Raw genomic sequence first — 56,873 nt, forward strand, 5'->3', positions numbered from 1 at the left:
GCGGTGGCAGCGGGATCGAGCAGTTCACCTATACGCTGACCGATGCCGACGGCGATGTGCGCACCGCTGTGCTGGAGTTGAACGTTACCAACCTCGACAACCCAGTCACCCTTACAGGCCTGGACATCACCGATGGCGAACTGATCGTCTACGAGAAGCATCTTGCCGACGGCACCAGCCCTGACGCGGGCGAACTCACCCAGAGCGGCAGCTTCACCGTGACGGCTCTGGATGGTCTGCAAACGCTGACCGTAGGCGGCATTACCGTGGTCAGCGGCGGTGTGGTGGCAGGCTTCCCGCAATCGGCGACCACCGATCTTGGCAACACCCTGACCATCACCGGCTACAACCCCAGCACCGGGGTGGTGAACTACAGCTATACCCTTGCCGACAATGCTACCCATCCGGACGCCAACGGCACCAACAACTTGAGTGAAAGCCTCGCCGTCAGTGCGACCGACACCGACGGCAGCATCGCCAATGGCAGTATCGACATCACCATCGTCGACGACGTGCCTTCGGCCGTCGATGCCGAACGCGCCGTTTCCCCAGGCCAGGTGGACTCCAACCTGCTGTTGGTGATCGATGTCTCCGGCAGCATGAACTTTGCGTCAGGCGTACCAGGCCTGACCCGCCTGCAGTTGGCCAAGCAGGCGATCAACGCTTTGCTCGACAAGTACGACGAGATGGGCGACATCAAGGTGCAAATCGTCACCTTCTCCGATGGCGCAACGCAGCAGTCCTCGGTGTGGGTATCGCTCACCCAGGCCAAGAACATCGTCAACGGCCTGAGCGCCAGTGGCGCGACCTACTACGATTCGGCTGTCAATGTTGCCAAGAACGCCTTCGTGGCCAGCGGCAAGCTGGCCGGTGCCCAGAACATCTCGTATTTCTTCTCCGATGGCGAACCGACCAGCGGCCACAGCATCACCGCCGACCGGGAAGCCAGTTGGGAAACGTTCCTCGACGACAATGGCATCAAGTCCTACGCCATTGGCCTCGGCAGTGGCGTGAACGAGAGCAACCTCAACCCACTGGCCTACGATGGCAGCACTCACACCGATACCAACGCAGTGGTGGTAACCGACCTCAGCCAACTGAGCAATGTGCTGTCCGGCACGGTGCTCGGCGCGCCGATCACCGGCAGCCTGCTCAGTGGCGGCGAGCTGGGGGCCGATGGCGGTTTCATCAAGACGCTGGTGGTTGATGGCACCACGTACACTTACGATCCGAAAGCCAATGGTGGGGACGGTTCCTACGCGGCCAGCGGCGGTGCGGACCACGGCACCTTCGATACAGCTACCAACACCTTCAACATCAAGACCAACCTGGGCGGCACGCTGCTGGTGGACATGGACACCGGTGACTTCATCTACACCCCGCCCAAGGATACCGGTGTGACCCAGCAGGAAAGCTTCGGCTTCACCGTCAGCGACAACGACGGCGATCTCGCCAGTGCCACCCTGACGGTGAACATCTACACCAATACCGCGCCGGTGGCCGGGGCCGATCACATCATCACCAACATCACCGGGGCCAGCATCACCGTGCCGGCCGAGGTATTGCTGGCCAACGACAGCGACGCGGATAACGACAAGCTCACGGCCTCGCCGATTACCTTCGACACCGATTTCTCCACAAAGGGCGAAGGGTTCAGCGTCGGCAACGGCACCCCGGTCATCGATTTCAACGGCACGGGGGGGAGCCAGACGAACCGCTTCAAGGACCTGCCGCGCAGCGCCTTCAGGGGCACGGCCAACAGCATGGTCGCAGCGCTGATCGTCGATGCCTTCGTACGGGATGTCGGTGCCAGCAATGCCAATGACCAGGATGTCATGACGGTCCACTTGAAAAAAGGCGAGACCCTGACCCTTGATCACGACGTGCCAACCGGCAATTTGCAAATGTTCTGGAAGGACGATGTGGGCGATTATCAACCCATCATCGACGGCAGCTCCTTCACGGCCAGCCACAGCGGGACCTACAGCATCCTGGTACGCAACGTGACCGACAGCAATCTCGGCTCGGGCGCCGAGTTCTACAAGTTGACCATGACCATCGACTACAGCAACGCCCAGAACGATGTGTACAACGGCACCTACACCACCAGTGACGGCCATGGCGGCACGGCCACCGGCAATGTCGACATCACCTACCAGGACGGCAGCGTGCTCACCGGCAACGATGGCGACAACACCCTGCTGGCTGGTGCCGGCAACGATACCCTGCAGGGCGGTCTGGGGCACGACGTGCTGGTCGGTGGCGGTGGTGATGACTTGTTGTACGGCGGTGACGGCGACGACCTGCTGATCGGCGGCCCGGGCAACGACCTGCTCGATGGCGGTGCGGGCATCGACACGGCCAGCTACGCCTCGGCCACCGGCGGTGTGACCGTCAACCTGAACCTGGCCACTGCCCAGAACACGGGCGGTGCCGGCACCGATACCCTGAACGGCATCGAGAACCTGATCGGCTCGGACTACAACGACACCTTGACCGGCAACGGTGGCGACAACCTGCTGATCGGCGGGCTGGGCAACGACACCCTGAGCGGCGGCGCAGGCAACGATGTGCTGCTTGGCGGGCTCGGCGACGATACGCTCAACGGTGGCACTGGCAACGACACCTTCGTCTGGCAGAAGGGCGAAGTGGGGCACGACACTGTGCTGGCGTTCACCCCAGGAAGCGATCATCTCGACCTGTCGCAACTGCTCCAGGGCGAAAACGGCACCACTGCCTCGCTGGATGACTACCTGCACTTCAAGGTCACCGGTTCCGGTGTCAATGTGGTCTCGACCATCGAGGTCAGCAGCGTGGCCGGCGCCGCGCCAACCCAGACCATCGACCTGGCCGGCGTAGACTTGGCGCAGCATTACGGTGTGACGGCAGGTGCGGGTGGGGTGGTCGCGGCAGGGCAGGACACGGCAACCATCATCAATGGGATGCTCAATGACCATTCGTTGAAGGTGGATACGGTCTGAGGTGGTAGGCCTTGAGGTGGGTGTTGCCTGGGATATCGAGCGCCGCGCGGGCGGCGCTGGATCCCACAAGCACCGAACCTGCTGCGACGAACGATCATGTGAGACCCGCGATGAGCGACGCCTGGGCATATGCGCGGGTCGCACCTGTGGCGCCGGGCAATCGGCCGTCTCCTAGACTGGGTTCAAGCCCCCTTCGGAATCAGCCCGATGCCCCAGCGCGAAGTCCACAGCCCGGCCCAGGCCCTTTGGCAACCCATGCTCCTGGCTGGCCAGCGCCTGCCGGGCGTGTCCTGGAAAACCCTGGCCGATGCCGGCCCCTGGCAGGCCTACTGGATGAAAATGGCCCCCGGCAGCCGTTCGATACCGCACCGCCACGCGGCCGTCGAGCTGCTGCAGGTGCTGGAAGGGGAGGTGATGGATGTCGACGGCCAGCTGTTCCGTGCCGGCGACAGCCTGGTCTATGCACCCGGCTCCGAACACTGGCTGCGTTCACCCCAGGGCTGCTTGTTGCTGGTGGTGGAATCCGAACCCTCGACCCTTGGCGAGTGACGCTCAGCCGGGCCGGTGCAAGGTCTTCTGCTTGAGAATGTACAGGCTGACCAGTACCGCGCTGGACAGCATGAAAACCCGTGCCCAGAACAGCGGCACCAGATAGCACGACAGCCCGATGCTGGCCCACATCAGGCCGATGGCGTAGACCTTGCCCCGCAGCGGGATACCCTGGCCGCTCAGGTAGTCGCGGATCCAGGGCCCGAGCTTGGGATGGTTCACCAGCCAGTGGTGAAAGCGTGGCGAGCTACGGGCGAAGCAAGCCGCCGCAAGCAGCAGGAACGGGGTGGTGGGCAACACTGGGAGGAAGATCCCCACCACCCCCAGCGCGACGCTGAGCCAGCCGATGGCCAGCAGCAGGTAGCGCATGGCCGGCTTAATGGTGGCGCGGCTTGAGCAGGGCAGGCTTCTCGTCCGGTGCGTGCAGCAGCAGGAACAGCGCGGTCAGCGCCTCGGGGATCTGCACGATCATGTCGTCCTGCAGGCTGGCGTTCTTGGCGATGTCTTCGAACTCCTGCTGCTCGTCGAACAGGCCCGAGCCGACCATGATCGGCAGGAGCATCTCGCTGACTTCTTCCTCGGCGTTTTCGAACCAGGCCTCTTCACGAAGGAACACGCCTTCCATGAAGCCGATGCACCAACCGCGCAGGTCGGAGTCGTCCGGCTCGTCGCCCAGGTCCAGGTCGCAGGGCAGCTCGAACTCGTCGTCGCTGGCCAGCTGGCGGCCGATATGCGCCTTGAGCGCGACCAAGGTGGCCTCGATCTCGGTGCGCTGGGCCTCGCTGGCGTAATGGGGCTCTTCGGCGAACAGGGCGTCGATCCATTCGCGCTCGGGAACGTCCTCGGAGCAGATCGACAGCGCGGTCAGGTAGCCGTGGGCGGCGACGTAGTCCAGCGCTTCTTCGTGCAGCTCGTCAGCGTCGAGGAAGGCTTGCAGGCGGGTCAGTTGCTCGGCGAAGGACATTACAGGGCTACCTTGGGGAATAAACGATAACGAATTCTAGCACCTTGCGGCGGCTGGGGGGCAAAGGGAACGTCTGTCGCAGGAAGGCGCCCAGGCCCCCTGCATGGCCGAGCACTGGGGTATAATCCGCGATTTTTCATCCAGGGGGGCTGTTTCCCGGCCCTCCGGCAAAAGCCGCTTACGCATTCGTGAGTGTGCACCGCGGATTTTTCGTCCAGCCTGTGTCCAGGATGGTATGGCGATTTTGGAGTTTTCAATGCTCGAACAGGCTCAGCGCGTCCTCAAGGACATCTTCGGCTACGACAGTTTCCGGGGGCGCCAGGCAGCGATCATCGAATGCGTGGCCAGTGGCGGCGATGCCCTGGTGCTGATGCCCACCGGCGGCGGCAAGTCGCTGTGCTTCCAGGTCCCGGCCCTGCTGCGCCCGGGCCTGGCGGTGGTGGTCTCACCCTTGATCGCGTTGATGGACGACCAGGTCGCCACCCTCGACGAGCTGGGCGTGGCCGCCGCCGCGCTGAACTCCACCCTGAGCCCCGAGCAGCAGCGCGAGCTGGCCGGGCGCCTGCGCCGCGGCGAGGTGAAGATGCTCTACCTGGCCCCCGAGCGCCTGGTGCAGCCGCGCATGCTGGAATTCCTGCGCACCCTGGACATCGCCTTGTTCGCCATCGACGAGGCCCACTGCGTCTCGCAATGGGGCCATGACTTCCGGCCGGAATACCTGCAACTGGGCCAGTTGGCCGAGCTGTTCCCCCATGTGCCGCGCATCGCCCTGACCGCCACCGCCGATATGCGCACCCGCGAGGAGATCGTTCAGCGCCTGCACTTGCAGGGCGCCGAGCGCTTCCTGTCGAGTTTCGATCGGCCGAACATCTTCTACCGCATCGTGCCCAAGGAGTCGCCGCGCAAGCAATTGATGGCGTTCCTCGGTGAGCGCCGGGGCAACGCCGGCATCGTCTATTGCCTGTCGCGCAAGAAGGTCGACGAAACCGCGGCCTTCCTCTGCGAACAGGGGTTCCCGGCCTTGCCGTACCACGCCGGCCTTGCCGCCGAGACGCGCTCGGCCAACCAGCACCGCTTCCTCAACGAGGAAGGCCTGATCATGGTTGCCACCATTGCCTTCGGCATGGGCATCGACAAGCCCAACGTACGCTTCGTCGCCCACCTGGACCTGCCCAAGTCGATGGAGGCCTATTACCAGGAAACCGGCCGTGCCGGCCGTGACGGCCTGCCGTCCGACGCCTGGATGGCCTATGGCCTGCAGGACATGGTGATGCTCAAGCAGATGCTGCAGAACTCCGAGGGCGACGAGCGCCACAAGCGCATCGAGCAGCACAAGCTCGATGCCATGCTGGCGCTGTGCGAGGAAACCCGCTGCCGTCGCCAGTCCCTGCTGGCCTATTTCGATGAAGTGCTCGAGCAGCCGTGCGGGCATTGCGACAACTGCGTCGACCAGGTGCAGACCTGGGACGCGACCGAGCCGGCGCGCCAGGCCTTGTCGGCGGTGTACCGCACCGGCCAGCGCTATGGCGTGGGCCATCTGGTCGATGTGCTGGTGGGCAAGGACACCGAGAAGGTGCGCAATTTCGGCCACGAGAAACTGTCGGTCTTCGGCGTCGGCAAGGCGTTGAGCGAGCACGAGTGGCGCTCGCTGTTCCGCCAATTGGTGGCGCGCGGCCTGGTGGATATCGACCTGGAAGGCTACGGCGGCCTGCGCCTGTCCGACAACTGCCGGCCGTTGCTGCGCGGCGAGGTGAACCTGCAACTTCGCCGCGACCTCAAACCCCAGACCGTGGCCAAGACATCCGGCGGCGGCAGCCCGGCCAGCCAGCTGGTGCGTGCCGAGGAGCGCGAGCTGTGGGAAGCCCTGCGCGCCCTGCGCCGCAAGTTGGCCGCCGAACACAGTGTGCCGCCCTATGTCATCTTCCCCGATTCGACCCTGCTGGAAATGCTGCGCAGCCAGCCGACCAGCCTTAGCGAGATGGCCCAGGTCAGCGGCGTGGGGGCACGCAAGCTGGAGCGCTACGGCGAGGCCTTTCTCGATGTGCTCAACGGTGGGGCTGGCGAGGAGGCGCCGAAGGTGGTGCTCGACCTGCGCCACGAACTGGTCAGCCTGGCCCGTGCCGGCATGACCCCGGCACAGATCGCCGGCCAGCTCAATTGCACCGAGAAGAACGTCTACAGCCTGTTGGCCGAGGCCCTCGGCCGCCAAGAGCTGAGCCTGGAGCAGGCGCTGGACCTGCCGGAAGCGCTGCTGATGGAGGTGCAGGACGCCTTCCTCGACGGCGAGGGCGAGCTGCCGCCGGTGGCCACGGTCTCGGCACTGCTCGGTCAACGCGTACCGGAGGGGGTACTGCACTGCGTGCGTGCGGCGTTGGCGGCCGAATTCGAGCTGTAGCTGATCCTTGTCACGCTTTTTGACGATTACCGGACACTCCCGCGGCCACCAGCCTTGCCTGTTGGAGCGGGCCATGGTTAGCTGACTAATAATTAGTTCTGTTCATAGAGTCACTTATGCCCTTGACCGACAACCAACACCGCTTCGGCATGCAGCTGGCACAGATGTCCCGTGGCTGGCGCGCCGAACTGGACCGCCGCCTGGCCGGCCTCAACCTGTCCCAGGCCCGCTGGCTGGTGCTGCTGCACCTGGCCCGATTCGACGACGCGCCTACCCAGCGTGAACTGGCGCAAAGCGTGGGCGTCGAAGGGCCGACCCTGGCGCGCCTGCTCGATAGCCTGGAAAGCCAGGGCCTGGTGCGGCGCCAGGCGGTGATGGAAGACCGTCGGGCCAAGAAGATCGTGTTGTGCCCACCGGCCAAACCCTTGATCGACCAGATCGAGACCATCGCCAATGCCTTGCGTCAGGAGCTGTTCACCGGTGTCGATGAGGCTGACCTGGAAGTCTGCATGCGAGTGCATGCGAAGATTCTGGCCAACCTCGAGAAGTCCTGAGTCTTCCATCCAGGGGGCCGCAAGGCGGCCCCTGTACCTTTAGAAGGTATGGCCCAGGTTCAGGTAAACCGCCTTTTGGTGCTCGCTGTTGGCCCCGTAGCTGATATTCAGCGGCCCAAGCGGCGTTTCCAGGCCCAGGAAGATGCTCGCCGCGTTGATATACCCACTGTCGAACTCGTTGTCGTTGTTCCACGCCCGACCCCGCTCCAACGAGCCGCCCAGATAGAGCGGGAAATCCAGGGGCAGGTAGGCGCGCGGTGTCAGGCGGCGGTAGTAGACCATGCGCATCAGGCTGATGTTCTGGCCCGAGACCGAGTCCTGGCGAAAGCCCGACAGCTGTCGGGCACCACCGAATACGAAGCTCGACGTCACCACTTCCGTATCGTCCAGCGTGCGCCCGTAGCGCCCGCCCAGTACCCAGGAGTTGGGCCCGCTGCTGAAGGCCTTGTCGAGCTTGAACTGCCATTGGCGGTAGTCGTGATCCGAGTCCAGCGACTTGTCGTACTTGCGTAGGGTCAGGCCGATGTCCTCGCCGCTGTGGGGAAAGTACACGTTGTCGAAGGTGTCGAAGGAATACTTCAGCTCGTAGAAACCTTCATTGAAGCTGACCTTGGGCAGGTCCTGGTCGCCGATGCGTACCTCGGCTTCACCCCACGCCTTGCCCACACCCAGGCGGACTTCGCCATAGGTGCCGATCTGCCGCCCCAGATTCAGGCCGAAGCCGTAGCGCTCCAGGCGGTATTCGGCCACCGGGTCGTTGTCCAGGGTGGCCTCGATGTTCTGCGAGCCGAGGTCCAGGTAGGGCGCGATGAAATAGCGCGAGCCTACGTCCAGTGGCTGGTAGAACTCGCTGTAGAGCTCCTGTTGGTCACCGATCTGGGCGCGGGTCAGCCATTCGGCGCCCAGCTGGTTGATGCCGTTGACCCGGTAGCTGGCGCCGAGGTTGAAGGCGCTGTCGCCGCGCATGTCGTCCGACAGGTTCAGGCCCAGGCGCAGGTAGTCGGTGCCGCCGCGCTTGCCACGGGCATTGATCACCAGGGTATTGTCGTCGCCCTTGTGCACCACCCGGTACTGCACCCGGTCGAAGTAGTCCAGGCCATAGAGGGTGCCCATGTCGGTCTGCAGGCGGTCCAGCTCCAACGGCTCGCCCAGGGGTTGGCGGATGTAGTAGCGGATCACGTCATCACTGACCTTCGAGTCGTTCTCCATCTTGATCGCGGTGATCACCGGCCGGCGCTGACGCGGCGAGCGGGCCACCGCCAGGCCGCTGTCGCCCTCGGCATGGTGCAAGCCGGCCAGGCGGGTGTCGAGGGCTCGGGTGGCGCGGTAGCCAGCGTCGATCATGTCCTGGGCACGGCCAAAGTCAGTCACGCCAAAGGCTGCCAGGGGCGGTTGGATGAGGATGTCGTCCTGATGCAGGCTGGCCAGTTGCTCCTCGGAATTGCGCCGGGTCATCAGGGTGATCGACTGGTTGAGGACATCCACCACCGTGGCCAGTTGCTTGCGGTCACGCAGCGGGCTGCCGATGTCGACCACGATGGCCAGGTCCACGCCCATGTCTCGGGCAACGTCCAGCGGGATATTGTCGACCATGCCACCGTCCACCAGCAGGCGGCCGTCCAGCTCGACCGGGGCGAACACCGCCGGGATCGACATACTGGCGCGGATCACCTGGGGCAGGTGGCCCCGGCGGAACACCACCTTCTCGCCGCTGGCGATATCGGTGGCTACGGCGCGGAAGGGGATCGGCAGCTTGTCGAAGTCGCGGGTGTCGGCGGTATGGGCCAGCTTGCTTTCCAGCAGCAAGGACAGGTTCTGGCCCTGGATCACGCCCAGCGGCAGGCCAAGGCTGCCATCGTCGCGAAAGCTCAGCTTCTGCTTGACCAGGAAATCGCGGTCGTCCTGCTTGCGCCGGAAGGGGACGTCCTTGCGCGGTGGGGCGTCGGAGAGCGCCTGTTGCCAGTCGAGGGTGGTGGCGAGTTTCTCTAATTCCTCGACACTGTAGCCGGAGGCATACAGCCCACCGACCACCGCCCCCATGCTGGTGCCGGCGATGGCATCGATGTGCACCCCTTGTTCTTCCAGGGCCTTGAGCACGCCGATATGGGCCAGGCCCCGGGCAGCGCCGCCGGACAACACCAGGCCGACCTTGGGCCTGGCCGTCTCGGCGGCCAGGGTGGCGAAGGAGGTGAGCGTCAGTAAAAGGCAGAGCAGCAGGCGGCGCATCGTGAGTCTCAAAACCGTGGGCAAAGACCGCTAGTATAAGCGGCTCATTCCCGAAGGAGACGCGCTGCCATGCCCCAGGCCAAGCCAGAAATCATCATCACGTACTGCACCCAGTGCCAGTGGCTGCTGCGGGCTGCCTGGCTGGCCCAGGAACTGCTCAGCACCTTTGCCGACGACCTGGGGCGTGTGGCCCTGGAGCCGGGTACCGGTGGGGTGTTCCGCATCACCTGCGACGGCACGCAGCTCTGGGAGCGCAAGGCCGATGGCGGCTTCCCCGAGGCCAAGGTGCTCAAGCAACGGGTTCGCGATCAGATCGACCCACGGCGCGACCTTGGCCACAACGATCGCTGATCAGGTGCCCTCGGCCACGGGGCGCTGCCGGGGCGGCTGCTCGGCGGCCATGCGGCTGGACAGCACGATGGCGAAGATGATCAGCGCGCCGCCCAGCAGCATGCGCAGGGTCGGCGTTTCGGCGAACACCACCCAGGCCACGGCGATGCCATAGACCGGCTCCATGCCGAACACCACCGCTGCCGTACGCGCCTTGATCACCGACAGGCTGGCGACGAACAGGCTATGGGCGATGCCGGTACAGAAAATGCCCAGCAGGGCGATCCACAGCCAGTCCATGGGTGTCACCTCGCCAAGCCCCGGCGCGGCCACCGGCAGCAGGCACAGCGCGACCACCAGGTTCTGCCACAGGGCGGCTTGCACTGCCGGCAGGCGCCCGGAGCCGGCCCGGTTGGTCAGCGACAGCAGTGAGAACAGCAGGCCGGAGAGCAAGGCCCAGAGCAGCCCACCGGTGGCCTCGCTGGCCAGGTCGAAGGCGGGCGTGACCAGCACCAGACCGATGCTCACCAGCAGCACCAGCACAGCTTCGTTACGGCGGATGCGCTCACGGAACAGCAGGCCCTCGAGGATCACCGTGAACGCCGGGAAGCTGGCGAAACCCAAGGTGGCGATAGCCACGCCGCCGACCTTGACGGCGATGAAGAAGGTCACCCAGTGACCGGCCAGCAACACGCCGCCGAGCAACAGGCGGCGCAGGTCCTGGGCCTGTAGGCGCTGCCAGCCCTGGCGTGCCAGGCCGGCGAACAGCGCCAGCGCCAGAACAGCGAAGGCGGCGCGGCCGAAGACAATGATCGTGGGGCTGGCGCTGGTAGCCAGCTTGCCGAAGACCCCAGTGAGGCCAAAGAAAAGGGCGCCGATGTGCAAGGCGCCGAGGGCGGTGCGGTGGTTCATGCTGGTCCTTGTGATAACAATGATCACCTTGAATAGGTGCAGCCCTTCGAATCCTGGGCTCGATGCTGAAGGGCCAGTCTACGAGGGCCACCGCCAACTGTCTGTCGGGTTTTTTCGCGGCAGTTGTCTTCAGGGGCGTTGGCAGAGCGCGAGTGTACACCTGCATGGGCCCCATCGCGGGACAAGCCCGCTCCCACAGAGGGCGACCCAAGTCGTCACCGATCGCTCGTCACACGTTTGCCACCAACCTGTCATCCACAACTGCCAGGCTCCAGCAAACAGTGCCGGAGCCTGCCCATGACCCATGTAGAACTCGCCCGTCCGTCACGCAAGCAGCGCGTACGCACCCTATGGATTTCCGACGTACACCTGGGTACCCGGGACTGCCAGGCCGAGCACCTGGCGCACTTTCTCAAGCGCTACCATGCCGACCGCATCTACCTGGTCGGCGACATCATCGACGGCTGGAAGCTGCGCAGTGGCATCTATTGGCCCCAGGCCCATACCAACGTCATCCGCCGCCTGCTCACCTTGAGCAAACGCGGTACCGAAGTGATCTATGTCACCGGCAACCATGACGAATTCCTGCGCCGCTATTCCCGGTTGATCCTGGGCAACATCCACCTGGTGGACGAGGCCGAGCACCTGACCGCCGATGGCCGGCGGCTGTTGGTCATCCACGGCGACCAGTTCGACGTGATCACCCGCTACCATCGTTGGCTGGCGTTCCTGGGCGACCGTGCCTATGAGTTCACCCTCGTGCTCAACCGTTGGCTCAACCACTGGCGTGCCCGCTACGGCTATGGCTACTGGTCGCTGTCGGCCTACCTCAAGCACAAGGTCAAGGGTGCGGTGAACTTCATCAGCGATTTCGAGGACGCCATCGCCCACGAATGCACCCGGCGTGGTTTCCATGGCGTGGTCTGCGGGCATATCCACCATGCCGAGATCCGCCGGGTGGGCGAGGTCGAGTACTTCAATTGCGGCGATTGGGTGGAGTCCTGCACCGCGCTGATCGAGCACTGGGACGGGCAGATCGAGCTCTATCGCCTGGCCGACGCCCAGGCGCACGAAGCCGAACGGCTGGCGCGCCTGCGTGAGCCTGTCTAGTCGATGCCTACAGGCTGATCTTGCCGCGCAGGATGTCGCGGAACATGGCGAAGTCGCCGATCAGGCTGTACAGCGGATAGGAGAAGGTGGCGGGGCGGTTCTTCTCGAAGAAGAAGTGGCCAACCCAGGCAAAGCCGTAGCCTGCGAGTGGCACGGCCAACAGCAGCAGCCACTTGCCGCTGGCGATGGTGTAGGCGAGCAGCGCGATGACCAGGCTGGTGCCGACGAAGTGCAGCCGACGGCAGGTGGGGTTGCTGTGTTCGCCCAGGTAGTACGGATAGAACTCGGCAAAACTGCGAAACTGCGTGGTTGAATGCATGGCGGCGCTCCCCGTTGATGCGCGAGGTGGGCAGGTTGCACGGCGTGGAGCCTGATTTGAGTCTAGAGTCATTGTCGGGGGCGGCCAGTGACAATTGGCGCCAAATGAATATCTTTTCGATTCGCCGCCTGCTGCGGTCAGCACAAGAAGCCTGCCATGAGCGAAAGAACCACGTCGGCCAGCTGGGCATCAGGGATCGTCAAGGCGCTGGAACTGGAGGGCCTCGATTGTCGGGCCATGTTCAAGCAGCTCGGGCTGGACTTCGCCGCCCTGGACGACCCCGACGCGCGTTTCACCCAGGACTCCATGACCCGGCTCTGGCAGTTGGCGGTGGACCTTTCGGGCAACGAGGCCATCGGCCTGAACATGGCACGGGTCGTGCGACCGGCCTCCTTCCATGTGGTCGGCTATGCATTGATGTCCAGCCGCACCCTGGCCGAAGGTTTCGAGCGTCTGGTGCGCTACCAGCGGATCATCGCCGAAAGCGCCGACCTGAGCTTCCGCCTGGGCCCGGAGGGCTATGCCCTGGGGCTTACCGTGCATGGCGATCACTTGCCACCCACCCGGCATAGCAGCGAAGCCTCCCTGGCCTGCGCGTTGTCGCTGTGTACCTGGCTCAGTGGGCGGCCGATCCAGCCGCGGCGCGTATTGATCCAAGGCCCGCAGCCGAAGAACGTGGAACCCTACAAAGTGGCCTTTCATTCGCCGTTGGTGTTCGGCGCGCCCTATGACGCACTGGTGTTCGAACGCTGCGATATGGAAGCACCGCTGCCCACCGCCAACGAGGCCATGGCTGTGCTGCACGATCGTTTCGCCGGGGAATACCTGGCGCGCTTCTCGGAAAGCCGGGTGACCCATCGAGTGCGCCAGGTGCTGTGCCGCATCCTGCCCCAGGGTGAGCCCAAGCGCGAGACCCTCGCCCAGGCCCTGCATCTTTCCCAGCGCACTCTCCAGCGTCGGTTGCAGGAAGAGGGCACCAGTTTCCAGACCTTGCTGGACGATACCCGCCGGGAGCTGGCCGAGCAGTACTTGGCCCAGCCGGGCATGACCTTGCTCGAGACCGCCTACCTCCTCGGTTTTGCCGACCCGAGCAATTTCTACCGGGCGTTCCGCCGCTGGTTCGATGTCACGCCCAGCGAATACCGGGCGCGCCTGGAGGCCGCGCCGGTCAGTGACGCCAGAACGCCGGCATGCACAACACCAGCACCGTGATGATCTCCAACCGCCCCAGCAGCATGCCGCCGGCCAGGATCCACTTGGCCGCATCCGGCAGGGTCGCATAGTTGCCCGATGGGCCGATCACTTCGCCCAGGCCAGGGCCTACGCCCGATACGGTACCGGCCGCGCCGGTGAGGGCCGTCATCCAGTCCACGCCCAGCAATGAAAGCAGCAGGGCGATGACGCAGATGGTGATGGCGAAGAAGAACGAGAACGTCAGGATCGAACGCACGATTTCTTCGTCGAGGCGGTGGCCGTTGTACTTCTGCTTGATCACCGCACGGGGGTGGATCAGCTGGTTGAGGCTGGCCTTGAGCAGGATATAGGCCACCTGGAAACGGAAGATCTTGATGCCGCCGGCCGTCGAGCCGGAGCAGCCGCCGATGAAACCCAGGTAGAAGAACAGCATCAACGAGAAATTGCCCCACAGGCTGTAGTCGCCCAGGGCGAAGCCGGTGGTGGTGACCACCGAGGTGACGTTCAGCGCCACGTGACGCAAGGCGTCGAGCCAGTGCAGGTCGGTGGTGGCCCAGTACCAGGTGCCCAGCACCAGCCAGGTGGTCACCAGCAGGCCGAGCAGGCCCTGCACCTGCTGGTCGCGGAACAGCGCCTTGCGGTTGCCGCGCAGCGTTGCCACGTACAGGGTGAAGGGGACGCTGCCGAGGATCATCACCACCACAGCGACCCAGTGCACCGCCGGGATGTCCCACTTGGCCAGGGACTGGTCGGAGGTGGAGAACCCGCCCGTGGAAATCGCCGACATGGCATGGTTGATGGCGTCGAATGGGCGCATGCCGGCCCACCAGAAGGCCAGGCTGCCGACCAGGGTGATGCCGATGTACACCAGCACGATCGACTTGGCGACCATGTGCGAGCGTGGCATGACCTTTTCCGAACGGTCCGAGGATTCGGTCTGGAACAGGCGCATACCACCGATGCGCAGCAGCGGCAGGATCGCCACCGCCATGCCGATGAAGCCGATGCCGCCGAGCCAGTGCAGCATCGAGCGCCACATGAGGATGCCCGGTGACATGTTGTCCAGCCCGCTGAGTACCGTGGCACCGGTGGCGGTGATGCCGGACATGCTTTCGAAGAACGCGTCGGTGTAGCTGATGTGTTGGGTCAGCAGGAGCGGCAGGGCGGCGAACACGCACACCACCAGCCAGCTGCTGACGGTCAGCAGGTACATGTCGCGGGGGCGCAGGTGCACATGCTCCGGCCGTCCCTGGACGACCAGGGCCAGGCCGGCGACGAAGGTGATCAGGCTCGACCAGAGGAACGACGGCATGTCGCCAGTACGCTCGAAGACGACCAGTGTCGTCATGGGCACGACCATGCTGACGGCCAGGGTGATCAGGAAGATGCCGATGATGAAACCAATGATCCTTAAGGTCGGCAACGCCATGTGATCTGCTCTGACTCGAAACGGAAGGGCGCCATTTTAAGCGGCGGGCGGCAAGCTGCAAGTGGCAAGCGTGGACGGGGTGGTGCATGGGCTGCTCTTGTGGCTTGCAGCTTGGGGCTTGGCGCTTGAGAATGCCCGCACATTTCTCTGCCAGGAGGGTAGCCCATGGAGGCTCTCGACGCATTGCTCAACCGTGTTTCCGTGCCACGCCTGACCGACCCGGCGCCCAATGCCGCCCAGCGCGAAGCGCTGTTCCAGGCTGCACTGCGCGCCCCTGACCACGGCCAGCTGCGCCCATGGCGCTTCCTGACCATCGAAGGCCAGGGCCGCGAGAGACTCGGTGAGCTGTTCGCCGAAGCGCTGCGCCAGAAGGGCGATGCCAGTCAGGCGGCCCTGGACAAGGCCCGGGCCATGCCGATGCGGGCCCCGCTGTTGATCGTGGTGGTGGCCCGGCTGCAGGACCACTTCAAGATTCCCAAGTCCGAGCAGCGCCTGGCGGCGGGCTGTGCGGCCCATGGCATCCTGATCGCGGCCCATGCCCAAGGCATCGGGGCGGTATGGCGCACCGGCGACATGGCGTTCGATGCCCATGTACACCAAGGGCTGGGGCTTGCCGAAAACGAAGAACTGATCGGCTACCTGTATGTCGGCACCCCTGCCACCGAGCCGCGTACCGCGCCGGTGCTGGAGACCGCCGATTTCGTCAGCGCCTGGGGCGAGTGAAGGATCGGGGCTGCGCCGCAGCCCCGTCATCCAGTCACGATCTCGCAGGGCAGCTCCAAGGTCGCGACGAACCCACCCTGCGGATGGTTCTCCAGTTTCAAGCTGCCCCCATGACGCTCCGCCGCCCGCCGGGCAATCGCCAGCCCCAGCCCATGCCCAGGCGCTTCCTGCCCTGGCGCACGGAAGAACGGCTCGCCCAACTGGGCCAGGTGTTCCTCGGCCACGCCCGGCCCGTGGTCGCGTACGCTCAGTACGATACGGTCCTGATCGCGCTCGGCGCGCAACTCGATCGGTTGCCCTGCGGGGTTGAAGCGCAACGCATTGCGCACCAGGTTGTCCACGGCACGTTCGATCAGTGTTGGCCAGCCCTGCAGGGTCAGGCCTGGCGTGGCCTCCAGGCGCAGCTCCTGTTCCGGGGCGCTGAGCTGGGCATCCTTGCGCACGCTGCCAAGCAGGGCGTTCAGGTCCACGGGCTCGGCATGGGATTGTTCGGCGTCGACGCGGGCCAGGGCGAGGATCTCGCTGATCAGGTCCTCGAGCCGGTCGCATTCGCGCGTCAGGCGAGGCCATAACGCCTGGCGCTGCTCCGGCTCGGCCCGCTCGGCCAGGGCCAGGGCGATGCGCAGCCGCGCCAGGGGCGAGCGCAGTTCGTGGGAGACATCGCGCAACAGTTGCCGCTGGCTGCCAATCAGGCTCTGCAGCCGTGCGCCCATCTTGTTGAAGTCGTTGGCCAGCACGCCGAACTCGTCGCGTCGGGCGGCCAGGCGCGCCAGGCTGTTCTGCTGGTAGCTGGTTTGCCCCAGGTCATGCACGGCGCCGCGCAGGCGACTCAAGGGGCGGGTGATGGAGAGCGTCACCAGCAGGCTGAACAGGGTCAGCACCACCAGGGCGATGCCCAAGGCACTGAGTGGCCACAGCAGGCTGTCGCGGTGCCAGGCATTGAGCTCTGGGTGGGGGATGCGATAGATCAGCAGGTAAGTCTCGCCGCTCTGCGGGCTGGTGTATTCCTCGGTCAGCCGGCGCCAGGGCAGGCGACGCTGGTCGTTGTGCTGGCGCGCCTCGAAGGCGGCGGCGCGACGGGGGAAGGTGCCTGGCACCACGGCCTGGCCATTCTCGTCCAGAACCTGCACATCGATCTTGTAACGGTGCTTGCGTCGCTCCAGGAAGCGTTGGGCGGACTCCAGGCCTTCCTGCTCGTAGTGCTGGGCCCAGTGGCTGGCCAGGGTGTTGAGGCCAGGGTGGCGGCTGAGGATCCAGGCGTCCTGGTTGAGCATGTGGCCGAGCAGGATCGACAAGCCGGCGACCAGGGCGATGGCCAGCCAGAAGCTGGCCAGGATGCGCCAGAACAGTGAACGCACGAGCAAACCTCCTGAAAGCATGAAAAGCCCGGCCCGCGGTGAGGCGGGCCGGGCGTTGGGCGGACAGCTTACTGGGCCTTGCCGGCTTTTTCAGCTTTCCAGGCCTGGAACTCCTGCCACTCGGCCTTGCGCGCGGCGCGTTCCTTCTGCAGTTCGTCGAACTTCTTCTGCTGCTCGGGTTTGAGCAGGCCACGGATGCTGGCCTGGGTCTTGTCGTGGCTGGCCTTGATTTCGTCCTTCATGGCCTTCTGGTCGGCGGCGGGCAGCTTGGCGATGTAGCGTTCGGTGATATCGCGGCGCTGTTTCATCTGCTCGCCCATCAGCTTGCCGATCTGCTGGCGCTGGTCGCGGCTCAGGTCCAGTTGGGCGAAAGCCGCGTCACCGCGATGATGCGGGCCGCCATGCTGGTGGCCGCCTTCGGGCATGGCCATGGCCACGGTCGGCAGGGCGGCGGCGAACATCAGGGCGATAAGGGTCTTGCGCATGGTGTTTCTCCTTTCGTGGGCCGGTGGTTACCGGATGAGCCCAGTCTAGGGAACGCAAGGTCAAGGGCGGTCAGCTGAGCGTAAAGACTCGGTAAAGGTCTGTCGCGGCAACTGGCTTGCCGGCGATAGCGGTTCAGAGGCTGTAGTAATAGCCGCGGCTGCGCAGGGCAACGATGCGCGGTCGGCCATCGGGATGAGGGCCGATCTTCTTGCGCAGGTTGCTGACATGCATGTCCAGGCTGCGGTCGTACAGGGTGAGCTTGCGGCCTAGGGCGAGTTGCGCCAGTTCCTGCTTGTCCAAGGGCTCGCCAGGCTGGCGCAGCAACGCCTCGAGGATACGGCTCTCGGAGAGGGTCAGGCTCATTTCCCGCTCGTCGATGCTGGCCACGCCGCGTGCGGGGCTGAAGGTCAGGTCACCGACCTCCAGCTGGCTGCTGCTGGCCGCCGGGTGGCTGCGCCGCAGCACGGCACGCAGGCGGGCGGTGAGTTCTCGTGGGTCGCAGGGCTTGGCCAGGTAGTCGTCGGCACCCAGTTCCAGGCCCAGGATGCGATCCAGGGGCTCGCCCCGGGCCGAGAGCATCAGCACCGGTAACTCGGCATGTTCGGTTCGCAGTTGCTTGAGCAGTTCCAGGCCACTGCCGTCGGGCAACATCACATCCAGCACCACGGCCGAGGGCGCTTGTGCGGCCAGGGCCTGGCGTGCGCTCTGGCCATCATGGCAGGCGCGTACGGTAAAGCCTTCCTGGCTCAGCCAGCTGGCAAGCAGCTCGCAGAGCTCCTGGTCATCATCAATCAGTAACAGCTCGCTCATGACTCACTCAATTCAACCTTTGACGGCGTTCTCGATGCCCGCCAGCGGCCAAGATACCGCAAGCTGCGGCAAAGGGTGTACTGGCCGGGTCGGCCAGGCCCCGCGACGGCGGGGCGCTGGCGTGTTCGCCAAGGGAGCGGCGGGAAGGGTCAGGGCAGGACTTGCTTGAACGGCTTGACCACCACCTTGTCATACACGCCGGCGGCGATGTACGGGTCGGCATCGGCCCAGGCCTGGGCTGCGGCCAGGGAGTCGAACTCGGCGACGATCAGGCTGCCGGTGAAGCCGGCGGCACCTGGGTCGTTGCTGTCGATGGCCGGGTGCGGGCCGGCCAGTACCACGCGGCCTTCGGCCTTGAGCTGCTGCAGGCGTTCGATGTGGGCGGGGCGGGCGGCCAGGCGTTTTTCCAGGGAACCTTCGACGTCGCTTGCGATGATGGCGTAGAGCATGTCAATCCTTGGGTTTGGAGGTGGAGGGGTCGTTGTCGTGCAGGTGGCGCGACAGGTACACGCCCTGGGCCACCAGGAAGATCACTGTCATGCCCAGGCTGCCGAACACCTTGAAGTCGACCCAGATGTCCTGGAAGGTGAAGGCGACGAACAGGTTGGCCGCACCGCAGACCAGGAAGAAGCCGATCCACGCCAGGTTCAGGCGGGTCCAGATGGTGTCAGGCAGGGTCATGGCGTGGCCCATGATGCGTTTGATCAGCACCCGGTCACCGATGAAGTGGCTGGCGGCGAAGCCCAGGGCGAACAGCCAGTTGACCACTGGCGCCTTCCATTTGAGGAAGGTCTCGCTGTGGAAGGCGAGGGTCAGGCCGCCAAACACCAGGCAGGCGACCAGGGTCAGCAATTGCCCTTTTTCCAGCTTGCCGTGGCGCAGGAACAGCGCGCCATACACCACCAGGGAGCTGATGATCAGCATGGCAGTGGCGCTGTAGATACCGCCGAACTCGAAGCTGTGGCCGGCGATTTCGACGGGGCGTGGGTCGAGCTTGTAGACGATGAAGAACAGCAGAAGCGGGATGAAATCGATGAATTGTTTCACAGTGGCAGCCAGAAGCGGGATGTGACGGCATAATATCAAACATCGATTCCAGCGAAAGCGCTCCTCCATGAATGTTGATCTGCACTGTCACAGCACGGCCTCCGATGGTGCCCTGTCGCCCTCGGCCCTGGTCGCCCGGGCCCACGAGCACGGGGTGCGGACGCTGGCCCTGACCGACCACGACACCATCGAGGGCCTGGCCGAAGCCCGCCAGGCCTGCCAAGACAACGGCATGCATTGGGTCAGCGGCGTGGAGCTTTCATGCACCTGGGGTGGCGCGACCATCCATGTGCTGGGCTATGACTTCCCGCTAGACGCACCGCCCTTGCTCGCTGCCATCGAGGCCCTGCACCGGGGGCGATGGCTGCGCGCCGAGGAAATCGACCGACGGTTGGCGGCCAAGGGCATGCCTGGCACGCTCGATGGTGCCCGGGCCGTTCAACAGGCGTTGGGCGACAGCGGCAACGCCCCGGCACGGCCGCATTTCGCCGAGCACCTGGTGCGCGCAGGCCACGTCAAGGACCGCGGCGAGGCCTTTCGCAAGTGGCTGGGTGCTGGCAAGCTCGGTGACGTCAAGCTGCACTGGCCGACCCTGGAGGAAACTGTCGCGACGCTGCGCCAGTCCAACGCATGGGTGAGCCTGGCCCATCCCATGCACTACGAACTTACCCGCAGCAAGCGCAGAAGGCTGATTGCCGACTATATTCAGGCAGGCGGGCAGGCGTTGGAGGTGGTCAACGGGATGATGCCGGCCGAGCAGGTGGGCACGATGTCCATCCTCACCCGTGAGTTCGGCCTGCTGGCAAGCGCTGGCAGTGACTTCCACGGCCCCGGCACCTGGGGCGAGATCGGTGCCTATCGGCCATTGCCCGAGGACCTGCCACCTCTGTGGCGCCGATTCAGCCATGAACAGCCTATGGCGGTATGAACAGGACGACTACGTGAGCCAATTTTTCCAGATCCATGCGGAAAACCCGCAGGCGCGCCTGATCAAGCAGGCCGTCGAGATCATCCGCAAGGGCGGGGTGGTGGTGTATCCCACCGACTCGGCCTACGCGATGGGCTGCCAGATCGGCGACAAGACCGCCGTGGAACGGGTTCGACGCCTGCGCCAGCTGGACAAGAACCACAACTTCACGCTGCTTTGCTGCGACCTGTCGCAAATGGGCACGTTCGCCAAGATCGACACGGCGACGTTCCGTCTGCTCAAGGCGCATGTACCCGGGCCGTACACCTTCATCCTCAACGCCACGCGCGAAGTGCCACGTTTGTTGATGCACGAGAAGCGCCGCACCATCGGCCTGCGCGTACCTTCCAACCCGATCGTCCTGGCGCTGCTCGCAGAGCTGGGCGAGCCCCTGATGAGTGTGAGCCTCATCCTGCCGGGCGATGAAGACCCGATGACCGACCCGTACGAAATCCGCCAACGCCTGGAGCATCACGTCGACCTGATCATCGATGGGGGCTTCGGCGACCTGAAGGCTTCGACGGTCATCGACCTGTCCGGCGACGACCCGGAAGTGATCCGTGTCGGCTGTGGCGACCCCGCGCCCTTCCTGGCGCCTGTGTGAGCCAGGTTCAAGAGGCCGCGGCACCGGTCAGCGACAGCGAATCGCCGCAACAGCTGCAATTGGCGCTGGTCTATGGCGAAGCCCTGACCGAGCTGCCGATGGACCTGTACATCCCGCCGGATGCCCTGGAAGTATTCCTCGAGGCCTTCGAAGGGCCGCTGGACCTGCTGCTGTACCTGATCCGCAAGCAGAACATCGATATCCTCGACATCCCGGTGGCGGAAATCACTCGCCAGTACATGTCCTACGTCGAATTGATGAAGAGCGTGCGCCTGGAGCTGGCCGCTGAGTACCTGGTGATGGCTGCCATGCTTGCCGAGATCAAGTCGCGCATGTTGTTGCCGCGTTCCAGCGAGGTCGAGGAGGAGGAGGGCGACCCGCGCGCCGAACTGATTCGCCGGTTGCAGGAGTACGAACGCTTCAAGGCCGCCGCCGAGGGCATCGACGAGCTGCCGCGGGTGGGCCGGGAGGTGGTCGTGCCGCGCCTGGAGGCGCCCCAGGCCAAGGTGCGCAAGCTGCTGCCGGAAGTCGCGCTGGAGGAGATCCTGCTTTCGATGGCCGAGGTGATGCGCCGCAATGACCTGTTCGAGAGCCACCAGATCACCCGCGAGACGCTGTCGACCCGCGAGCGTATGAGCGAGGTGCTGGAGCGGCTCAAGGGGGGTGGTTTCGTGCCTTTCGTCGAGCTGTTCACGCTTGAGGAGGGCAAGCTCGGCGTAGTGGTCACGTTCATGGCGATTCTCGAACTGGTGAAGGAATCGCTCATCGAACTGGTGCAGAATGAGCCTTTCGCCCCGATCCATGTCCGTGCCCGGGCCGAGTGACAACGAACTGGCCTTTCCTGATGATGAACCTGAATGAACCGCGCGACCTGGCGTCGCTGATCGAAGCCTTCCTGCTGGCGTCTGGCAAGGCGCAGTCACTGGAGCGGTTGTACGAACTGTTCGAGGAAGCCGAGCGCCCGGCGCCGGCTGTCTTCAAGAAAGCCCTGGAGCTGCTGGGCAAGTCCTGCAACGGCCGCGCCTTCGAACTCAAGGAGGTGGCGAGCGGTTATCGCCTGCAGATCCGCGAAGACTACGCACCCTGGGTCGGGCGCCTGTGGGAAGAGCGGCCGCAGCGATACTCGCGCGCCTTGCTCGAGACCATGGCGCTGATCGCCTACCGCCAACCGATCACCCGCGGCGAGATCGAAGATGTGCGTGGCGTGGCGGTGAACAGCAATATCATCAAGACCCTGATGGAGCGCGAGTGGATCCGTATCGTCGGCTACCGCGAGGTGCCCGGCAGGCCGGCGATGTTCGCTACCACCAAGGCGTTTCTCGACCATTTCAACCTCAAGAGCCTGGACGAGCTGCCGGCCATGGCCGAGTTGCGCGAACTGGAGCCCGAGCCGCTGCTGGACCCGGATGACGCGCCGGTGCCGGCACACCTGCAGGCGTTGGCTGATGCCAGCCTTGACGAGGGCGAGCAAGGCGAGGCACCGCTGCGGGAGGAGACCAGTTTCCGGAGCTTGCTGGTGGAGCTGGATGCCATGGAAGTAGGGCTCAAGACCGATTTCGATGACTTGCGGGACGAGGCGCCGGAGTCCGAGGTCCAAGAGCCCAAACCTTGAATATGTGACTTCCCCTGTAGAAGCGCCGCCGGGCAGAAAACCGTGGTCTGTTCGTGAAAACCTTCTAGGCTGCAGTGCGTTCGCCCACCGAACCGCGTATGATGCGCGCCCCGTTGGCGCATCCGTCGCCACGAACCGCTTTCACTACATACACCGGGAGGTGCCCAGATGAGTGACCAAGACCTGCAAGAAACCCAACCCAACCCACCGTCCGGCGAAAAGCTGCAGAAGGTGCTGGCGCGCATCGGCGTCGGTTCGCGTCGTGACGTCGAGGCCTGGATCAGCCAGGGCCGTATCAAGGTCAACGGCGTCGAGGCCACCCTCGGCCAGCGCGTCGACCTGCATGACGCCATCGCCGTTGACGGCAAGCTGATCAAGCGTGTGGAGGCCGCCGAGGCCACCCGCCGAGTGATCATGTACAACAAACCCGATGGCGAGATCTGCACCCGCGACGACCCTGAAGGTCGCCCGACCGTGTTCGACCGCCTGCCGCGCCCGAAAGAGGGCCGCTGGATCAATATCGGCCGCCTGGACATCAATACCACCGGCCTGTTGCTGTTCACCACCGACGGTGAACTGGCCAACCGCCTGATGCACCCGTCCTACGAAATGGACCGCGAGTATGCCGTACGCGTGCGGGGTGAGGTCGACGACGACATGGTCGACCGCCTCAAGGCGGGCGTGATGCTCGAGGATGGCCCGGCCAAGTTCACCGATATCCAGAAGGCACCGGGCGGCGAAGGCTTCAACCACTGGTACCACTGCGTGGTGATGGAAGGCCGCAACCGTGAGGTGCGCCGCCTGTGGGAGTCCCAGGGCGTTGTGGTCAGCCGCCTCAAGCGCGTGCGCTTCGGCCCGGTGTTCCTCAACTCCGACCTGCCGATGGGCCGTTGGCGCGAAATGACCCAGGGCGAGATCGACATCCTTGCCGCCGAGGTCGGCCTGCAGCCTGTGGCGCTGCCGGCGCTGAACCTCAAGGCCAAGGACAAGCTCGAGCGCATGCAGCGCAAGTCCACCCGCCCACTGGGCCGTGGCGAGCGCGTGCGCACCTTGCGCCCTGCCCAGGACGGCCAGGCCGAGCGCCCGGGGCGCGAAGAGGCTGCGCCTCGCAAGGCCGTGCGGGGCAGTGCCGTGGCCGAGCGTCCGAGCGAGATGCGCAAGCGTCCGGGCAAGCCTGAGGGTGACAAGCCGGCGGGCCGTGGCCGCGGCAAGCCGCGCAGCTAACGACTGGCGTTGAGTTGAAAGGGGCCGCTGTGCGGCCTATCGCGGGACAAGCCCGCTCCTACAGGAATGACACCTCCCTGTAGGAGCGGGCTTGTCCCGCGATAGGCTGCGCAGCGGCCCTTTTTTTGCCGTTTGTTTATCAACCCACTGATCTACCGAAGCTTTTTCGAACGCCTGGCACGTTTTTGAACCATCTTGTAACGATTATTTTACGAAATCCCGCGCTTTTTCCCGTCACGCCTCCTCCTGTAAACAGATTTTGCCAAGAGCCGCATCGCAGAGCCGCTTCACCGCCGCCAACCCCCTTGCCCAAGCCCCCGCCCCACGGTGATATAGCGCCCATGCCGTGTGCAGAAGCCAGGCCGCAGAGCCGGGCATCGAGAACAACAAATGGAGGCGCCATGTACGCCGATCTCTCCGCCTTTCCAGGCCTTCACCCCAGGACCGGTGCGTTTTTTCATCAGGAAATGACGCAACGCGTTGACGCCTGCGCGCTCGCAGGGGTATACAATGCGCCGCGTTTTACCTGTGACCCCAATGCGTACCGCGCACTCTTGCTGACGCCTGGTTGAGCCGTCCAGGGCCTAAGCCCTCGGTGTATCACCTCGTCCAAGAAACCCAAGGTAACCACCTTGCCCATTCCGCTGCGCCACGAGCGCGGTGGGTCCGATTTCGTCACAGATAAAAACAAGCAGGTGACTTCGTTCATGAGTGGACAAAACATGCCTTCAGGCGAGCTCAAGCGTGGCCTGAAAAACCGCCATATCCAACTGATTGCCCTGGGTGGGGCCATCGGTACTGGATTGTTCCTGGGCTCGGCCGGCGTGATGAAGTCCGCTGGCCCGTCGATGATCCTCGGCTACGCCATCTGCGGCTTCATCGCGTTCATGATCATGCGCCAGCTGGGCGAGATGATCGTCGAAGAGCCTGTCGCCGGCTCCTTCAGCCATTTCGCGCATAAGTACTGGGGCGGTTTCGCCGGGTTCCTGTCCGGCTGGAACTGTTGGGTGCTGTACATCCTGGTCGGCATGTCGGAGCTGTCCGCAGTCGGCAAGTACATCCATTACTGGTGGCCAGAAATCCCGACCTGGGTCACGGCAGCAGGCTTCTTCATCCTGATCAATGCGATCAACCTGATGAACGTCAAGGTCTTCGGCGAAGCCGAGTTCTGGTTCGCGATCATCAAGGTGCTGGCCATCGTCGGCATGATCGGCCTGGGTGCCTACCTGCTGACCAGCGGCAGCGGCGGTCCCGAGGCTTCGGTGACCAACTTGTGGGCCCACGGTGGCTTCTTCCCCAACGGCGTGAGCGGCCTGGTGATGGCCCTGGCGATCATCATGTTCTCCTTCGGTGGCCTGGAAATGCTGGGCTTCACTGCCGCCGAGGCCGACAAGCCCAAGACCGTGATTCCGAAGGCGATCAACCAGGTCATCTACCGTATCCTGATCTTCTACATCGGTGCCCTGGTCATCCTGCTGTCGCTCACGCCATGGGACAGCCTGGTCGCCAGCATCGACGCTTCCGGCGGCAGCTATGGCAGCAGCCCGTTCGTGCAGGTCTTCTCGCTGCTCGGTAGCGATGTAGCAGCCCACCTGCTGAACTTCGTGGTCCTGACCGCGGCGCTGTCGGTGTACAACAGCGGCACCTACTGCAACGCCCGTATGCTCTACGGCATGGCCGAACAGGGCGATGCCCCGGCGAGCCTGGCGAAGATCGACAAGCGTGGCGTACCGGTGCGCTCGATCCTGGCCTCGGCCGGCGTAACCCTGGTCGCCGTGCTGCTCAACTATTTCATGCCGCAGCATGCCCTGGAGCTGCTGATGTCGCTGGTGGTCGCAGCCCTGGTGATCAACTGGGCGATGATCAGCTACTCGCACCTGAAGTTCCGCCAGCACCTGGACCGTACTGGCCAGAAGCCGCTGTTCAAGGCCCTGTGGTATCCGTATGGCAACTACATCTGCCTGGCATTCGTGGTGCTGATCCTGGGGATCATGCTGATGATTCCTGGCATCCAGGTGTCGGTGTATGCAATTCCGGTCTGGCTGGTGGTGATGTATGCGTTCTATGCGCTCAAGAGCAAGCGCGCTGGGGTTGTGACCTCGGCTGCCGGGTCGGTGGCCAAGTAAGCGACTGTTAGGTTGTATCGGAACCCGATGCCAGTGACTGGCATCGGGTTTTTTGTTGCCTCGGCGCCGGCAAGCCCCACTTGGCCTGCGCTGTTTCCAGAGACACCGCCATACCTGTGGGAGCCGGCTTGCCGGCGATGGGGCAGTGGCGCCCCCGTTACATCTGAACGTTCAAGCGGCCTGCGAACCAGGCGCTTCAAATCTGCCCCAACAGCCACCCGCGAAACGCCCGCAGCGAAGGCAGTGCCTCATTGCGCGGCGGGTAGATCAGGTAGTAGCTACGCTGGCTGGCAAAGGCCTCCCCGGCGCTGAACAGCTCCCCGCTGGCCAGCTCTTCTTCCACCAGGATCCGTGGCACCAGGCCAATCCCGATGCCTGCCCGCACCGCCTGGATCAAATGCGACGTCAACTCGAAGCTCGGCCCCAGTCGCATTCCTCGATGGGGCAGGCCATGGTGCGAAAACCATTCGCCCCACGCATGGGGATTGTTGGCCACGTTGAGCAGCACCTGCTCGCTGATACGCCCCGGCCCCCAGGCTTGTGCATCGGTCGCGGCCTGCGGCGGCAGGATGACCACCAGCTCCTCGGCATGCAACCGATGGCAGATCAACCCGGGCAGGTCATGGGTCGCCACCCCGATGGCCGCATCGATCTCGCTGGTCTCGAAGTTGATCGCTTCGATCCGTGAATGAATGTGCACCAGCATCCCCGGGTGCGCCGCATAGAACGCATGCAGCCGCGGTAGCAGCCATTTGGAGCCGAACGTGGGCAAGGTGGCCAGGCGCAAGGTACCGACGCCGGACTGATACGCCAACGCCTGCAGCGTCGCGCTGCGGATACGTCCGAGCGCCTCGCTGAGTTCGCGCTGGTACAGGCGCCCGACATCGGTCAGTTGCACCTGGCGGCCTTCGCGCCGGAACAGCGTCAGGCCAAGCTGGTGCTCCAGCGCCTGGACTTGGCGGCTGACCGCGCTCTGGGTCAGCGACAGTTCGGCGGCGGCGCGGGTGTAGCTTTCATGCCGGGCAGCAGCTTCGAAGGCCAGCAGCAATGACATCGAGGGTGTCAGGTGGCGGTAATTCATTCATGAAACTCATCGATAGCGGCAGGAATATCCGTTTGCCCCTAGCCGGAAACTACAGGAACATTGGCACATTCGTCATCCTCGCCTGAGCAACCCATGCCAGGACGACAGGATTTCCGTGAATCAGCCCTATCAAGAGGCCATCCTTCGATGATCGCCCAGCTGTCGACCCGTGCGCCTGCCGCCCACTACCCCGAATTCCTCGAAGCCCTGCGCGGCAGCGGCTTCCGTGGCCAGATCAGCGCCGACTACGGCACCCGCACCGTGCTGGCCACCGACAACTCCATTTACCAGCGCCTGCCCCAGGCCGCGGTATTCCCGATGGATGCCGACGATGTGGCGCGAGTGGCCACGTTGATGGCTGAACCGCGTTTTCGCGAGATCAAGCTGACCCCGCGTGGCGGCGGCACCGGCACCAATGGCCAGTCGCTGACCGACGGCATCGTCGTCGACCTGTCGCGGCACATGAATACGATTCTCGAGATCAACGTCGAGCAGCGTTGGGTGCGAGTTCAGGCCGGGGTGGTCAAGGACCAGCTCAACGCGGCGCTCAAGCCCCACGGGCTGTTCTTTGCCCCTGAGCTGTCCACCTCCAACCGTGCCACCGTCGGCGGCATGATCAACACCGACGCCAGTGGCCAGGGCAGCTGCACCTACGGCAAGACCCGCGACCATGTGCTGGAGCTGCACAGCGTCTTGCTCGGCGGCGAGCGCCTGCACAGCCTGCCGCTCGACGAGGCGGCGCTGGAGCAGGCCTGCGCCGCGCCTGGCCGGGTGGGCGAGGTGTACCGCACGGCGCGGGAGATCCAGCAGACCCAGGCCGAACTGATCGAAAGCACCTTCCCCAAGCTCAACCGCTGCCTGACCGGCTATGACCTGGCGCACCTGCGCGACGAGCAGGGCCGCTTCAACCTCAACAGCGTGCTGTGCGGGGCCGAAGGGTCGCTGGGTTATGTCGTCGAGGCCAAGCTCAATGTGCTGCCGATCCCGAAATACGCAGTACTGGTCAACGTGCGCTACAGCAGCTTCATGGATGCCCTGCGCGATGCCAACGCGTTGATGGCGCACAAGCCGCTGTCGATCGAGACCGTGGACTCCAAGGTGCTGATGCTGGCGATGCAGGATATCGTCTGGCACAGCGTGGCCGAGTATTTCCCGGCCGACGCCGAGCGCCCGACCCTGGGCATCAACCTCGTCGAGTTCTGCGGTGACGAGCCGGCCGAGGTCAATGCTCGGGTGCAAGCCTTTATCGATCACCTGAAGGCCGATGCCAGCGTCGAGCGCCTGGGCCATACCCTGGCCGAGGGCGCCGAGGCGGTGACCAAGGTCTATGCCATGCGCAAGCGTTCGGTGGGCCTGCTGGGCAACGTCGAAGGGGAGGTCCGCCCGCAGCCGTTCGTCGAAGATACCGCGGTGCCGCCGGAGCAACTGGCCGACTACATCGCCGACTTCCGCGCCTTGCTCGACGGCTATGGCCTGGCCTATGGCATGTTCGGCCACGTCGATGCCGGGGTATTGCACGTGCGCCCTGCGCTGGACATGAAGGACCCGGCGCAGGCCGCGCTGGTCAAACCGATTTCCGACGCCGTGGCGGCGCTCACCCAGCGTTACGGCGGCCTGCTCTGGGGCGAGCATGGCAAGGGCCTGCGCTCGGAATACGTTCCGGAATACTTCGGCGAGCTGTACCCGGCGTTGCAGCGCCTCAAAGGTGCGTTCGACCCGCACAACCAGCTCAACCCGGGCAAGATCTGCACCCCGCCGGGCAGTGCCGAGGGGCTGACGCCGGTCGATGGCGTCAGCCTGCGTGGCGACCTCGATCGCAGCATCGACGAGCGCGTCTGGCAGAGCTTCGGCAGCGCCGTGCACTGCAACGGCAATGGCGCCTGCTACAACTACGACCCCAACGACGCCATGTGCCCATCCTGGAAGGCCACACGCGAGCGCCAGCATTCGCCCAAGGGCCGAGCCTCGCTGATCCGCGAGTGGCTGCGACTGCAGGGCGAATCGGACATCGACGTACTGGCGGCGGCGCGCAACAAGGGAGGCTGGCTCAAAGGCCTGCCGGCGCGGCTGCGCAACGCGCGGGCACGCAAGCATGGCCAGGAGGATTTCTCCCACGAGGTGTACGATGCCATGGCCGGCTGCCTGGCGTGCAAGTCGTGCGCGGGGCAGTGCCCGATCAAGGTCAATGTGCCTGACTTCCGCTCGCGGTTCCTCGAACTGTACCACGGCCGCTACCAGCGTCCATTGCGCGACTACCTGATCGGCTCGCTGGAGTTCACCATTCCCTACCTGGCCCATGCGCCGGGGGCGTACAACGCGGTGATGGGTTCGAAGTGGGTAAGCAAGCTGCTGGCCGACAAGGTGGGTATGGTCGACAGCCCGTTGATCAGCCGTTTCAACTTCCAGTCGACCCTGAGCCGTTGCCGCGTCGGCATGGCCAGTATCCCGGCATTGCGCGAGCTGACCCCGGCCCAGCGCGAGCGCAGCATCGTGCTGGTGCAGGATGCCTTCACCCGCTATTTCGAGACGCCACTGCTGGCCTCGTTCATCGAACTGGCCCATCGCCTGGGCCATCGCGTGTTCCTGGCCCCCTACAGCGCCAATGGCAAGCCACTGCACGTGCAGGGCTTCCTCGGTGCCTTTGCCAAGGCCGCGATCCGCAATGCCAAGCAGCTCAAGGCCCTCGCCGAGTGCGACGTGCCGCTGGTGGGCCTGGACCCGGCGATGACCCTGGTGTATCGCCAGGAGTACCAGAAGGTCGATGGCCTGGATGGCTGCCCCAAGGTGCTGCTGCCCCAGGAGTGGTTGATGGATGTACTGCCCGAGCAGCCTGCGGTCGATGCTGGCCACTTCCGCCTGATGGCCCACTGCACCGAGAAGACCAACGTGCCGGCCAGCACCCGCCAGTGGGAGCAGGTGTTCGCCCGCCTGGGCCTGAAGCTGGTCACCGAGGCCACCGGTTGCTGCGGCATGTCAGGCACCTATGGGCATGAGGCGCGTAATCAGGAGGCTTCGCGGACCATCTTCGAGCAGTCCTGGGCGACCAAGCTGGACAAGGAGGGGGAGGCGCTGGCGACCGGCTATTCCTGCCGTAGCCAGGTCAAGCGCATGACCGAGCGGCAACTGCGCCATCCGCTGGAAGTGGTGTTGCAGTACGCCCGACGCTGAGGCGTGAGCCGGATTCTGGACGGTGTGAAAACGCGATGACGGGCAAGGTCCCGCGAGTCAGCCGTTTTCACACTGTCGGAGGGTGTGCGCGGTTATTCCTGATCGGCGCTGGATTGATCGTCACCGTCCTGCTCGACAGCAGGCGCCGGTTCGGCGTGGGCGGCAACGGTTTGCTCTTCGGGGTTCAGGCTTGGGAAGGGAAGATTCGGGATTTCATGCATCTCGTCGTTCCTCGCAAGTGTGAGTGAAAAGACTGCGCCAGGCGCGTGTGAGGCTTCGAAAAGCTCGGGCAGGATACAGGAGTCTGGATGACAGTTTGAAATTTTTCGCCTTGCGGCGCGGTTTTGCGGGTGGTTATCGGACAATCAGGGAGGCTTATTCGCGGGTGAACCCGCTCCCACAAAGGGCTTTGGCAAGCCCTGTGGGAGCGGGTTCACCCGCGAAAATGCCCTACAGACAGACGTCGGCGATCGCCGCTGCCAACTGCTCCAGGCGCTGTGCATCGGCGCCGGCGATGTTCGCCCGGCCGGTACCGACCATGTACACACTGTGCTTCTCGCGCAACAGGCTTACTTGCTCCGGGCTCAGCCCGGTGTAAGAGAACATCCCGCGTTGCGCGGCGATGTGGGCGAAGCGCTCGGCCAGACCGTGAGGTTCCAGCGCCTTGACCAGGCCCAGGCGCAGTTCGGCGATGCGTTGGCGCATGGCGTCCACTTCCTCGACCCATAGGGCCTTGAGGGTTGGGTCGCCAAGGATCTGGGCCACCACCGCGGCCCCATGGTCGGGCGGCGTCGACCACAGGTTGCGAGCCAGCAAAGCCAGCTGGCTACGCACATCCAGCAGCTTCTCGGCATCATGGCTGCATACCAGCAGGGCCCCGGTGCGGTCGCGGTAGAGGCCGAAGTTCTTCGAACAAGAGCTGGTGATCAGCAGTTCCGGGAGCTCAGCGGCGAACAAGCGCACCGCCCAGGCATCTTCCTCCAGTCCGTCGCCGAAGCCCTGGTAGGCGAAATCGATCAACGGTAGCAGGTTGCGCTTGCGCACGACTTCGAGCACGGCGCGCCAGTCGTCCTGGCTCAGGTCGAAACCGGTGGGGTTGTGGCAACAGGCATGCAGCAGTACCACGTCGCCTTCCGGCGCCTGTTCCAGGGCCGCCAGCATGCCCTTCACATCCAGGCGGTTGTCCGAACCCACGTAGGGGTAGTGGGACACCTTCAGCTTGGCGCCAGCGAAAATGGTTTCGTGGATCGGCCAAGTCGGGTCGCTCAGCCAGATGCCACGCCCGGGCAGGCAATGGGCGATGAATTCCGCCGCCAGGCGCAGGGCGCCGGTGCCGCCTGGGGTCTGGGTGGCGCCGGCGCGTTGGCTGGCAAGCAGTGGCGAGGCACTGCCCAGCACCAGCTCGCTGACCAGGCGGCCGAACGCCGCGTCGCCATGGCCGCCGACGTAGCTCTTGGTGGCTTGCTGCTCCACCAGACGCTGTTCGGCCTGTTTGACCGCCGCGGGAATTGGCGTCAGGCCCTGGGCATCCTTGAACACGCCAACGCCCAGGTCGAACTTCGCCGGGTTGTTGTCACGGGCATAGGCTTCCATCAGCCCGAGGATCGGGTCGCCAGGGACCCGGCCAATGGCTGCGAAATGCATCACTTGCGTCCTTCGGCGGTCTTGGCGACTTCGTCGGTGCGCGCGCACATGATGAAGTCGTTGCGGTGCAGGCCCTTGATCGAGTGGCTCCACCAGGTGACGGTGACCTTGCCCCACTCGGTCAGCAGGCCTGGGTGATGGCCTTCGGCTTCGGCGATTTCACCGACCGCGTTGGTGAACGCCAGGGCATGCTTGAAATTCTTGAACAGGAAGACGCGTTCCAGCTCCATGTGGCCGTCGCGGACTTCGATGTTCCAATCCGGGATTTCGCGGATCAGTTCGGCCAGCTCCGAGTCGGAGACTTTTGGCGCGTCGGCACGGCAGGCTTCGCAGTGGGCTTGGTTCAAGGCATTCATGGGTGTCTTTTTCCGTTTTGAGTTGTTATCGGCAAGGCGGCTCAGGCGGCTGCCTTGGGTGGAAACTTCGGTGCGTGCAGGCCCAGTTTCATGGCCTGGTGAACCATGCCCATGATGTCTTCGTGGGCCAGGTCGAACAGGCGCTTGAGGTCGGGCAAGACGAAGTAGAGCGGCTGCAGGATGTCGATCCGATACGGGGTGCGCATGGCTTCGATCGGGTCGAAGGCCTGGTGCTCAGGCTCGCCGGACAGGCTGTAGACCGTTTCCTTCGGCGAGGACAGGATACCGCCACCGTAGATCTTTCGGCCTTGCGGGGTTTCCATCAGGCCGAACTCGATGGTCATCCAGTACAGGCGGGCCAGGTAGACGCGTTCCTCCTTGGTGGCCGCCAGGCCCAGCTTGCCGTAGGTGTGGGTGAACTCGGCGAACCAGGGGTTGGTCAGCAGCGGGCAGTGGCCGAAGATCTCATGGAAAATGTCCGGCTCTTGCAGGTAGTCCAGCTCTTCCGGGGTGCGGATGAAGGTGGCCACCGGGAAGCGCTTGCTGGCCAGCAGTTCGAAGAAGGTCTGGAAGGGAATCAGGGCTGGCACGCGGGCGACCTGCCAACCGGTGGTGGCGCCGAGCACCTTGTTGATCTCACCGAGCTGGGGGATGCGGTCGTGGGGCAGCTTGAGCTGGTCGATGCCGTCCAGGTACTCCTGGCAGGCGCGGCCTTCGATCACCTTCAGCTGACGGGTGATCAGGGTGTTCCACACCGCGTGTTCCTGTTGCGGGTAGTCGATAAAACCATGCGCATCGGGCTCGCGTGCCACGTATTGCGTCTGTTTCATGTGGCTCTCCTGGTGAGGGCATTCTTGTTATGTTCAGGACATGCCCTAGGAATATCGCCCTGTTGACGTATTTGCACGGGGTGCGGGCTCGCGGTGGCAGTAGCCCATCGCCTATTTTTGTAACGATAATTTTACAAAAAGCCTGATATCCCGGAAAATCACGCACATCCAGCTGGCGACTATGCTGTTTTTGTCAGCTTATCTTTACGACTTTTCCATCGGCCGCTGAAAAAATCCGCGCGCCTCGGGGCTTTTCCATGCGTATCAAAGTGCATTGCCAGAACCGCATCGGCATCCTGCGGGACATCCTCAATCTGTTGGTGGAATACGGCATCAACGTCTTGCGCGGGGAGGTCGGCGGCGACCATGGCAATGCCATCTACCTGCACTGCCCGAACCTGATCAACCTGCAGTTCCAGGCGTTGCGGCCGAAGTTCGAATCGATCGCCGGCGTGTTCGGGGTCAAGCGGGTCGGCCTGATGCCCAGCGAACGACGGCACATGGAGCTCAATGCGTTGCTCGGTGCTCTGGATTTCCCGGTGCTGTCGATCGACATGGGTGGCAGTATCGTTGCCGCCAACCGCAGTGCCGCTCAATTGCTGGGGGTGCGGGTCGACGAGGTGCCGGGCATCCCGCTTGACCGCTACGTCGAGGATTTCGACCTGCCAGAACTGGTGCGGGCCAACAAGTCGCGCATCAATGGCCTGCGGATCAAGGTCAAGGGCGACGTCTTCCTGGCCGATATCGCGCCGCTGCAGTCCGAGCACGATGACAGCGAAGCGTTGGCCGGTGCCGTGCTGACCCTGCACCGGGCCGATCGCATCGGTGAGCGCATCTATAACGTGCGCAAGCAGGAGTTGCGTGGCTTCGACAGCATCTTCCAAAGCTCGCGAGTGATGGCAGCGGTCGTGCGCGAGGCCAGGCGCATGGCGCCGCTGGATGCCCCCCTGCTGATCGAAGGTGAAACCGGAACCGGCAAGGAGCTGCTCGCTCGTGCCTGCCACCTGGCAAGCCCCCGCGGCCAGGCGCCGCTGATGGCGCTCAACTGCGCCGGCCTGCCGGAGTCGATGGCCGAGACCGAACTGTTCGGCTATGGTCCGGGCGCCTTCGAAGGTGCCCGCGCCGAGGGCAAGCTGGGGCTGCTGGAACTGACCGCAGGCGGGACCTTGTTCCTCGATGGTGTGGGGGAAATGAGCCCGCGCCTGCAGGTCAAGTTGCTGCGCTTCCTGCAGGATGGTTGCTTCCGGCGGGTGGGCAGCGATGAAGAGGTCTACCTGGACGTGCGGGTCATTTGCGCCACCCAGGTCGACCTTTCCGAGTTGTGTGCCCGCGGTGAGTTCCGCCAGGACCTCTACCACCGCCTCAATGTGCTGTCATTGCACATCCCGCCCCTGCGCGAATGCATGGATGGCCTGGAAGGGTTGGTGCAGCACTTTCTCGACCAGGCCAGCCGGCAGATTGGCTGCCCGCTGCCGCGCCTGGCGCCGGCGGCGATGGAAAAGCTCAGCCAGTACCATTGGCCGGGCAATGTGCGCCAACTGGAGAACGTACTGTTCCAGGCCGTGTCGTTGTGCGAGGGCGGGGTGGTGAAAGGGGAGCATATCCGTTTGCCGGATTATGGTGCGCGACAACCCTTGGGTGAGTTTTCGCTGGAGGGGGATCTTGCGCAAATAGTCGGGCGTTTTGAAAAGGCCGTATTGGAATCCTTGATGCCGGAATATACCAGCAGTCGTGCACTGGGCAAACGACTGGGCGTTTCCCATACGACGATTGCCAATAAGTTGCGAGAGTATGCGCTCAATAAAACAGTGGAATAATTAAAGGGTATTTAAATGGGGCTGCAGCGCAGCCCCATCGAGCATCGTCAGCCGTTGGAACAACCGTTCCCCATCACACGGTATTCGAGAATGTGTTTCTGGCCCTGCGAGTCCTCATAGGTCATGCGGGCTGGCACCACTTCGCAGACGTTGGGCACCTCGCTCATGGAGAGTACCCGGGCGATGTCCAGGTGCTGCGAATAACTGTACTGTTCAACCGGAATCTGCTCGGCATCCTTTGCAACGTCGTCGGCCATCGCCGCGCTGCAAAAACCGCCAAGTACCAATACCAGTAACGCTTTCATTTTCAATTTACCTGTCTAAGGTCGTGAGGGGGCACGCGGCGCTTGTGGCGCCGCGAGTACATCAGAGTTTTCAACTATCACATTGAGAGAGGGATCAACTTTGCCTTCGTGGGGGCTGTTTCAGAAGTTAATCGCCTTGCCGTTGTGGCGTGATGAATTCTAGGGCGGGGCCGGGGAGGGAAACAGATGGCGTTTTGATAAAGTTTTTTCGCCTTTTGACAGAATCGGTAACAATCCCTTTGGTCGCGAGTTCGAATTTACACGTGGCTGCCCTGTGAGGCTTGGGCTAGAGCCATTGTGTAAGAATTTTCAGGAAAACCCACGCTTCGCTACTACCAACGTCGAATGGCTTTTCACGCTCTGGTACAGTTACAAACGTTTCCATACAAAAACAACTATTACACCGAGGTAAAACAGATGAGTGCGGCTCCACTGTATCCCGTTCGTCCCGAGGTAGCAGCCAATACGCTGACCGACGAGGCCACCTACAAGGCCATGTACCAGCAGTCGGTGATCAACCCGGACGGCTTCTGGCGCGAGCAGGCCCAGCGCCTGGACTGGATCAAGCCCTTCACCAAGGTCAAGCAGACCTCCTTCGACGATCATCATGTCGACATCAAGTGGTTCGCTGATGGCACTCTGAACGTTTCCTATAACTGCCTGGACCGTCACCTGGCAGAGCGTGGCGACCAGGTCGCCATCATCTGGGAAGGCGACGACCCTTCCGAAAGCCGTAACATCACCTACCGCGAGCTCCACGAGCAGGTCTGCAAGTTCGCCAACGCCCTGCGTGGCCAGGACGTGCATCGTGGCGATGTGGTGACCATCTACATGCCGATGATCCCGGAAGCCGTGGTGGCCATGCTGGCCTGCGCGCGCATCGGTGCGATCCACTCGGTGGTGTTCGGTGGTTTCTCGCCCGAAGCCCTGGCCGGGCGCATCATCGATTGCCGCTCCAAGGTGGTGATCACCGCCGACGAGGGCGTGCGCGGTGGCCGTCGTACCCCGCTCAAGGCCAATGTCGACCTGGCCCTGACCAACCCTGAAACCAGCAGCGTGCAGAAGATCATCGTGTGCAAGCGCACCGGTGGCGACATCGCCTGGCACCAGCATCGCGACATCTGGTACGAAGACCTGATGAAAGTGGCCTCCAGCCACTGCGCGCCGAAAGAAATGGGCGCCGAGGAGCCGCTGTTCATCCTTTATACCTCCGGCTCCACCGGCAAGCCCAAGGGCGTGCTGCATACCACCGGTGGCTACCTGGTCTATGCCGCGCTGACCCATGAGCGCGTGTTCGACTATCGCCCTGGCGAAGTCTACTGGTGCACCGCGGACGTGGGCTGGGTCACCGGCCACAGCTACATCGTCTACGGCCCGCTGGCCAATGGCGCCACCACGCTGCTGTTCGAGGGCGTGCCGAACTACCCGGACATCACCCGCGTGTCGAAGATCATCGACAAGCACCAGGTCAATATCCTCTACACCGCGCCTACCGCCATCCGCGCCATGATGGCCGAAGGGCAGGCCGCAGTCGCAGGTGCCGACGGCTCCAGCCTGCGTCTGCTGGGTTCGGTGGGCGAGCCGATCAACCCTGAGGCCTGGAACTGGTACTACCAGACCGTGGGCAAGGAGCGCTGCCCGATCGTCGATACCTGGTGGCAGACCGAGACCGGCGGCATCCTGATCAGCCCGCTGCCGGGCGCCACAGGGCTCAAGCCAGGCTCGGCGACCCGCCCGTTCTTCGGCGTGGTGCCAGCGCTGGTGGACAACTTGGGCAACCTGATCGAGGGTGCGGCCGAAGGCAACCTGGTGATCCTGGACTCCTGGCCGGGCCAGTCGCGCTCGCTGTACGGCGACCATGATCGTTTCGTCGACACCTACTTCAAGACCTTCCGTGGCATGTACTTCACCGGTGACGGTGCCCGTCGCGACGAGGATGGCTACTACTGGATCACTGGCCGTGTCGACGATGTGCTCAACGTGTCTGGCCACCGCATGGGCACCGCCGAGATCGAAAGTGCCATGGTGGCCCATGCCAAGGTCGCCGAGGCGGCAGTGGTGGGCGTGCCGCACGACATCAAGGGGCAGGGCATCTATGTCTATGTCACCCTCAATGCCGGCGTGGAGCCGAGCGAGGCGCTGCGCCTGGAACTGAAGAACTGGGTGCGCAAGGAGATCGGCCCGATCGCTTCGCCGGATGTCATCCAATGGGCGCCGGGGCTGCCGAAGACCCGTTCGGGCAAGATCATGCGGCGTATCCTGCGCAAGATCGCTACCGGCGAATACGATGCGCTGGGCGATATCTCGACGCTGGCCGACCCGGGTGTGGTGCAGCACCTGATCGATACCCACAAGGCGATGAGCCTGGCTTCGGCCTGAGTCGAGGCCTGCTGGGCGCCTTGATCGCGGCACAGGCCCGCTTCCACATTCGTATCCTGTGGGAGCGGGCTCGTCCCGCGATTGGGCCCGCAAGGCCATCCAAGTTCTTCCTCGAACCCCGCCGGGCAACCGCCGGGGTTTTTGCTGTACTTACGTTCTGTTACCTCGACTTACATCGGTAACCTTTCCTGTCACCCATTTCGCACAGAAGCGGGGCGAGCCGAAACATCATGTGTTATTTCAGTGCGCACCTGTAGAGAATTTTTGCGCTCCGGCACGCTGGACTTGCCGGAATACAAGGCTTTGCCAATAATAGGCCCACTTATTGCTTCGCTTATAGGTTATTTTTCTTTTGCTCTTGCATATTCTGCTGGAGCTGTCAATATCGCCCGCCGCGGTTTCAGGCGCTTCTGTAAGTAGTTGTCGCTTTGAAGAAATATCGGCCACCGGGCTGTCGTTAAAATGCCACTCACTCGCTCGTGGTCTGCGACCTTGGTCGATACCCCCGCGGCTCGCGTTGTACCCATTCGCATGTCGGGCAGCCGTTACAACTGCCTTGTATTGCCCTGTACCGATGGAGTTACCTGATGAAGAAGCTCGCACTGCTTGGCGCCCTGGCGCTGTCCGTGTTTTCCCTGGTATCGCAGGCCGATGAAAAACCGTTGAAAATCGGTATCGAGGCCGCCTACCCACCCTTCGCCTTCAAGCAACCCGACGGCAGCATCGCCGGCTTCGACTACGACATCGGCAACGCCCTGTGCGAAGAGATGAAAGCCAAGTGCACCTGGGTCGAGCAGGAATTCGACGGCCTGATCCCGGCGCTGAAGGTGCGCAAGATCGACGCCATCCTGTCGTCCATGTCGATCACTGACGACCGCAAGAAGTCGGTCGACTTCACCAAGCGCTACTACCTGACCCCGGCACGCCTGGTCATGAAGGAAGGCACCACCGTCAGCGAAGGCCTGGCCGAGCTCCAGGGCAAGAAGATCGGCGTGCAGCGCGGTTCGATCCACGACCGCTTCGCCAAGGAGGTCCTGGCACCGAAGGGCGCCACCGTCGTGCCTTATGGCACCCAGAACGAAATCTACCTGGACGTCGCTGCCGGTCGCCTGGATGGCACCGTGGCCGATGCCACCCTGCTCGAGGACGGCTTCCTCAAGACCGACGCTGGCAAGGGCTTTGCCTTCGTGGGCCCATCGTTCACCGATGTGAAGTACTTCGGTGATGGCGTTGGCATCGCCGTGCGCAAGGGCGACAACGCCAATCGCGAGCGTATCAATGCCGCGATCGATGCGATTCGTGCCAGCGGCAAGTACAAGCAGATCCAAGACAAGTACTTCAACTTCGACATCTACGGGCCTGAAGCTCAGTAAGACGTCGGGTTTCACCTGTGCAATGGTGCAAACAGCAGAGGCTCTGAGGTTTGCACCATTTTTCATTCCAAGTCCCGAGGAATCCCATCATGTTGAAAGGCTACGGGGCAGTCATCCTCGATGGGGCGTGGCTGACGCTGCAGCTCGCCCTGTCGTCGATGGCCCTGGCCATCGTGCTCGGCCTGATCGGCGTGGCGCTGCGCTTGTCGCCCGTGCGCTGGCTGGCCTGGCTGGGCGATATGTATGCCACGGTGATCCGTGGCATCCCTGACCTGGTGCTGATCCTGCTGATCTTCTATGGCGGCCAGGATGTGATCAACCGTATCGCGCCACTGGTAGGTTATGAAGACTACATCGACCTGAACCCGTTCGTGGCGGGTGTCGGCACCCTGGGCTTCATTTTCGGTGCATACCTGTCGGAAACCTTCCGCGGCGCCTTCCTGGGTATTCCCAAGGGGCAGGCCGAGGCGGGGGTGGCCTATGGCATGAGCAGCCGCCAGGTGTTCTTCCGCATCATGGTGCCGCAGATGATTCGCCTGGCGATCCCTGGTTTCACCAACAACTGGTTGGTGTTGACCAAGGCCACGGCACTGATATCGGTGGTCGGGCTGCAGGACATGATGTTCAAGGCCAAGCAGGCGGCCGACGCCACCCGCGAACCCTTCACCTTCTTCCTGGCGGTGGCGGCCTTGTACCTGGTGCTCACCAGCATCTCGCTGGTGGCCCTGAAGTACCTCGAACGACGCTACTCGGTGGGCGTAAAGGCGGCTGAACTATGATCTTCGACTACAACGTCATCTGGGAGGCCATGCCGCTGTACCTGGGCGGCCTGCTGACCACCCTGAAGCTGCTGGCGCTGTCGCTGTTCTTCGGCCTGTTGGCGGCCATCCCGCTGGGCCTGATGCGCGTGTCCAAGCAGCCCTTGGTGAACCTGCTCGCATGGCTTTACACCTACGTCATCCGTGGCACGCCGATGCTGGTGCAGCTGTTCCTGATCTACTACGGCCTGGCCCAGTTCGAAGCTGTGCGTGAAAGTGTGCTCTGGCCTTGGCTGTCCAGTGCGACCTTCTGCGCTTGCCTTGCGTTCGCGGTGAACACCAGCGCCTACACCGCCGAGATCATTGCCGGCAGCCTGCGGGCCACGCCCCATGGCGAGATCGAGGCGGCCAAGGCGATGGGCATGTCACGCATGAAGATGTACCGGCGCATCCTGTTGCCCTCGGCCCTGCGCCGAGCGCTGCCGCAGTACAGCAACGAAGTGATCATGATGCTGCAGACCACCAGCCTTGCATCGATCGTCACCCTGATCGACATCACGGGCGCGGCGCGTACCGTCAATGCCCAGTACTACCTGCCTTTCGAGGCCTATATCACGGCGGGCGCGTTCTACCTGTGCCTAACCTTCATCCTCGTGCGCCTGTTCAAGATGGCCGAACGCCGCTGGCTCAGCTACCTGGCGCCGCGCAAGCACTGAACGCTCTGTGAGAACCGACAGCATGTACAAACTCCAAGTCCAAGACCTGCACAAGCGCTACGGCAGCCATGAGGTGCTCAAGGGCGTCTCGCTCGAGGCCAAGGCGGGCGATGTGATCAGCATCATCGGCTCCAGTGGTTCGGGCAAGTCGACCTTCCTGCGCTGCATCAACCTGCTCGAGCAGCCCCATGCCGGCAAGATCCTGCTCAACAACGAAGAGCTCAAGCTGGTGGCCGGCAAGGACGGTGCGCTGAAGGCCGCCGACCCCAAGCAACTGCAACGCATGCGTTCGCGCCTGTCGATGGTGTTCCAGCACTTCAACCTGTGGTCGCATATGACCGCGCTGGAGAACGTGATCGAAGCGCCGGTACATGTGCTGGGCGTGAACAGGAAGGAAGCGTTGGAAAAGGCCGAGCATTACCTGAACAAGGTCGGCGTGGCCCACCGCAAGGATGCCTTCCCCGGGCATATGTCCGGTGGTGAGCAGCAGCGCGTGGCGATTGCCCGTGCCTTGGCCATGGAGCCTGAGGTGATGCTGTTCGACGAGCCGACCTCGGCCCTCGACCCGGAGCTGGTCGGCGATGTGCTCAAGGTCATGCAGTCGCTGGCCCAGGAAGGTCGGACCATGGTCGTGGTGACCCACGAAATGGGCTTTGCCCGTGAGGTATCGAACCAGCTGGTGTTCCTGCACAAGGGCCTGGTGGAGGAGCGGGGCTGCCCGCGCGAAGTGCTGGTCAACCCGCAGTCGGAGCGACTCAAGCAGTTTCTCTCCGGCAGCCTGAAGTAAAGGCTGCACCTTTGCACCAGAATAGGGCATGCTGCGCAGCAAAGCGCAGCCTGACCCGGCGCCACAGACTCGAACGAACCCAGGTTTCGGACCACGCCCTATGACCACCCAGCGAATCGGATTTCTCATCTGGCCGAGCACCCGGCCGCTGACCCTGGCGTTGGCCGAGGAAGTGTTGCGGGTGGCCCAGCGGGTTCACCCGGATGTGGTCTACGAACTGGTCTTCCTTCAAGCCGATGCCAGCCCGGACGGTGACTGGCGCTTGCCTGGCGAGCCGTGGAATGGCCGCCTGGAAGGCTGTCACAAGTTGTTTCTGCTGGCGGACGAGCCGCCATCTGCCATGGGTTCGGCGTTGTCCGCTGCGCTCAAGCAACTGGCGCGCAGTGGCTGCATGATCGGCGGGTTGTCCGCCGGGGTGTACCCGCTGGCGGCGCTGGGCTTGCTGGATGGCTATCGGGCGGCGGTGCACTGGCGTTGGCAGGACGACTTCGCCGAACGTTTCCCCAAGGTCATCGCCACTAGCCACCTGTTCGACTGGGATCGTGATCGCCTGACCGCCTGTGGCGGCATGGCCGTGACCGATCTGCTGCTGGCGGTGCTGGCCCGTGACCACGGGGCGGAGCTGGCGGGGGCGGTGTCCGAGGAGTTGGTGGTCGAGCGTATTCGCGAAGGTGGCGAGCGCCAGCGTATTCCGCTGCAGAATCGCCTGGGCTCCAGCCATCCGAAGCTGACCCAGGCGGTGCTGTTGATGGAGGCGAACATCGAAGAGCCGCTGACCACCGACGAGATCGCCCAGCATGTCTGCGTGTCCCGTCGCCAGTTGGAGCGGATCTTCAAGCAATACCTCAACCGGGTGCCGAGCCAGTACTACCTGGAGCTGCGCTTGAACAAGGCGCGGCAGATGCTGATGCAGACCAGCAAGTCGATCATCCAGATCGGATTGTCGTGCGGCTTCTCCTCGGGGCCACATTTTTCCAGTGCCTACCGCAATTTCTTTGGCGCAACGCCACGGGAAGACCGCAACCAGCGACGCAGCAGCAGCCCGTTCGAGTTGAGCTCGGCGCCGGCGGAGAAAGGCTGAAGGGAGGGTGGGCCTGGGGTGTATGCCTTGGGTTTGGCGCCTGGGCGAAGATCGCGCGCCGCGAGGGTGTCAGAAATTTTGTGTTCGGGCATAACATGAGTAAGAGGTGCATGTATGCCAACCAAAAAGAAACCCTTGCGTGACCTGCCCAAAATCCCCAAAGAACTGCTGGAGCAGTTCGGTGAGGGCCTGATGACTGCAGAGGCTATCGAGGATGCCTCTGCGGCGTTCAAGAAGGCCTTGATCGAGCGCGCCCTGCATGCCGAGCTCGGCCACCACCTGGGTTATCCGCCGGGCGCGCAGCGCCCAGAGGATGAAACCAATCAACGTAACGGCAAGAGTGGCAAGACGGTTTTGACCGGCGATGGCCCCTTGCGGCTGGAAATCCCCCGTGATCGGGACGGCAGTTTTTCGCCTATTTTGATCCCCAAACATGAGCGGCGTTACACCGGTTTCGATGACAAGATCATCGCCATGTACGCTCGTGGAATGACGGTCAGAGAGATCCGCGCCTTTCTGTCCGAGCAGTATGGGACGGATGTTTCACCCGATTTCATCAGCTCTGTGACAGACGAGGTCCTGGAAGAAATTGGCGCGTGGCAGCAGCGGCCGCTGGAACCCATGTACCCGGTCATTTTCTTTGATGCACTGCGGGTGAAGATTCGCGAAGAAGGCCTGGTGCGCAACAAGGCCATTTACCTGGCACTGGGCGTTCTACCCGACGGGACACGCGATATCTTGGGCATCTGGATTGAGAACACCGAAGGTGCGAAGTTCTGGATGAAGGTGTTCAACGATCTCAAGACGCGTGGTGTCGAGGATGTGCTGATTGCCGTGACCGATGGGCTTAAGGGCATGCCAGAGGCCCTCAGCGCAGTGTTTCCAGAGACGACGCTACAGACGTGCATCGTGCACCTGATCCGCAACAGCCTGGACTTTGCAGCCTGGGACAAGCGACGGGCACTGGCCAAGGCACTTAAGCCGATCTATCAGGCCATCAACGCCGAAGCGGCTGAGCAGGCACTCGATGAGTTTGAAAATGGGCCCTGGGGCAAGCAATACCCAACGGTCGTCGCGGCCTGGAGACGCGCCTGGGATCGAGTGATTCCCTTCTTTGCCTTCCCGCCTGCCATCAGGAAAGTAATCTACACCACCAACGCCATCGAGAGTATCAATGCCCAGCTGCGTAAGATCATCAAGACCCGGGGCCATTTCCCGAACGATGACGCAGCCACCAAGCTGATCTGGCTGGGGCTGCGAAACATCACGGCGAACTGGGGCTCAGCGGCGCATGATTGGAAAAATGCGATGAATCAATTCGCGATTTTGTACGGAGATCGGTTCATCAGGCCGACCTGGTGAAAATCAGGGCCTGCCTGACGGCAGGCCGTTACCGGCCCGCACACAAAAAATCTGACACTTCCGGCGCCGCCCGCGCGGCGCGATCTTCGCCATCCCGCAACAGCAACGCCCTCCATCCTACACCCACTACCTTTAATTCCCCGTGAACACCCGTTCACCCATCCCCCTCTCTCCCGTACACTGCGCGATTGCGACAGTGTTTGTCGCATTGCCGAAAACCTCTGTAAAACAAGGTTTAGCGCTGTAACAAGTTGTCGCCTGGCAGCAAGGACAGGCGCCGATCAGTCCTTACAATCCCCTCATCGCTCGCCACTTCCAGGCCAGCGTTCCTCTTCAGGAGACTCAGATGTCCGTTGAGCAAGCCCCGGTGCAACGTGCCGATTTCGACCAGGTCATGGTTCCCAATTATTCTCCGGCGGCCTTCATTCCTGTGCGAGGCGAGGGCTCCCGCGTCTGGGACCAGTCCGGCCGTGAGCTGATCGACTTCGCCGGAGGTATCGCGGTCAACGCCCTGGGCCATTGCCACCCTGCGCTGGTCAAAGCCCTGACCGAACAGGCCAATACCCTCTGGCACGTATCCAACGTCTTCACCAACGAGCCGGCCCTGCGCCTGGCACACAAGCTGGTGGACGCGACCTTCGCCGAGCGGGCCTTCTTCTGCAACTCCGGCGCCGAGGCCAACGAGGCCGCCTTCAAGCTGGCCCGTCGCGTTGCCCATGACCGCTTCGGCCCCGAGAAGCACGAGATCATCGCCACCGTGAACAGTTTCCACGGTCGCACCCTGTTCACCGTCAGCGTCGGTGGTCAGCCCAAGTATTCCGACGGCTTCGGTCCGAAGATCACCGGCATCAGCCACGTGCCGTACAACGACCTGGAAGCACTCAAGGCACAGATCTCCGACAAGACTTGCGCCGTGGTGATCGAGCCGATCCAGGGCGAGAGCGGTGTGGTGCCGGCCGACAAAGCCTACCTGGAAGGCGCCCGCAAACTGTGCGACGAACACAACGCCCTGCTGATCTTCGATGAAGTGCAGACTGGCGTGGGCCGTACCGGTTCGCTGTACGCCTACCAGCATTACGGCGTCACCCCGGACATCCTGACCAGCGCCAAGAGCCTGGGCGGCGGCTTCCCGATCGGCGCCATGCTGACCACCACCGACCTTGCCAAGCACCTGGCCGTTGGTACCCACGGCACCACCTATGGCGGCAACCCGCTGGCCTGTGCTGTGGCCTGCGCCGTGCTGGACGTGGTCAACACCCCGGAAACCCTTGCAGGCATCAAGGCCAAGCACGAGCGCTTCAAGGCGCGTCTGGAGAAGATCGGCCAGCAGTCCGGCCTGTTCACCCAGGTGCGTGGCGTCGGCCTGCTGATCGGTTGCGTACTCGCCGACGCCTGGAAGGGCAAGGCCAAGGACATCCTCAATGCCGCTGAGAAGGAGGGCGTGATGGTCCTGCAGGCCGGCCCGGATGTGGTGCGTTTCGCCCCGAGCCTGGTGGTCGAGGATGCCGACATCGACGAAGGCCTGGCGCGCTTCGAGCGTGCCGCGGCCAAACTGACCCAGGGCTGACAGCGCTGCGGTCCCTTCGCCGGCCCTGACCCTGGCCAGGGCCGGCGATACCTGAATTCCAGAGCGGGCGCGCGTTGAAAACCGCGCCCGTCGTTTTTCCGTGCCGACCTGTCGGCCTGTTTTCCCAAAGGAGTGACACCATGCTGGTGATGCGCCCCGCGCAAATGGCGGACCTGAACGAAGTGCAGCGTATGGCTGCCGACAGCCCCATTGGTGTCACCTCGTTGCCGGACGACGCCGGTCGCCTGGGCGACAAGATCGCTGCCTCGGAAACCTCCTTCGCCGCCGAAGTGAGCTTCAACGGCGAGGAGAGCTATTTCTTCGTGCTCGAAGACAGCGAGACCGGCAAGCTCGCCGGCTGCTCGGCGATCGTCGCCTCGGCAGGCTACTCCGAGCCGTTCTACAGTTTTCGCAACGAGACCTTCGTGCACGCCTCGCGCGAGTTGAAGATCCACAACAAGATCCATGTGTTGTCGTTGTGTCACGACCTGACCGGCAACAGCCTGCTGACCAGCTTCTATGTCTTGCCGGAGCTGGTGAACAGTAGCTGGGCCGAACTCAACTCCCGTGGCCGCCTGCTGTTCATGGCCTCGCACCCTGAGCGTTTCGCCGATTCGGTGGTCACCGAGATCGTCGGCTACAGCGACGACCAGGGCGAGTCGCCGTTCTGGGACGCCATCGGCCGCAACTTCTTCGACCTCAACTATGCCGACGCCGAGCGCTTGTGCGGCCTGAAGAGCCGTACCTTCCTCGCCGAGCTGATGCCTCATTACCCGATCTATGTGCCGCTGTTGCCGGACGAAGCCCAGGAAGCCATGGGCCAGGTCCACCCGCGGGCGCAGATCACGTTCGACATCCTCATGCGCGAAGGCTTCGAGACCGAGCACTACATCGACATCTTCGATGGTGGCCCGACCCTGCATGCACGCACCTCGGGCATTCGCTCGATCGCCCAGAGCCGGGTGGTGCCGGTCAAGCTCGATGACAGCCCGATCAAGGGCGGGCGCGCCTACCTGGTGTGCAACGGCCAATTGCAGGACTACCGCGCGGTGTTGCTGGAGCTGGATTGGGTGCCGGGCAAGCCGGTCAGCCTGACCCGTGAAGCTGCCGATGCCCTGGGCGTCGGTGAAGGTGGCAGCGTCCGCCTGGTCGCCGTCTGAACCCCAGGGTCGGTATCGAGAGATTCGCGGCAGGCAAAGACCGCCGCACAAGGAGATAGCATGATCGTTCGTCCCGTACGCAGCAGCGACCTACCCGCGCTGATCGAATTGGCACGCAGCACCGGCACCGGCCTGACCACCTTGCCGGCCAACGAAGACCGCCTCGGGCACCGTGTCGGCTGGGCCGAGAAAAGCTTCCGTGGCGAAGCCGAGCGCGCCGATACCGACTACCTGTTCGTATTGGAAAACGACGAGGGGCTGGTGGTCGGCATCTGTGCCATTGCCGGCGCCGTCGGCCTGCGCGAGCCCTGGTACAACTACCGGGTCGGTCTGACTGTCAGCGCTTCCCAGGAGCTGAAGATCTACCGCGAGATCCCCACCCTGTTCCTGGCCAACGACCTGACCGGCAACTCTGAACTGTGCTCGCTGTTCCTGCGCAGCGACTACCGTACCGGCCTCAACGGCCGCCTGCTGTCCAAGGCACGTATGCTGTTCATCGCCGAGTTCCCGGAGCTGTTCGGCAACAAAATCATCGCTGAGATGCGCGGCATGTCCGACGAGCATGGCCGCTCGCCGTTCTGGGAGAGCCTGGGCCGGCATTTCTTCAAGATGGAGTTCAGCCAGGCCGACTACCTGACCGGCGTGGGCAACAAGTCGTTCATTGCCGAGCTGATGCCCAAGTTCCCGCTGTATACCTGCTTCCTGTCAGAGGCCGCGCGCAACGTCATCGGCCGCGTGCACACCGATACCGAGCCTGCTCTGGCCATGCTCAAGCGCGAAGGTTTCAGCTACCAGGGCTACGTCGACATCTTCGACGCGGGCCCGGCCATCGAGTGCGAAACTTCGAAGATCCGCGCTGTGCGTGAAAGCCAGACCCTGGTGTTGGCCGTCGGTACACCGGGCGACGACGCCACCCCTTATCTCATTCATAACCGCAAGCGCGAGGACTGCCGCATCACCGCAGCGCCTGCGCGCCTGGCAGCCGGCACCCTGGTGGTCGATCCTCAGACCGCCAAGCGCCTGCGCCTGGGCGCCGGCGACAATGTGCGCGCCGTGCCGCTGTCCGCCAGCCGGGAGGCCCAGTAAATGACGACCCATTACATCGCCGGCCAGTGGCAGGCCGGGCAGGGCCAGGCCCTGCAATCGCTCAACCCCGTCACCCAGGCTGTGGTCTGGGAGGGGCAGGGCGCCGACGAGGCCCAGGTAGAGGCTGCCGTGCAGGCGGCGCGCCAGGCCTTCCCAGCCTGGGCGCAACTGAGCCTGGATGCACGCATCAGCGTGCTGGAAGCCTTCGCCGAGCAGCTCAAGGCCAATGCAGATGCACTGGCCCAATGCATCGGTGAGGAAACCGGCAAGCCCTTGTGGGAATCGGCCACCGAAGTCACCAGCATGGTCAACAAGGTCGCCATTTCGGTGCAGAGCTACCGCGAGCGCACCGGCGAAAAGAGCGGGCCGTTGGCCGACGCCACTGCTGTGCTGCGGCACAAGCCCCATGGTGTGGTGGCGGTGTTCGGCCCCTACAATTTCCCGGGCCACCTGCCCAACGGGCATATCGTCCCGGCGCTGTTGGCGGGCAATTGTGTGGTATTCAAGCCCAGCGAGCTGACCCCAAAGGTGGCCGAACTGACCGTCAAGTGTTGGATCGAGGCCGGCCTGCCGGCCGGTGTGCTGAACCTGGTCCAGGGTGGCCGCGAAACGGGGGTGGCCCTGGCTGCCAACCCGGGCATCGATGGCCTGTTCTTCACCGGGTCCAGCCGTACCGGCAACCTGCTGCACCAGCAGTTCGCCGGGCGCCCGGACAAGATCCTGGCCCTGGAGATGGGCGGCAACAACCCACTGGTGGTGGACGAAGTCCAGGACGTGGATGCGGCGGTCTACACCATCATCCAATCGGCATTCATTTCCGCAGGCCAGCGCTGCACTTGCGCCCGCCGTCTGCTGGTGCCGCAAGGCGCCTGGGGCGACGCGCTGGTCCAGCGCCTGGTCGAGGTCAGCCGCAGTATCAGTGTCGGCGCGTTCGACCAGCAACCGGCGCCCTTCATGGGGTCGGTGATTTCCCTGCAGGCCGCTCGCGCGCTCATGGCCGCCCAGGCTGAGCTGTTGGGCAAGGGCGCCGTGGCACTGCTGGAGATGACCCAGCCCCAGGCCGATGCCGCCTTGCTGACCCCTGGCATCCTCGATGTGACCGCCGTGGGCGAGCGCCCGGACGAAGAATTCTTCGGTCCGCTGCTGCAGGTGATCCGCTACGCCGACTTCGATGCGGCCATCGACGAGGCCAACAACACCCAATACGGCCTGGCCGCCGGGCTGCTGTCGGATTCGCGTGCGCGCTACCAGTACTTCTGGCTGCGCAGCCGCGCGGGCATCGTCAACTGGAACAAGCAACTGACCGGTGCTGCCAGCAGCGCACCGTTTGGCGGCGTGGGCGCCAGTGGCAACCATCGCGCCAGTGCTTACTACGCGGCCGACTACTGCGCCTACCCGGTGGCCTCGTTGGAAACCGCCAGCCTCACCCTGCCGGCGACCCTGACGCCGGGCGTCACCCTATAACAACAGGTCTCGGAGCCTTGCCGATGAAATCCTACGAAGTGAATTTTGATGGCCTGGTGGGGCCGACCCACAACTACGGTGGCCTGTCCTACGGCAACGTAGCTTCGCAAAGCAACAGCCAGCAGCAGTCCAACCCGCGTGAGGCGGCGCGCCAGGGCCTGGCGAAAATGAAAGCCCTGGCCGACATGGGCTTCAAACAGGGCGTGCTGGCGCCGCAGGAGCGCCCGGATGTGGCCGCGCTGCGTCGTCTGGGCTTCACCGGCAGCGATGCTGAGGTGATCCGCCGCGCCGCCAAGGACGCCATGCCGCTGCTGGTGGCCAGCTGTTCGGCCTCGAGCATGTGGGTGGCCAATGCTGCCACGGTCAGCCCGAGCGCCGATACTGCCGATGGCCGGGTGCATTTCACCGCCGCCAACCTCAACTGCAAATACCACCGCAGCATCGAGCACCCGACCACCAGCCGTGTGCTGGGCGCCATGTTCGCCAACGAACAGCATTTCGCCCACCATGAAGCCCTGCCGGCCGTGGCCCAGTTCGGTGACGAAGGCGCGGCCAACCACACGCGCTTCTGCCGCGCCTACGGCGAGCCTGGGGTGGAATTCTTCGTCTATGGCCGCAGCGCCTTCGACAGCCGTTACCCTGCACCGCAGAAGTATCCGGCACGCCAGACCCTCGAAGCCTCCCAGGCCGTGGCGCGCCTGCATGGACTCACCGACGACGGTGTGGTCTACGCTCAACAGAACCCGGCGGTGATCGACCAGGGTGTGTTCCACAACGACGTGATCTCGGTGGGCAACGGCGAAGTGCTGTTCTACCACGAAGATGCTTTCCTCGAGACCGACGCGGTGCTTGGCCAGTTGCAGGCTAAACTGGCCAGCAAGGGCGGCAACTTCCAGGCGATCCGTGTGCCTCGCGCGGCGGTGACGGTGGAAGACGCGGTGCGCTCCTACCTGTTCAACAGCCAGCTGCTCAGCCGCGACGACGGCTCCATGCTGTTGGTGGTGCCGGAAGAGTGCCGCAACAACGAGCGCGTCTGGTCTTACCTGGGGCAGTTGACCAGCCAGGGCGGCCCGGTCAAGGAGGTCAAGGTGTTCGACCTCAAGCAGAGCATGCAGAACGGTGGCGGCCCGGCCTGCCTGCGTTTGCGCGTGGCCTTGAAGGACAATGAACTGGCGGCGGTCAACCAAGGCGTTATCATGACCGCCTCGCTGTACGACACCTTGGTCCAGTGGGTCGACAAGCACTACCGCGATCGCCTGGGCGAGGCGGACCTGGCCGACCCGCAGCTGCTGGACGAATGCCGTACGGCCCTGGATGAACTGACCCAGATCCTGAAGCTGGGCTCGGTCTATCCGTTCCAACGCCAACCTTGAAGAGAGAACTTGTAATGTCCGATGCCCTGCGGCTGATCCTTGAAGACAACGACGGCACCCAGCTGGAAACCTCCTGCACCCGCTTTGCGGTGGTCTGGCAAGGCAAGGAGGTATGGATCCAGCAGGACGGCCGCGGCCAGCTGCTGATTGGCGTCGACGTCGAGGACGGCGATACCGAGTACGCCAACCTGTTGCTGCGCCCCATGGCCACCAACCTGGTCAGCCTGCAGCTGGAAATGGAACCAGCCGACATCGGCGACGACGACCACGTGCATGGCCCGGACTGCGGTCACGATCACTAAGGAAACGCCCTATGCTCGCCCTCGGAAAACTGCTTGACCTGACCCTGGCCGACCATGAGCCGGCCGAGAAGACGCAAGTGACCGTCGGGGGTGTGCGTTTGCGCTGGCTGGGCGAGGGCGCCCTCGAGGTGCGCCCGCCCGAGGGCAAGGACACGGGGCTGGACCTGCTGCTCTCGGCAGGTATCCACGGCAACGAGACCGCGCCCATCGAGTTGCTCGACGAGCTGTTGCATGGCGTGGCCCGGGGCGAGATCAAGCCGCGGGCGCGGGTCCTGTTCCTGTTCGGCAACCCTGAGGCCATCCGCAAGGGGGAACGTTTCGTCGAGCAGGACATCAACCGTCTGTTCAATGGGCGGCATGAATTGTCCAGCGGTGCCGAAGCCTTGCGCGCAGCGGAGCTGGAACAATTCGCCCGGGTATTCTTCAGCCTGCCCGGGCGCACCCGCCTGCACTACGACCTGCATACGGCGATCCGTGGTTCGAAGATCGAACAGTTCGCCCTGTATCCCTATAAAGAAGGGCGCCAGCATTCCCGGCGCGAACTGGCGCGCTTGCGCGCTGCAGGCATGGAGGCGGTGCTGTTGCAAAGCAAGTCGTCGATCACCTTCAGTGCCTTCACCTACGAGCAGCTGGAAGCCGAGGCCTTCACCCTGGAGCTGGGCAAGGCGCGGCCGTTCGGACAGAACCAGCAGGTCAACCTCGACCGCCTGCAGGCGCGTCTGGTGCAGATCATCGAAGGTACCGAGCCAGAGGGGGACGACAACCTCGATGGCCTGCAATTGTTCAGCGTCGCCCGGGAAATCATCAAGCACAGCGACAGTTTCCACCTGCACCTGCCAACGGATATCGAGAACTTCTCCGAGCTGAGCAAGGGCTACCTGCTGGCCGAAGACCTGGCCGAGATGCGTTGGATCGTCGAAGAGGAGGGGGCGCGTATCATCTTTCCCAACCCCAAGGTCAGGAACGGGCTACGGGCCGGGATCCTGGTCGTGCCAGACTCGGGGCAGCGGCTGGGCGCATGATTCGAGCCCTGCGCAAGGCAAGCGCAACGCTTGCCATGCGCAGGTGCCTCAATAATGTGTGCGCAATGGGACGCCTAGTTCGAGCCTCAATGCATTTTCGTTGAAGGGCGCGGGATTCGTGTCGGTCGCCGGGGTTGCCGGGTTCTGGTCGAAGTCGAAAAAGAAGCCGGTCGGTAGGCCGATTGCTTGCAGGTGAGCCCTGTTGACCTGGATATCCCTGCGATCAAGGGTTCGTATGGTCGCTTCACCTGGCAGTGTCGTGGCATTGAAGGCGTTGTACGCCTCGCAAAGGCAGCGGTAGAAATCGAACAGCGGCAGGTTTTCACTTTGCGAGTGTTGCGGGTTGAATGCCAGGTCGCCCCTTTCGGCAGGAAAACCGGCTACCCATTCCAATCGGCTGTTCTGTCTGATGTGGTGGTCGACTTCGTTCGGGTCTGCTTCCTCTGGGGCGAACAGGGTCGTTCCTTGGGTTTCGGTAATCCTGATCCGGGACCTTTTGGCCAGCTCGATCAGTAGTCGTTGGCCACATTGCGTATGCCTGAGGAAGACCAGGTGGTTGCCCACGGCCTGCTTGAAGGTATCGCTGCCTTCTATTTCGAATGTATCGTTGGCGAGCGTATCCAGAGGCGAGGGGAGCGGTTGTTCGAAGCGGGCATCATCGGCTCGGTTCCGGGCATACACGCCTTCGGTATGCGGGTCGTCTATCAAGATGTGGCCGTCAATGCGGCTTTTATCCGAACCGCTTTCCAGAAATGCCAGGCCCTGACCCACCGTGACCTGCACGTCCCCTGCGCCGGTGAATACTTGCGTGATACCACCGCCGGTGGTGATCTGGCTGTGGCCCGTTCCGGTCCGGATGATCGTCGGCGTCTTCACATCGTCCCCCACGCGGATGACGGCCTTGCCATCGCTGGTCTTGATGATGAGGGTCTGTCTGGGTGTCGGTGCGAGGATGAATCGCTGGTTTTCGATAGTGGCGAAAAGGTGGCAATCGTAGGTCGAGATATCGATGCGTGCATCGGGCGCGTGGGTCTGGATGACCATGTGGTGCTTGTGGGGGGCCCTGCTTTCGTCGAGCCACACTTGTTCCAGGTAGATGTCCAGCTTGTCGTCCCGATATTCGAACAGTTGATGGATGGTCCTGCCCGGGGTCGACGTATCGGCCCATTGCTCGAAGCCACTGACTCTTCCTGAAATGAAATAGGAGGGATTGGGATGCATGCGCTTGCCTCGTTAAGGGGTGGACTGACGCAACGGGTGTTGCGTTGGCCAGCCTATGGGGCTGCTTGGGCATCGGAGTGGTAGCTATCTAATGCATGATGGTGCGAGGGGCGTTGGGCGGGGCGTTGTCGGCGGGCAATGAACCGTATAGCCTGCGAAGGGCTATTCGAATGACAATTTCACCCAGATTGGGCATCTCGACGTACAAACACACTGCATCCGCCGTTCAGGCTGGATATAATGGCGCCCTTTGCCGTCGTTTCGTCGATTCGACGTGTGGCCGCCGTTTCCGTGGAAGAACCTATGAAAAGCGCAGAAATCCGTGAAGCCTTCCTCCGCTTCTTCGAAGAGCAGGGACATACTCGCGTCGCCTCCAGCTCCCTGATTCCGGGCAATGACCCGACCCTGCTGTTTACCAATGCCGGCATGAACCAGTTCAAGGACTGCTTCCTCGGCCAGGAAAAGCGCGCCTACACCCGGGCTGTCAGCAGCCAGAAGTGCGTACGCGCCGGCGGCAAGCACAACGACCTGGAAAACGTCGGTTACACCGCGCGCCACCATACCTTCTTCGAAATGCTGGGTAACTTCAGCTTCGGCGACTATTTCAAGCGCGACGCCATTACCTTCGCCTGGACCTTCCTGACCTCCGAAAAGTGGCTGAACCTGCCGAAGGAAAAGCTTTGGGTCACCGTCTACGCCAGCGACGACGAAGCCTACGATATCTGGACCAAGGAAATCGGCGTGCCGGCCGAGCGCATGGTGCGCATCGGCGACAACAAAGGCGCCCCGTACGCGTCCGACAACTTCTGGACCATGGGCGACACCGGCCCCTGCGGCCCCTGCACCGAGATCTTCTACGATCACGGCGCGGACATCTGGGGCGGCCCACCCGGCTCGCCGGAGGAAGACGGCGACCGCTACATCGAGATCTGGAACAACGTCTTCATGCAGTTCAACCGTACCGCCGATGGCGTCCTGCACCCGCTGCCGGCGCCGTCGGTGGACACCGGCATGGGCCTGGAGCGCATCAGTGCGGTCATGCAGCACGTGCACTCGAACTACGAGATCGACCTGTTCCGCAACCTGCTGTCGGCTGCGGCCAAGGCCATCGGTTGCAGCAACGACGACCAACCTTCGCTGAAGGTCGTCGCCGACCACATCCGTTCCTGCGGTTTCCTGATCGCCGATGGCGTGCTGCCGTCCAACGAAGGCCGTGGCTACGTGCTGCGCCGCATCATCCGTCGCGCCTGCCGCCACGGTAACAAACTGGGCGCCAAAGGCAGCTTCTTCTACCAGATCGTCGCCGCCCTGGTGGCCGAGATGGGCGAGGCCTTCCCCGAGCTCAAGGCCCAGCAGGCGCACATCGAGCGCGTGCTCAAGACCGAGGAAGAGCAGTTCGCCAAGACCTTGGAGCAAGGCCTGCGCATCCTCGAGCAGGACCTGGCCCAGCTCAAGGGCGACGTGGTGCCGGGTGACGTGGTGTTCAAGCTGTACGACACCTACGGCTTCCCAATGGACCTGACCGCCGATATCGCTCGTGAGCGCGAGCTGACCATCGACGAAGCCGGCTTCGAGCGCGAGATGGAGGCCCAGCGCGAGCGCGCCCGTTCCGCCAGCGCCTTCGGCATGGACTACAACAGCCTGGTCAAGGTCGACGTCGCCACCGAGTTTCTCGGCTATGACGCCACCGAAGGCCAGGGCAAGATCGTTGCCCTGTACAAGGACGGCCAGGCCGTCGACCAGCTGGGTGAAGGCGAGCAGGGCGTGGTCGTGCTCGATCGCACACCGTTCTACGCCGAATCCGGTGGCCAGGTGGGTGACACCGGCTACCTGCAGGCTGGCGCTGCGCGTTTCGATGTGCGCGACACCACCAAGACCGGTGGTGCCTTCCTGCATCACGGTGTGGTTGCCAGCGGTGCTCTGGTCATCGGCTCGCCCGTCGAGGCCAAGGTCGATGCTGAGGTGCAGCACGCCACCTCGTTGAACCATTCCGCCACTCACCTGCTGCACGAAGCGCTGCGCCAGGTGCTGGGCGAGCACGTCCAGCAGAAAGGCTCGCTGGTCGACAGCCAGCGCCTGCGTTTCGACTTCAGCCACTTCGAGGCGGTGAAACCGGAGCAGATCAAGGCCCTGGAAGACATCGTCAATCGCGAAGTGCGCAAGAACACTGCGGTGGAAACCGAACTGACCGACATCGAGACCGCCAAGGCCAAGGGTGCCATGGCGCTGTTCGGCGAGAAGTACGGCGATACCGTGCGTGTGCTGAGCATGGGTGGCGATTTCTCGGTGGAGCTGTGCGGTGGCATCCATGCCAAGCGCACCGGCGATATCAGCGTGTTCAAGATCATCAGCGAAGGCGGCGTGGCTTCTGGTGTGCGCCGTATCGAAGCGGTTACCGGGGCTGCGGCGCTGGCCTACCTGAACGCTGCCGAAGAGCAGGTCAAGGAAGCCGCGCAGCTGGTCAAGGGTAATCGCGACAACCTGATCGACAAGCTGTCGGCTGTGCTCGAGCGCAACCGTCAGCTGGAAAAGCAGCTCGAGCAGCTGCAGGCCAAGGCCGCCAGCGCCGCAGGGGATGATCTCTCCAACGCGGCCGTTGAGGTCAAGGGTGCCAAGGTTCTTGCCGCACGCCTGGATGGTCAGGATGGCAAGGCCCTGTTGGCCCTGGTCGATCAGCTGAAGAACAAGCTCGGCCACGCAGTGATCCTGCTGGGCAGCGAGCATGAGGGCAAGGTCGTGCTGGTGGCCGGTGTGACCAAGGACCTCTCCGGCCAACTCAAGGCTGGCGATCTGATGAAGCAAGCCGCTGCTGCGGTAGGTGGCAAGGGCGGTGGTCGCCCGGACATGGCCCAGGGTGGTGGCGTCGACGTCGCTGCGTTGGACAAGGCCCTGGCCCTGGCCGTGCCGTTCGCCGAGCAGGGACTTTGAGATGAAGGGGCAGCGGTCTAGTCGCTGCCCTTTCATGTTGGATGGTTTTTTGGGGCCCTTGAGGGCTGAGGCACCTTTGAAATGGCGTTGATCGTACAGAAATTTGGCGGTACCTCTGTCGGTTCCATCGAGCGGATCGAGCAGGTTGCCGACAAGGTCAAGAAATTCCGCGAGCAAGGCACCGACTTGGTGGTGGTGCTGTCGGCCATGAGCGGAGAAACCAATCGCCTGATCGACCTGGCCAAGCAGATCACCGACCAGCCGGTTCCTCGCGAGCTGGATGTGATCGTCTCGACCGGCGAGCAGGTGACCATCGCCTTGCTGGCCATGGCCCTGATCAAGCGTGGCGTGCCGGCGGTGTCCTACACCGGCAACCAGGTGCGGATTCTCACCGACAGCGCGCACAACAAGGCGCGTATCCTGCAGATCGACGACCAGAAGATCCGTGCCGACCTCAAGGCCGGCCGGGTGGTCGTGGTGGCGGGCTTCCAGGGTGTCGACGAGCACGGCAATATCACCACCCTCGGTCGTGGTGGCTCCGACACTACCGGTGTGGCACTGGCGGCGGCGCTCAAGGCCGACGAATGCCAGATCTACACCGATGTCGATGGCGTCTACACCACCGACCCGCGAGTAGTGCCCCAGGCCCAGCGCCTGGAGAAGATCACCTTCGAGGAAATGCTGGAAATGGCCAGCCTCGGCTCCAAGGTGCTGCAGATCCGCTCGGTGGAGTTCGCCGGCAAGTACAACGTCCCGCTGCGCGTGCTGCACAGCTTCAAGGAGGGTCCGGGTACCCTCATTACCATTGATGAAGAGGAATCCATGGAACAGCCGATCATTTCCGGTATCGCCTTCAACCGTGATGAGGCCAAGCTGACCATTCGCGGCGTGCCGGATACCCCGGGCGTTGCCTTCAAGATCCTCGGCCCGATCAGCGCGGCGAACATCGAAGTCGACATGATCGTGCAGAACGTCTCGCACGATAACACCACCGACTTCACCTTCACCGTGCACCGCAACGAGTACGAGAAGGCGCACAGCGTGCTGGAAAACACCGCGCGCGAGATCGGTGCCCGTGAAGTGATCGGCGACACCAACATCGCCAAGGTTTCCATCGTCGGTGTCGGCATGCGCTCCCACGCGGGCGTGGCCAGCCGCATGTTCGAAGCC

At 63.5% G+C, this 56,873-nt stretch carries 50 protein-coding genes (1 of these 50 running past the window's edge); 32 read left to right on the forward strand and 18 right to left on the reverse strand.

Annotated elements, in window-relative coordinates; translation table 11 throughout:
- A partial coding sequence (locus tag AC1MHZ_RS10745; RefSeq protein WP_482966338.1) for a type I secretion C-terminal target domain-containing protein occupies positions 1 to 2,981 on the forward strand: 2,981 nt, incomplete at its 5' end.
- A gap of 207 nt (positions 2,982 to 3,188) precedes the next feature.
- Entirely contained in the window at positions 3,189 to 3,530 is a 342-nt protein-coding gene (locus tag AC1MHZ_RS10750) for a cupin domain-containing protein (protein ID WP_324815704.1), read from the forward strand.
- 3 nt (positions 3,531 to 3,533) lie between these two features.
- Here the strand turns inward: AC1MHZ_RS10750 and AC1MHZ_RS10755 are convergent, their stop codons facing one another.
- Both AC1MHZ_RS10755 and AC1MHZ_RS10760 read right to left on the reverse strand, forming a co-directional pair.
- Complete coding sequence (locus AC1MHZ_RS10755) at positions 3,534 to 3,899, reverse strand: YbaN family protein (protein ID WP_084858322.1); 366 nt, start codon at positions 3,897 to 3,899, stop codon at positions 3,534 to 3,536.
- A gap of 7 nt (positions 3,900 to 3,906) precedes the next feature.
- A complete protein-coding gene (locus AC1MHZ_RS10760; protein WP_084858321.1) occupies positions 3,907 to 4,494 on the reverse strand; it encodes a YecA/YgfB family protein in 588 nt (195 codons plus the stop codon).
- Between the two features lie 256 nt (positions 4,495 to 4,750).
- On the opposite strand from AC1MHZ_RS10760, the gene recQ reads away from it, so the two are divergent.
- Both recQ and AC1MHZ_RS10770 read left to right on the forward strand, forming a co-directional pair.
- The gene (recQ, locus tag AC1MHZ_RS10765; protein ID WP_084858320.1) at positions 4,751 to 6,889 is read left to right on the forward strand and encodes a DNA helicase RecQ; all 2,139 of its coding nucleotides are present in this window, start codon (positions 4,751 to 4,753) and stop codon (positions 6,887 to 6,889) included.
- 116 nt (positions 6,890 to 7,005) lie between these two features.
- Complete coding sequence (locus AC1MHZ_RS10770) at positions 7,006 to 7,443, forward strand: MarR family transcriptional regulator (protein WP_084858319.1); 438 nt, start codon at positions 7,006 to 7,008, stop codon at positions 7,441 to 7,443.
- Positions 7,444 to 7,482: 39 nt separating this feature from the next.
- Here the strand turns inward: AC1MHZ_RS10770 and AC1MHZ_RS10775 are convergent, their stop codons facing one another.
- Positions 7,483 to 9,669, reverse strand: a complete 2,187-nt coding sequence (locus AC1MHZ_RS10775) for a patatin-like phospholipase family protein (RefSeq protein ID WP_482966339.1) — start codon at positions 9,667 to 9,669, stop codon at positions 7,483 to 7,485.
- A gap of 69 nt (positions 9,670 to 9,738) precedes the next feature.
- Here AC1MHZ_RS10775 and AC1MHZ_RS10780 point away from each other — a divergent pair, with 69 nt between their 5' ends.
- The gene (locus AC1MHZ_RS10780; RefSeq protein ID WP_084858317.1) at positions 9,739 to 10,020 is read left to right on the forward strand and encodes an Rdx family protein; all 282 of its coding nucleotides are present in this window, start codon (positions 9,739 to 9,741) and stop codon (positions 10,018 to 10,020) included.
- Here the strand turns inward: AC1MHZ_RS10780 and AC1MHZ_RS10785 are convergent, their stop codons facing one another.
- Entirely contained in the window at positions 10,021 to 10,911 is an 891-nt protein-coding gene (locus AC1MHZ_RS10785; RefSeq protein ID WP_084858316.1) for a DMT family transporter, read from the reverse strand. It abuts the gene before it with no gap.
- A 297-nt stretch (positions 10,912 to 11,208) separates the two neighbouring features.
- Between AC1MHZ_RS10785 and AC1MHZ_RS10790 the strand changes: the two genes are divergently transcribed.
- The gene (locus AC1MHZ_RS10790; protein ID WP_465001305.1) at positions 11,209 to 12,021 is read left to right on the forward strand and encodes a UDP-2,3-diacylglucosamine diphosphatase; all 813 of its coding nucleotides are present in this window, start codon (positions 11,209 to 11,211) and stop codon (positions 12,019 to 12,021) included.
- Positions 12,022 to 12,028: 7 nt separating this feature from the next.
- Here AC1MHZ_RS10790 and AC1MHZ_RS10795 read toward each other — a convergent pair whose 3' ends face one another.
- The gene (locus AC1MHZ_RS10795) at positions 12,029 to 12,340 is read right to left on the reverse strand and encodes an Mpo1-like protein (RefSeq protein WP_324815726.1); all 312 of its coding nucleotides are present in this window, start codon (positions 12,338 to 12,340) and stop codon (positions 12,029 to 12,031) included.
- Between the two features lie 156 nt (positions 12,341 to 12,496).
- Here AC1MHZ_RS10795 and AC1MHZ_RS10800 point away from each other — a divergent pair, with 156 nt between their 5' ends.
- A complete protein-coding gene (locus AC1MHZ_RS10800; RefSeq protein ID WP_084858313.1) occupies positions 12,497 to 13,552 on the forward strand; it encodes an AraC family transcriptional regulator in 1,056 nt (351 codons plus the stop codon).
- On the opposite strand, the gene AC1MHZ_RS10805 is transcribed toward AC1MHZ_RS10800, so the two are convergent.
- Positions 13,509 to 14,963 carry a TrkH family potassium uptake protein gene (locus tag AC1MHZ_RS10805; RefSeq protein WP_482966340.1) on the reverse strand — a complete coding sequence of 485 codons (1,455 nt, stop codon included), beginning with the start codon at positions 14,961 to 14,963 and terminating at the stop codon, positions 13,509 to 13,511. The two genes, AC1MHZ_RS10800 and AC1MHZ_RS10805, sit on opposite strands and share 44 nt — an antisense overlap.
- A gap of 165 nt (positions 14,964 to 15,128) precedes the next feature.
- On the opposite strand from AC1MHZ_RS10805, the gene AC1MHZ_RS10810 reads away from it, so the two are divergent.
- Positions 15,129 to 15,686 (forward strand): NAD(P)H nitroreductase, encoded by a 558-nt coding sequence (locus AC1MHZ_RS10810; protein ID WP_084858311.1) that lies wholly within the window; start codon positions 15,129 to 15,131, stop codon positions 15,684 to 15,686.
- A gap of 26 nt (positions 15,687 to 15,712) precedes the next feature.
- Here the strand turns inward: AC1MHZ_RS10810 and AC1MHZ_RS10815 are convergent, their stop codons facing one another.
- From AC1MHZ_RS10815 to AC1MHZ_RS10835, 5 genes are all read right to left on the reverse strand, one after another.
- Entirely contained in the window at positions 15,713 to 17,050 is a 1,338-nt protein-coding gene (locus AC1MHZ_RS10815) for a sensor histidine kinase (RefSeq protein ID WP_084858310.1), read from the reverse strand.
- Between the two features lie 62 nt (positions 17,051 to 17,112).
- Positions 17,113 to 17,529, reverse strand: coding sequence for a Spy/CpxP family protein refolding chaperone (locus tag AC1MHZ_RS10820; RefSeq protein WP_084858309.1), 417 nt, complete (start codon positions 17,527 to 17,529; stop codon positions 17,113 to 17,115).
- Between the two features lie 133 nt (positions 17,530 to 17,662).
- Entirely contained in the window at positions 17,663 to 18,340 is a 678-nt protein-coding gene (locus tag AC1MHZ_RS10825; protein ID WP_084858308.1) for a response regulator transcription factor, read from the reverse strand.
- Between the two features lie 149 nt (positions 18,341 to 18,489).
- A complete protein-coding gene (locus AC1MHZ_RS10830; RefSeq protein ID WP_070092114.1) occupies positions 18,490 to 18,789 on the reverse strand; it encodes a YciI family protein in 300 nt (99 codons plus the stop codon).
- A gap of 1 nt (position 18,790) precedes the next feature.
- Positions 18,791 to 19,387 (reverse strand): septation protein A, encoded by a 597-nt coding sequence (locus tag AC1MHZ_RS10835; protein WP_482966341.1) that lies wholly within the window; start codon positions 19,385 to 19,387, stop codon positions 18,791 to 18,793.
- Positions 19,388 to 19,454: 67 nt separating this feature from the next.
- Between AC1MHZ_RS10835 and AC1MHZ_RS10840 the strand changes: the two genes are divergently transcribed.
- The 6 genes from AC1MHZ_RS10840 (at position 19,455) to AC1MHZ_RS10865 (ending at position 25,920) form a co-directional block, all read left to right on the forward strand.
- Positions 19,455 to 20,315 carry a PHP domain-containing protein gene (locus AC1MHZ_RS10840; protein WP_084858306.1) on the forward strand — a complete coding sequence of 287 codons (861 nt, stop codon included), beginning with the start codon at positions 19,455 to 19,457 and terminating at the stop codon, positions 20,313 to 20,315.
- A 13-nt stretch (positions 20,316 to 20,328) separates the two neighbouring features.
- Entirely contained in the window at positions 20,329 to 20,958 is a 630-nt protein-coding gene (locus AC1MHZ_RS10845; RefSeq protein WP_324815741.1) for an L-threonylcarbamoyladenylate synthase, read from the forward strand.
- 125 nt (positions 20,959 to 21,083) lie between these two features.
- Positions 21,084 to 21,782 carry a segregation and condensation protein A gene (locus tag AC1MHZ_RS10850; protein WP_172403047.1) on the forward strand — a complete coding sequence of 233 codons (699 nt, stop codon included), beginning with the start codon at positions 21,084 to 21,086 and terminating at the stop codon, positions 21,780 to 21,782.
- Between the two features lie 23 nt (positions 21,783 to 21,805).
- A complete protein-coding gene (scpB, locus tag AC1MHZ_RS10855; RefSeq protein WP_482966406.1) occupies positions 21,806 to 22,570 on the forward strand; it encodes an SMC-Scp complex subunit ScpB in 765 nt (254 codons plus the stop codon).
- A gap of 168 nt (positions 22,571 to 22,738) precedes the next feature.
- Positions 22,739 to 23,794, forward strand: coding sequence for a 23S rRNA pseudouridine(2605) synthase RluB (gene rluB / locus AC1MHZ_RS10860; RefSeq protein ID WP_324815744.1), 1,056 nt, complete (start codon positions 22,739 to 22,741; stop codon positions 23,792 to 23,794).
- A gap of 707 nt (positions 23,795 to 24,501) precedes the next feature.
- On the forward strand, positions 24,502 to 25,920 hold the full coding sequence (locus tag AC1MHZ_RS10865) for an amino acid permease (RefSeq protein ID WP_084858330.1): 1,419 nt from the start codon (positions 24,502 to 24,504) through the stop codon (positions 25,918 to 25,920).
- 196 nt (positions 25,921 to 26,116) lie between these two features.
- Here the strand turns inward: AC1MHZ_RS10865 and AC1MHZ_RS10870 are convergent, their stop codons facing one another.
- On the reverse strand, positions 26,117 to 27,001 hold the full coding sequence (locus AC1MHZ_RS10870; RefSeq protein WP_084858303.1) for a LysR substrate-binding domain-containing protein: 885 nt from the start codon (positions 26,999 to 27,001) through the stop codon (positions 26,117 to 26,119).
- A 150-nt stretch (positions 27,002 to 27,151) separates the two neighbouring features.
- On the opposite strand from AC1MHZ_RS10870, the gene ydiJ reads away from it, so the two are divergent.
- Positions 27,152 to 30,172 carry a D-2-hydroxyglutarate dehydrogenase YdiJ gene (gene ydiJ, locus AC1MHZ_RS10875; RefSeq protein ID WP_482966342.1) on the forward strand — a complete coding sequence of 1,007 codons (3,021 nt, stop codon included), beginning with the start codon at positions 27,152 to 27,154 and terminating at the stop codon, positions 30,170 to 30,172.
- Positions 30,173 to 30,264: 92 nt separating this feature from the next.
- On the opposite strand, the gene AC1MHZ_RS10880 is transcribed toward ydiJ, so the two are convergent.
- The 4 genes from AC1MHZ_RS10880 to phhA form a co-directional block, all read right to left on the reverse strand.
- Positions 30,265 to 30,393, reverse strand: a complete 129-nt coding sequence (locus AC1MHZ_RS10880) for a hypothetical protein (RefSeq protein WP_263498516.1) — start codon at positions 30,391 to 30,393, stop codon at positions 30,265 to 30,267.
- A 229-nt stretch (positions 30,394 to 30,622) separates the two neighbouring features.
- On the reverse strand, positions 30,623 to 31,819 hold the full coding sequence (locus AC1MHZ_RS10885) for an amino acid aminotransferase (protein WP_324811685.1): 1,197 nt from the start codon (positions 31,817 to 31,819) through the stop codon (positions 30,623 to 30,625).
- Complete coding sequence (locus AC1MHZ_RS10890; RefSeq protein WP_324811688.1) at positions 31,816 to 32,172, reverse strand: 4a-hydroxytetrahydrobiopterin dehydratase; 357 nt, start codon at positions 32,170 to 32,172, stop codon at positions 31,816 to 31,818. Before AC1MHZ_RS10890 ends, AC1MHZ_RS10885 begins: the two co-directional genes overlap by 4 nt.
- 41 nt (positions 32,173 to 32,213) lie before the next feature.
- Positions 32,214 to 33,002: a phenylalanine 4-monooxygenase gene (gene phhA, locus AC1MHZ_RS10895; protein WP_084858299.1), complete on the reverse strand. Its 789-nt coding sequence runs from the start codon at positions 33,000 to 33,002 to the stop codon at positions 32,214 to 32,216.
- 257 nt (positions 33,003 to 33,259) lie between these two features.
- On the opposite strand from phhA, the gene AC1MHZ_RS10900 reads away from it, so the two are divergent.
- Complete coding sequence (locus AC1MHZ_RS10900) at positions 33,260 to 34,819, forward strand: sigma-54-dependent transcriptional regulator (RefSeq protein ID WP_084858298.1); 1,560 nt, start codon at positions 33,260 to 33,262, stop codon at positions 34,817 to 34,819.
- Between the two features lie 47 nt (positions 34,820 to 34,866).
- Here AC1MHZ_RS10900 and AC1MHZ_RS10905 read toward each other — a convergent pair whose 3' ends face one another.
- Entirely contained in the window at positions 34,867 to 35,124 is a 258-nt protein-coding gene (locus AC1MHZ_RS10905) for a DUF2790 domain-containing protein (RefSeq protein ID WP_224456443.1), read from the reverse strand.
- A 417-nt stretch (positions 35,125 to 35,541) separates the two neighbouring features.
- Between AC1MHZ_RS10905 and acs the strand changes: the two genes are divergently transcribed.
- The 14 genes from acs (at position 35,542) to astE (ending at position 51,554) form a co-directional block, all read left to right on the forward strand.
- Entirely contained in the window at positions 35,542 to 37,503 is a 1,962-nt protein-coding gene (acs, locus tag AC1MHZ_RS10910) for an acetate--CoA ligase (RefSeq protein WP_084858296.1), read from the forward strand.
- A gap of 587 nt (positions 37,504 to 38,090) precedes the next feature.
- The gene (locus tag AC1MHZ_RS10915) at positions 38,091 to 38,876 is read left to right on the forward strand and encodes an ABC transporter substrate-binding protein (protein WP_084858295.1); all 786 of its coding nucleotides are present in this window, start codon (positions 38,091 to 38,093) and stop codon (positions 38,874 to 38,876) included.
- A gap of 89 nt (positions 38,877 to 38,965) precedes the next feature.
- Positions 38,966 to 39,655: an ABC transporter permease gene (locus tag AC1MHZ_RS10920; RefSeq protein ID WP_084858294.1), complete on the forward strand. Its 690-nt coding sequence runs from the start codon at positions 38,966 to 38,968 to the stop codon at positions 39,653 to 39,655.
- A complete protein-coding gene (locus tag AC1MHZ_RS10925; RefSeq protein ID WP_084858293.1) occupies positions 39,652 to 40,350 on the forward strand; it encodes an ABC transporter permease in 699 nt (232 codons plus the stop codon). The genes AC1MHZ_RS10920 and AC1MHZ_RS10925 overlap by 4 nt, the downstream gene beginning before the upstream one ends.
- A gap of 22 nt (positions 40,351 to 40,372) precedes the next feature.
- Positions 40,373 to 41,137: an ABC transporter ATP-binding protein gene (locus tag AC1MHZ_RS10930; protein ID WP_084858292.1), complete on the forward strand. Its 765-nt coding sequence runs from the start codon at positions 40,373 to 40,375 to the stop codon at positions 41,135 to 41,137.
- Between the two features lie 100 nt (positions 41,138 to 41,237).
- The gene (gene argR / locus AC1MHZ_RS10935) at positions 41,238 to 42,218 is read left to right on the forward strand and encodes a transcriptional regulator ArgR (RefSeq protein WP_084858291.1); all 981 of its coding nucleotides are present in this window, start codon (positions 41,238 to 41,240) and stop codon (positions 42,216 to 42,218) included.
- A gap of 114 nt (positions 42,219 to 42,332) precedes the next feature.
- Positions 42,333 to 43,580 carry an IS256 family transposase gene (locus tag AC1MHZ_RS10940; RefSeq protein ID WP_482966343.1) on the forward strand — a complete coding sequence of 416 codons (1,248 nt, stop codon included), beginning with the start codon at positions 42,333 to 42,335 and terminating at the stop codon, positions 43,578 to 43,580.
- 346 nt (positions 43,581 to 43,926) lie between these two features.
- Positions 43,927 to 45,147 (forward strand): aspartate aminotransferase family protein, encoded by a 1,221-nt coding sequence (locus AC1MHZ_RS10945; RefSeq protein ID WP_084858290.1) that lies wholly within the window; start codon positions 43,927 to 43,929, stop codon positions 45,145 to 45,147.
- A 140-nt stretch (positions 45,148 to 45,287) separates the two neighbouring features.
- The gene (gene aruF, locus AC1MHZ_RS10950) at positions 45,288 to 46,307 is read left to right on the forward strand and encodes an arginine/ornithine succinyltransferase subunit alpha (RefSeq protein WP_084858289.1); all 1,020 of its coding nucleotides are present in this window, start codon (positions 45,288 to 45,290) and stop codon (positions 46,305 to 46,307) included.
- A gap of 60 nt (positions 46,308 to 46,367) precedes the next feature.
- Positions 46,368 to 47,393 (forward strand): arginine N-succinyltransferase, encoded by a 1,026-nt coding sequence (gene astA / locus AC1MHZ_RS10955; RefSeq protein WP_084858288.1) that lies wholly within the window; start codon positions 46,368 to 46,370, stop codon positions 47,391 to 47,393.
- Positions 47,394 to 48,857 carry a succinylglutamate-semialdehyde dehydrogenase gene (gene astD, locus AC1MHZ_RS10960; RefSeq protein ID WP_084858287.1) on the forward strand — a complete coding sequence of 488 codons (1,464 nt, stop codon included), beginning with the start codon at positions 47,394 to 47,396 and terminating at the stop codon, positions 48,855 to 48,857.
- Between the two features lie 23 nt (positions 48,858 to 48,880).
- Entirely contained in the window at positions 48,881 to 50,230 is a 1,350-nt protein-coding gene (astB, locus tag AC1MHZ_RS10965) for an N-succinylarginine dihydrolase (protein WP_482966344.1), read from the forward strand.
- Between the two features lie 14 nt (positions 50,231 to 50,244).
- Complete coding sequence (locus AC1MHZ_RS10970) at positions 50,245 to 50,532, forward strand: topoisomerase II (protein ID WP_084858285.1); 288 nt, start codon at positions 50,245 to 50,247, stop codon at positions 50,530 to 50,532.
- An 11-nt stretch (positions 50,533 to 50,543) separates the two neighbouring features.
- The gene (astE, locus tag AC1MHZ_RS10975; RefSeq protein ID WP_084858284.1) at positions 50,544 to 51,554 is read left to right on the forward strand and encodes a succinylglutamate desuccinylase; all 1,011 of its coding nucleotides are present in this window, start codon (positions 50,544 to 50,546) and stop codon (positions 51,552 to 51,554) included.
- A gap of 48 nt (positions 51,555 to 51,602) precedes the next feature.
- Here the strand turns inward: astE and AC1MHZ_RS10980 are convergent, their stop codons facing one another.
- Entirely contained in the window at positions 51,603 to 52,775 is a 1,173-nt protein-coding gene (locus AC1MHZ_RS10980) for a M91 family zinc metallopeptidase (RefSeq protein WP_324811710.1), read from the reverse strand.
- Positions 52,776 to 53,078: 303 nt separating this feature from the next.
- Between AC1MHZ_RS10980 and alaS the strand changes: the two genes are divergently transcribed.
- On the forward strand, positions 53,079 to 55,703 hold the full coding sequence (gene alaS, locus AC1MHZ_RS10985) for an alanine--tRNA ligase (protein ID WP_084858282.1): 2,625 nt from the start codon (positions 53,079 to 53,081) through the stop codon (positions 55,701 to 55,703).
- An 81-nt stretch (positions 55,704 to 55,784) separates the two neighbouring features.
- On the forward strand, positions 55,785 to 56,873 hold the 5' portion of the coding sequence (locus AC1MHZ_RS10990; protein ID WP_084858281.1) for an aspartate kinase. Its footprint extends 147 nt past the window's final position; the window shows 1,089 of its 1,236 coding nt (coding positions 1–1,089); its start codon is at positions 55,785 to 55,787; its stop codon lies off the right edge, out of view.

The sequence above is a fragment of the Pseudomonas sp. FA-1 genome (assembly GCF_056856075.1).

Bases quoted from the DNA above. Each gene is read 5' to 3' on its own strand.
- AC1MHZ_RS10840 (WP_084858306.1), top strand. From the start codon at position 19,455: ATGAATGTTGATCTGCACTGTCACAGCACGGCCTCCGATGGTGCCCTG.
- AC1MHZ_RS10825 (WP_084858308.1), bottom strand. From the start codon at position 18,340: ATGAGCGAGCTGTTACTGATTGATGATGACCAGGAGCTCTGCGAGCTG.
- AC1MHZ_RS10925 (WP_084858293.1), top strand. From the start codon at position 39,652: ATGATCTTCGACTACAACGTCATCTGGGAGGCCATGCCGCTGTACCTG.
- AC1MHZ_RS10945 (WP_084858290.1), top strand. From the start codon at position 43,927: ATGTCCGTTGAGCAAGCCCCGGTGCAACGTGCCGATTTCGACCAGGTC.
- AC1MHZ_RS10775 (WP_482966339.1), bottom strand. From the start codon at position 9,669: ATGCGCCGCCTGCTGCTCTGCCTTTTACTGACGCTCACCTCCTTCGCC.
- AC1MHZ_RS10755 (WP_084858322.1), bottom strand. From the start codon at position 3,899: ATGCGCTACCTGCTGCTGGCCATCGGCTGGCTCAGCGTCGCGCTGGGG.
- argR (WP_084858291.1), top strand. From the start codon at position 41,238: ATGACCACCCAGCGAATCGGATTTCTCATCTGGCCGAGCACCCGGCCG.
- AC1MHZ_RS10890 (WP_324811688.1), bottom strand. From the start codon at position 32,172: ATGAATGCCTTGAACCAAGCCCACTGCGAAGCCTGCCGTGCCGACGCG.
- AC1MHZ_RS10930 (WP_084858292.1), top strand. From the start codon at position 40,373: ATGTACAAACTCCAAGTCCAAGACCTGCACAAGCGCTACGGCAGCCAT.
- AC1MHZ_RS10920 (WP_084858294.1), top strand. From the start codon at position 38,966: ATGTTGAAAGGCTACGGGGCAGTCATCCTCGATGGGGCGTGGCTGACG.
- AC1MHZ_RS10880 (WP_263498516.1), bottom strand. From the start codon at position 30,393: ATGCATGAAATCCCGAATCTTCCCTTCCCAAGCCTGAACCCCGAAGAG.
- acs (WP_084858296.1), top strand. From the start codon at position 35,542: ATGAGTGCGGCTCCACTGTATCCCGTTCGTCCCGAGGTAGCAGCCAAT.
- AC1MHZ_RS10940 (WP_482966343.1), top strand. From the start codon at position 42,333: ATGCCAACCAAAAAGAAACCCTTGCGTGACCTGCCCAAAATCCCCAAA.
- AC1MHZ_RS10795 (WP_324815726.1), bottom strand. From the start codon at position 12,340: ATGCATTCAACCACGCAGTTTCGCAGTTTTGCCGAGTTCTATCCGTAC.
- AC1MHZ_RS10780 (WP_084858317.1), top strand. From the start codon at position 9,739: ATGCCCCAGGCCAAGCCAGAAATCATCATCACGTACTGCACCCAGTGC.
- AC1MHZ_RS10810 (WP_084858311.1), top strand. From the start codon at position 15,129: ATGGAGGCTCTCGACGCATTGCTCAACCGTGTTTCCGTGCCACGCCTG.
- astE (WP_084858284.1), top strand. From the start codon at position 50,544: ATGCTCGCCCTCGGAAAACTGCTTGACCTGACCCTGGCCGACCATGAG.
- AC1MHZ_RS10980 (WP_324811710.1), bottom strand. From the start codon at position 52,775: ATGCATCCCAATCCCTCCTATTTCATTTCAGGAAGAGTCAGTGGCTTC.
- alaS (WP_084858282.1), top strand. From the start codon at position 53,079: ATGAAAAGCGCAGAAATCCGTGAAGCCTTCCTCCGCTTCTTCGAAGAG.
- ydiJ (WP_482966342.1), top strand. From the start codon at position 27,152: ATGATCGCCCAGCTGTCGACCCGTGCGCCTGCCGCCCACTACCCCGAA.
- AC1MHZ_RS10790 (WP_465001305.1), top strand. From the start codon at position 11,209: ATGACCCATGTAGAACTCGCCCGTCCGTCACGCAAGCAGCGCGTACGC.
- AC1MHZ_RS10820 (WP_084858309.1), bottom strand. From the start codon at position 17,529: ATGCGCAAGACCCTTATCGCCCTGATGTTCGCCGCCGCCCTGCCGACC.
- AC1MHZ_RS10760 (WP_084858321.1), bottom strand. From the start codon at position 4,494: ATGTCCTTCGCCGAGCAACTGACCCGCCTGCAAGCCTTCCTCGACGCT.
- AC1MHZ_RS10750 (WP_324815704.1), top strand. From the start codon at position 3,189: ATGCCCCAGCGCGAAGTCCACAGCCCGGCCCAGGCCCTTTGGCAACCC.
- AC1MHZ_RS10830 (WP_070092114.1), bottom strand. From the start codon at position 18,789: ATGCTCTACGCCATCATCGCAAGCGACGTCGAAGGTTCCCTGGAAAAA.
- astB (WP_482966344.1), top strand. From the start codon at position 48,881: ATGAAATCCTACGAAGTGAATTTTGATGGCCTGGTGGGGCCGACCCAC.
- scpB (WP_482966406.1), top strand. From the start codon at position 21,806: ATGAACCTGAATGAACCGCGCGACCTGGCGTCGCTGATCGAAGCCTTC.
- AC1MHZ_RS10970 (WP_084858285.1), top strand. From the start codon at position 50,245: ATGTCCGATGCCCTGCGGCTGATCCTTGAAGACAACGACGGCACCCAG.
- rluB (WP_324815744.1), top strand. From the start codon at position 22,739: ATGAGTGACCAAGACCTGCAAGAAACCCAACCCAACCCACCGTCCGGC.
- astA (WP_084858288.1), top strand. From the start codon at position 46,368: ATGATCGTTCGTCCCGTACGCAGCAGCGACCTACCCGCGCTGATCGAA.
- AC1MHZ_RS10865 (WP_084858330.1), top strand. From the start codon at position 24,502: ATGAGTGGACAAAACATGCCTTCAGGCGAGCTCAAGCGTGGCCTGAAA.
- phhA (WP_084858299.1), bottom strand. From the start codon at position 33,002: ATGAAACAGACGCAATACGTGGCACGCGAGCCCGATGCGCATGGTTTT.
- AC1MHZ_RS10785 (WP_084858316.1), bottom strand. From the start codon at position 10,911: ATGAACCACCGCACCGCCCTCGGCGCCTTGCACATCGGCGCCCTTTTC.
- astD (WP_084858287.1), top strand. From the start codon at position 47,394: ATGACGACCCATTACATCGCCGGCCAGTGGCAGGCCGGGCAGGGCCAG.
- AC1MHZ_RS10915 (WP_084858295.1), top strand. From the start codon at position 38,091: ATGAAGAAGCTCGCACTGCTTGGCGCCCTGGCGCTGTCCGTGTTTTCC.
- AC1MHZ_RS10770 (WP_084858319.1), top strand. From the start codon at position 7,006: ATGCCCTTGACCGACAACCAACACCGCTTCGGCATGCAGCTGGCACAG.
- AC1MHZ_RS10800 (WP_084858313.1), top strand. From the start codon at position 12,497: ATGAGCGAAAGAACCACGTCGGCCAGCTGGGCATCAGGGATCGTCAAG.
- aruF (WP_084858289.1), top strand. From the start codon at position 45,288: ATGCTGGTGATGCGCCCCGCGCAAATGGCGGACCTGAACGAAGTGCAG.
- AC1MHZ_RS10905 (WP_224456443.1), bottom strand. From the start codon at position 35,124: ATGAAAGCGTTACTGGTATTGGTACTTGGCGGTTTTTGCAGCGCGGCG.
- recQ (WP_084858320.1), top strand. From the start codon at position 4,751: ATGCTCGAACAGGCTCAGCGCGTCCTCAAGGACATCTTCGGCTACGAC.
- AC1MHZ_RS10870 (WP_084858303.1), bottom strand. From the start codon at position 27,001: ATGAATTACCGCCACCTGACACCCTCGATGTCATTGCTGCTGGCCTTC.
- AC1MHZ_RS10900 (WP_084858298.1), top strand. From the start codon at position 33,260: ATGCGTATCAAAGTGCATTGCCAGAACCGCATCGGCATCCTGCGGGAC.
- AC1MHZ_RS10805 (WP_482966340.1), bottom strand. From the start codon at position 14,963: ATGGCGTTGCCGACCTTAAGGATCATTGGTTTCATCATCGGCATCTTC.